This window comes from Burkholderia sp. Ap-955, from assembly GCF_011753045.1.
In the GTDB taxonomy this organism is placed as follows: domain Bacteria; phylum Pseudomonadota; class Gammaproteobacteria; order Burkholderiales; family Burkholderiaceae; genus Burkholderia; species Burkholderia lata_D.
The window spans coordinates 1-41374 of sequence record NZ_VWWH01000068.1; the positions used below are offsets into that span (position 1 = coordinate 1).

The window sequence follows — 41374 nt, forward strand, 5'->3', positions numbered from 1 at the left end:
CGGGCTTCACGCCCGCACGCTCCAGCACCGCGCGGATCACCGTCGCGCCCAGCTCGGGCGCCGCAATCTTCGCAAGCGAGCCGCCGAATTTGCCGACCGCGGTCCGCGCGGCCGATACGATCACTACGTCCGTCATTTCCCTTTCCTCCAGGCCCGCACGACACGGCGCATCGCTACCGGCCCTGTTAAAAAAACTGCGGTGCACCGGACAGCCTGCGCCGCTGTCCGGTTTTCGTCAATCGCGCTGCAACACGTAGCGGCCCGGCGCCGGCTCGATCACCGGGAACTGCGCGTTACCGGGCTGGGCGGGCGGCTCCACCTTGCGGCCGCCGTACTGGTCGAGCCATTCGACCCAGGTCGTCCACCAGCTTCCCGGGTGCTCCGTTGCACCGGCGAACCAGTCGTCCGCCGATTCGGGCAGGTCGCTGTCGTTGACCCAGTAGCTGCGCTTCTTCTTCGCCGGCGGATTGATCACGCCCGCGATGTGCCCCGACGCGCCGAGCACGAACTTCAGCGGGCCCGACAGGATCGACGTCGACGCATAGGCCGTCTGCCACGGCACGATGTGATCCTCGCGCGAACCGTAGATGAAGGTCGGCACGTCGATCAGCGTCAGGTCGACCGACTCGCCGCACACGGTCAGTGCACCCGGTTCGCGCAGCTTGTTCTCGAGATAGGTATTGCGCAGGTACCACGCGTACATCGGGCCCGGCAGGCTCGTCGAATCGCTGTTCCAGTACAGCAGGTCGAACGGCGCCGGCGTGCGGCCCTTCAGGTAGTTGTCGACGACGTAGTTCCACACGAGGTCGTTCGGCCGCAGGAACGAGAACGTGTTCGCGAATTCGACGCCGCGCATCAGCCCCGGCTGCGACCCGTTCTTGCCGCCGATGGTCTGCTCGCGCATCTGCACGTGCGCCTCGTCGACGAACACGTCGAGAATGCCGGTGTCGGTGAAGTCGAGCATCGCGGTGAGCAGCGTCATCGACGCGGCCGGATGTTCGCCGCGCGCGGCAAGCACCGCGAGCGCGGTCGCGAGCATCGTGCCGCCGACGCAGAAGCCGAGCGTGTTGATCTGTTCGCGGCCGCTGACCTGCTGCACGGCGTCGATCGCCGCGAGCAGCCCTTCGTTCATGTAGTCGTCCCACGTCTTGTGCGCGACCGATGCGTCCGCGTTGCGCCACGACACGAGGAACACCTGATGGCCGTTCGACAGCGCATGCGCGACGAGCGAATTCTCGGGCTGCAGGTCGAGGATGTAGAACTTGTTGATGCAAGGCGGCACGATCAGCAGCGGCCGCTCGAACACCTTGTCCGTCTTCGGCGTGTACTGGATCAGCTGGATCAGGTCGTTCTCGTAGACGACCGCGCCTTCAGTACACCCGAGGTTCTTGCCGACCACGAACTGCGATTCGTCGGTCTGCGAAATCTTACCGCGCTGCATGTCGCCGAGCAGGTTCATCATCCCTTGCCGCAGGCTTTCGCCCTGCGTTTCGAGGATCGATTTCTGTGCGTCGGGATTGAGTGCGAGGAAGTTGCTCGGCGCGGCCGCGGCCGTCCACTGCTGGACCGTGAAACGAATGCGCTCGCGCGTCTTCGGATCGGTCTGCAGCGCATCGGCCAGTTCCTGCAGATAGCGCGCGTTGAGCAGATACCAGGCCGCCGCGAACGCATGCGCCGGCGACGCCTTCCACGCATCGCCGCTGAAACGGCGGTCCTTCAGTTCGGGCGACTCGAGCTTCGCCGCGGCGGCCTGCTGCATCAGCGCCATGCAGTCACGCGCGTAGTCGGCCTGCAGCGCCTGCAGCCGCTCGGGCGGAATCGCGGCGGCCGGCAGCTTCAACCCGGCGAACGGCGACGCCATCGCGCCGAAATCGGGCATCGACGGCATCTGGAACGGGAACGATGTCGGAAACTGGAATGTCGCGAACGGATTCACGGTGGCCGACGCAGTCGCGGCGCGCGCCGGATCTGCAAAACCGCGCCACGCGTTCAACCACGACTCGAACATCTGCTGCATCGGCTGGGCGGCCGGATCGAAACCAATGCTGCCCGGAGAAGTGCCCGCCTGAGCGGACGTCGACGATTTTTTCGATGCTGTCATTACCTGCCTTACCGGTGATTCGTGAGCGTCTATCGTGAAATCCTGCTCGCGCGCGGCATGCCGGTTGCGAGCCGGGCCGTCATGCTCTGGAGAGGCGTCTCCAGATTCTGCCGCAGTGCGGTATTTTTATCATTATCGTTTTCCCCATGTGAAGCGCCATGTCAAACCGCCGAACATTTCCGTACGGAGATAATCCTCGCACAACAGACGGGACAAGGGTTCCGGCGAAACATAAAACATTTTGGTTGACTTGACTTCGGGATTTTTCATTCAATCGCGCATGCAGCGCGGCATGGCTGCCGAAATATCGAGATAACCCGATTTTGCGGCGCAACAAACTCCACGCGCATGCGCATTTCGTCAATCGGCCAGCCAGATCGCTGCTGCCATGCGGCCCGTCACGCGATCGCGCCGGTACGAATAGAAGCGTGCCTGTTCGGTGACCGTGCAGGCCGTCCCGCCGCTCACGTGCGCAACGCCCGCACGCGCGAGACGCAGGCGCGCGAGCGCATAGAGATCGGCGAGGAACTTGCCCGGCGCGCCATCGATCGCGACGAACGCAAGCCGGGTTTCATCATGCTCCGACTGCGGGGCCGTGTCGAGAAACGCGTCACGCACGTCGGCGCCGACCTCGAACGCCCGCGGGCCGATCGCCGGCCCGAGGTACGCATGAAGCGCGTCCGTCGCACCGCCCGCGAGTGCCGCGACACGCGCCGCGGTCTGCTCGACGATGCCGGCCGCCAGCCCGCGCCAGCCCGCATGTGCGGCGCCGACGGCGCGGCCCTGCATGTCGCACAGCAGCACGGGCAGGCAATCCGCGACCATCACGACGCAGACGGCACCCGCCCGGTCGGTGACGCTCGCGTCGGCCTGCACCGGCGCCGTAGCCGTGGGCGCCGCCGCGATCACCTCGTCCGCGCGCACGATCTGCGCGCCGTGAACCTGCTCGAGCCACGCAGCGCTCGACTGGCCGGCCAGCGCCAGCAAGCGCGCGCGGTTCCCAGCGACATGGGCTGGGTCGTCACCGGTATGCAGGCCGAGGTTCATCCCGCCCGGCAGCGCGTCTCCGCCCTGCCAGCGCCCGTACGGGCCTTCGCTCACCCCGCCGTCGCGCGTCGTGATCAGCGCGCGCACGCGCGGCGACACCTGCCAGTCGGGCTGTACGCAGTCCTGCCACGTCAACGGCGCCAGGTTCGTCATCGGCACTCACTCCTCCTCATCGTCCAGGTCCGGCTCGTCATCGTGATACTCGCCGCCGAAATCGTCATCGTCGTAGACACCGTCATCGTCGTCGAATTCCTCGTCGCCCTGCCCGAAGCCGAGCGCCGCGACGAGTGCGTTCATGTCGTCCGGCAGCGGGCAGCGCCATTGCATCGCCTTGCCCGTGACCGGATGCACGAGACCGAGCCGCCATGCATGCAGCGCCTGTCGCGCGAACCCGTCCGGCAGCGGCGTGACCGAGCGCTTGCCGCGCGCACGCCCGTACACGGGATCGCCGAGCAGCGGATGCCCGGCGTGCGCGCAGTGCACGCGGATCTGGTGCGTGCGACCGGTCTCGAGATCGCACTGGATCGCCGAAACCGGCTGACGTTGCCACAGACATGTGTCAACCGTGCGGAAATGCGTGCGCGCGGGCTTGCCCGATGCGCCCGTGACGACGGCCATGCGCGTGCGTTCACGCGGATCGCGGCCGATCGGCGCGTCGATCGTGCCTTCCTCGGGCATCGTGCCCCACACGAGCGCGAAATAGCGGCGCTTCACCGTGCGGGCCTGTAGCTGGCGCACGAGGTCCGTTTGCGCGGCCAGCGTGCGCGCCACCACCATCAGGCCCGACGTTTCCTTGTCGAGCCGGTGGACGATCCCAGCGCGCGGCAGGCCGGCCGCCGCGTCGCCGTAGCGATGCAGCAGCCCGTTGAGGATCGTGCCGCTCCAGTTGCCGGCGGCCGGATGCACGACGAGGCCGGCCGGCTTGTTGATGACGACGAGCGCGTCGTCCTCGTAGATCACGTCGAGCGGCACCGGCTCCGGCGTGAAAGCGAGCTGCTCGGGGAGCAGGTCGGGCACGAGCTCGATCTTCGCGCCGAGCGGCACCGGCTGGCGGATCTTCGCCGGCGCGCCGTCGACGAGCACGCGCTGCGCCTCGATCCAGCTCTGCAGGCGGCTGCGCGAGAATTCGGGGAACAGTTGGGCGAGCGCCTTGTCGAGGCGTTCGCCCGCGAGCGCCATCGGCACTTCGACGACGCGCGGCGCTTCATCGACCGCTGCGGACGGCACGACGGGCGGCTGCATTGCGTCGCCGGTCAGATCGTCATCGAGGGAATCCCCCGAGGCAGCGTCGGCGAGCCGATCGCTTGGGCTATAATCTTCGCGATTTGGTGTGCCCGGCTGGGCATTCTGCGAACTTGAACGGGTCATTTAGACTGGGTCACCGAGACTTGAAGCTAGGACATGCGAGCATGATGAATTCGACCAAACGCACGGCCAGAACCGTCGCCGCCCGGGCTGCGGCGGTAGCGGCCGCGGCCCTCATCGCCGGCTGCCACGGCTTGCCGCAGAAGCAGGACGAGACGGCTACCTGGTCGAACAACAAATTATACTCAGAGGCCCAGGACGCACTGTCCGGCGGCGATTGGGGCAAGTGCGCGAAATATTTCGAATCGCTGCAAGGTCGCGATCCGTTCGGCCATTTCGCGCAGCAAGCGCAGATCAACGTTGCATACTGCAACTGGAAGGATAACGAAGCGGCCGCCGCCGACCAGGCCGTCGATCGCTTCATCCAGCTCCACCCCGATCATCCGGATATCCCGTACGCGTACTACCTGAAGGGGATGATCCACTTCAACGACGATCTCGGGCTGTTCGGCCGCTTCTCCGGCCAGGACATGAGCGAGCGCGATCCGCAGGCACTGCGCGAATCGTACGATGCGTTCAAGGTCGTCGTCGACCGCTTCCCGAAAAGCAAGTACGCACCCGACGCCGCCGCGCGGATGCGCTACATCGTCAACGCGCTCGCATCGCACGAAGTGCACGCGGCCGACTACTACTACCGGCGCGGCGCCTACGTGGCGGCCATCAACCGCGCGCAGCTCGCGATCAAGGACTACAAGGGCGCGCCGGCAATCGAGGACGCACTGCACATCATGATCCTGTCGTACGGCAAGCTGAACCAGCCGGAACTCGCCGAGGACACGAAGCGCGTGCTCGCCGGCACGTTCCCCGACAGCCCGTATGTCACGGGCCACTCGCGCCCCGGCTCGAAGAAGTCGTGGTGGCAGTTCTGACGAAAGCACCGTACAGCCCGCGCTGCACGAACAAAAAACCCGGCCATCGAGCCGGGTTTTTTATTGGCGCCGCATTCAGGCGGCGCCAGTGCGATCGCGCGGCGATCGCCGCACGCACCGTCAGGTGCGCTTTGCCGAACGATGCTCGTCGAAGAAGTCCTGGACGACCGCGATCTCGCGGGTCCGCTTGAACGGCGGCAGGCTCTGCCAGATCCGGCGCCCGTAGGGCTTGTCGACGAGCCGCGTGTCGCAGATCATCAGCACGCCGCGATCCGTCTCCGCACGGATCAGCCGGCCCGCGCCCTGCTTCAGCGTGATCACGGCCTGCGGCAACTGGTGCACGGCGAACGGGCTCAGCCCCTTCTTCGTCAGCGCGTCGAGCCGTGCGGCCAGCACCGGATCGTCCGGCGGCGCGAACGGCAGCTTGTCGATCACGACGAGCGACAGCGCGTCACCGCGCACGTCGACGCCTTCCCAGAAACTCTGGCTGCCGACCAGGATCGCGTTGCCATACGCACGGAAACGGTCGAGCAGTTCGGTGCGGCTTGCATCGCCCTGCACGAGCAGCGGCGTGTTCCAGCCGCGCGATTCGATCACGTCACGCAGCTTCGACGCGATCCGGTCGACCGCGCGCAGCGTCGTGCACAGCATGAACACGCCACCACCGGAAGCCTCGATCGCCGGCAGCGCGGCGTCGAAAACGGCATCGGTAAACGCCGGCGAAGACGGTTGCGGCAGGTTGCGCGGCACGTACAGCAGCCCTTGCGTCTGGTAGTCGAACGGGCTCGCGAGCGTCATCGAGCGACGCGAGCTGAGGCCCATTTGCGCCGCATAGTGCGTGAAGTCGCCGCGCACCGACAGCGTGGCCGACGTGAACACCCAGGCACGCGGCACGCCCGCGCGCTGCTTGGCAAAAATCGGCGCGACCGACAGCGGCGTTTCGTGCAGCTGGACCGTATGCGCGAACACTTCGACCCAGCGCACCTTCTCGTTCGGATCACCGTCGGATGCCGCCTTGTCGCCGGCCGCCGTTGCGTCGGCCTTCGCCGCCGCTTCCGTCGCGCCGGGTGCGACCCAGCCGGCCAGCAGGTCCTGCAGCTCGCGTGCGCGCCGCAGGCACGCGCCGAGCGATTCCGCCCGTTCGGCCTGGCTGGCAAGCGCCGACGCCAGCGCGTCGAGCGCAGCCTCGAGCGCGTCGAGCGCACCGAACATCGGGTGATCGTCGCCGAGCTGGGCGAGCGACATGCGGACGATCTGGTCGTTCGCGAACGCCAGGCGCAAGTCGCGCGCCGCGCGCTCGAGATCGCCGCCGAGCTTCACCCACTCGACCGCGTCGCGTGCATGGCTCAGGCCTTCCGCCACCGTATCGCGGGCGAGCTCGAGAATCTGTGTCGTCGACAGCGTTTCGCCGAAGAACAGCGTCGCCGTTTCCGGCAACTGGTGCGCTTCGTCGAAGATGACCGTGTTCGCGTTCGGCAGCAGCTCGGCCATCCCCGTATCGCGCAGCATGATGTCCGCGAAGAACAGGTGGTGGTTGACGACGACGACGTCGGCCTGCTGCGCCTCGCGCCGTGCCTGCATCACGAAGCAATCCTTGTAATGCGGGCATTCCTGGCCGAGGCAGTTGTCGCGCGTCGACGTGACCATCGACCACACGGGCGCCGTTTCCGGCACGCTCGCGAGCTCGGCCTTGTCGCCGCTCTTCGTGATCTTCGCGAAGCGGACGATTTCCTGCAGATAGGCCGTGTCCTGCCGCGACGGCAACCGGCCGTTGTCGGCCGTGCGTTGCAGGTAGTAGTGACACAGGTAGTTGGCCCGGCCCTTCAGCATCGCGACCGACACCGGCACCGCCAGCGCGTTGCGCACGGTCGGGATGTCGCGCGCGAACAATTGGTCCTGCAGGTGTTTCGTGCCGGTCGACACGATCACCTTGCCACCCCACAGCATTGCGGGCACGAGGTACGCATAGGTCTTGCCGGTACCCGTACCGGCCTCGACGATCAGCGTGTTGTCGCCGGCATCGCTGTCGACTTCGGCTGGCGCGGCGGCGTCCGCGCCCGTTTCGGCCGCCTTGTCGCCGTCGCCGAGGCGACGTGCCGGCCGCTTGCGGGTTTCGAAGATCTCGGGCTCGGGCATCCGGCGCGCGGACGCTTCCATCGCGGACGCGACGGCGCGCGCCATCTCGATCTGCGACAGTCGCGGCCGATAGCCGTCGATCGCACGCGCCAGCAGTCCGCCTTCGCCGAAGATCGTGTCGAGTTCGTCGACGCGCTTGCGGCTCAGCTCAAAGGTGCCTTCGGGCGCACGTGCGCGCCCGGCGGACGTCGCGTCACGCCGGGCATCGGGGGGGGCTTCAAGCGGTGAATTCAAGGCAAGCGTTCCTGTGTCCAGCGCCCGTGCGGCGCCGGCGCTTGCCAGGCCGCGCTCAGGCGCGCTTATCCGGTTCGAGCTGCGATTGCAGCAAAATGATTTTGTCCTTGGCCGCCAGCTTTTCCTTCTTCAGCCGGTGCAGCGTGATGTCGTCGATGTCGGAGTGTCCTTCCTTCAGCTCGATCTCCCGAGCGAGCTGCTGGTGCTGCTCCTGCAATGCAGCCAAACGGTTGTGCAATTCCTGCTGCTGTTCCGTGTGACGGTTTTGCATACTTGCCTCCTCATCGAAGCAGCGCGCCGACTGGCGTGCCAGCGCGCCCGAGACTGATCTCGATCAATCCAACACGTTACTGCCCCTGCTGTTGCTTCTGCTGCGCCTTCTCGGCCGCTTCCTTCTGACGCCGCTCGACATCGGCCTTGTGCTGCACGGCTTCCTTCTGCTTCTGCTCGTAGCGCGCGGCGTTGTCCGCCCGCTCCTGCGCCTTCTGCGCGGCCTGCTGGTGCGCCTGGTCGAGCTTGCGCTGGAAGTCGCCCTGCTTCTGGTCGTATGCCTGCTTGTTCGCCGCGCGCTGCGGCCCTTCCGCGCCACGCTGCGCCTGCTTCAGAGCATTCTGCTCCTGCTTGTCGCGGAACGCAGCCGCGTTTGCCGCATCGTTCGCCGCGCGCTGCGGTGCTTCCGCCGCGTTCTGCGCCGCCTTCAGCGCCTGCTGCTGGTCGCGCTGCTGCGCACGCACCGCCCGCTGCTCGTCGTTGAGTGCGAGCTGCTCCTGGCGGATGCTCGCACGCTCGTCGCGCATTTGTTCACGCGCCTTGCCGAGACAGTGATTGACGAAGAACTTGCTGTAGCAATCGTGCTCGGCCACCGCATAACGATAATCGTTTTCTGCGGAGCGTTGATTGAGCACTTTTTGACGGGCGTCGAAATCCGGTGCGGCCGTGGCCGTCACGGGCGCAGCCGCGGCGGCGGCCGGGGCGGTTGCGTCCGAAGCTTGCGCGAACGCGCCGGAAGGCCCGGCAGACAAAGCCGCGGCGAGCGCTGCGCCGAGCGCGACGAGAGAAATTCGGGAAGTTGGCAACGTCGTAGGAAAGCTGCGGGACATGTGTCAAATTCTATCACCCCCGGCTGGACGCTCCGCCATTTATGGCAAAATGCCCCGCTTCACTCACCCGCGGCATCCGGCCCGTCGGGCCCGCCACGCAGCCCGCCGCTTCGGGCCTGCCGGCCCCCGCCGCGATTTCAGCAGGCAGATCATCCACGACATGACGGAAACCGTAGCACTCAAGATCGTACAGCGCATCGCCACCGAACTGTCCGTCCAGCCGCGCCAGGTCGCGGCGGCCGTGCAACTTCTCGACGAAGGCTCGACCGTTCCGTTCATTGCCCGGTACCGCAAGGAAGTGACCGGCAACCTGGACGACACGCAGTTGCGCCAGCTCGAGGAACGCCTCCTGTATCTGCGCGAACTCGAGGATCGCCGCGCGTCGATCCTGTCGAGCATCGACGAACAGGGCAAGCTGACCGACGAACTGCGCGCCGCGATCGACGCGGCCGACAGCAAGCAGGTGCTCGAAGACCTTTATCTGCCGTACAAGCCGAAGCGCCGCACGCGTGCACAGATCGCCCGCGAAGCCGGCCTCGAGCCGCTCGCCCAGGCGCTCCTCGCGAACCCGCTGCTCGACCCGCAGGCCGAGGCAGCCGCGTACGTCGACGCCGACAAGGGCGTCGCCGACGTGAAAGCCGCGCTCGACGGCGCGCGCGACATCCTGTCCGAACAGTTCGGCGAGACGGCCGAGCTGCTCGGCAAGCTGCGCGACTATCTGCACAACCAGGGCGTCGTGTCGTCGGCCGTCGTCGAGGGCAAGGAAAACGAGGAAGGCGAGAAATTCCGCGACTATTACGACTACGCGGAAACGATCAAGACCGTGCCGTCGCACCGCGCCCTCGCGCTGTTCCGCGGCCGCAACGCGGGCGTGCTGACGGTCAAGCTCGGCCTCGGCGAAGAGCTCGACGCGCAGGTGCCGCACCCCGGCGAGGCGATGATCGCGCGCCATTTCGGCATCGCGAACCAGAACCGCCCGGCTGACAAATGGCTGTCCGACGTATGCCGCTGGTGCTGGCGCGTGAAGGTGCAGCCGCACATCGAGAACGAGCTGCTCACGCAATTGCGCGAAACGGCCGAAACGGAAGCGATCCGCGTGTTCGCGCGCAACCTGAACGACCTGCTGCTGGCCGCGCCGGCCGGCCCGAAGGCCGTAATCGGTCTCGACCCCGGCCTGCGCACGGGCGTGAAGGTCGCGGTCGTCGACCGCACTGGCAAGGTGCTCGCGACCGACACGATCTACCCGCACGAGCCGCGCCGCGACTGGGATGGCTCGATCGCGAAACTCGCACGCATCGCCGCGCAGACGCAGGCCGAGCTGATCAGCATCGGCAACGGCACCGCGTCGCGCGAAACCGACAAGCTCGCGAGCGAACTGATCGCGAAACACCCGGAGCTGCGCCTGCAGAAGATCGTCGTGTCGGAAGCCGGCGCATCGGTCTATTCGGCATCCGAGCTGGCCGCGAAGGAATTCCCGGAGCTCGACGTGTCGCTGCGCGGCGCCGTCTCGATTGCACGCCGCCTGCAGGATCCGCTCGCCGAGCTCGTGAAGATCGAGCCGAAGGCCATCGGCGTCGGCCAGTACCAGCACGATGTGAACCAGCGCGAACTCGCCCGCTCGCTCGACGCGGTCGTCGAGGATTGCGTGAACGCGGTCGGCGTCGACGCGAACACCGCGTCGGCCCCGCTGCTCGCCCGCGTATCGGGCCTGAACGCGACGCTCGCGCGCAACATCGTCGACTACCGCGATGCGAACGGCCCGTTCCCGTCGCGCGAGCACCTGCGCAAGGTGCCACGCCTCGGCGACAAGACCTTCGAACAGGCCGCCGGCTTCCTGCGCATCAACGGCGGCGAGAATCCGCTCGACCGCTCGTCGGTGCACCCGGAAGCGTATCCGGTCGTCGAGCGGATGCTCGCGAAGATCAACAAGCGCATCGACGACGTGCTCGGCAACCGCGAAGCGCTGTCGGGCCTGTCCCCCGCGGAATTTGTTGACGAACGTTTCGGCCTGCCGACCGTGCGCGACATCCTGTCCGAACTGGAGAAGCCGGGCCGCGATCCGCGCCCCGAATTCAAGACCGCGACGTTCCGTGAAGGCGTCGAAAAGGTGTCGGACCTCGTGCCCGGCATGACGCTTGAAGGCGTCGTGACGAACGTCGCCGCGTTCGGTGCGTTCGTGGACATCGGCGTCCACCAGGACGGCCTCGTCCACGTATCCGCGATGTCGACCAAGTTCATCAAGGATCCGCACGAAGTCGTGAAGGCCGGCCAGGTCGTCAAGGTGAAGGTGCTCGACGTCGACGTGAAGCGCCAGCGCATTGCGCTGACGATGCGCCTCGACGACGACGCGGCAGCGCCCGGCATGTCGTCGCGCGGCGGCCAGGATCGTGGCAACGCAGGGCGCGGCGCGGCCCGCCCGCAGCGTTCGCGCGAGCCGGAACCGGCTGGCGCAATGGCCGCGGCGTTCGCGAAGCTGAAGCGCTGAGCACCCGCACGCCTCTCCGACAGACAAAAAAGCCCGCCGAAAGGCGGGCTTTTTCATGACTTCGGCAAGCACGGCGCGCGGCCGGACGGCCCGCGCGCCACACCTTGGTCAGATTTCGATCTTCGTCCCGAGCTCGACCACGCGGTTCGCGGGGATCGAGAAGAAGTCGGTCGGCTTCGCGGCATTCTGGTGCATCCATGCGAACACGCGCTCGCGCCAGATCGACATCCCGGGCAGATGCGTCGGCACGACCGTTTCGCGCGCGAGGAAGAACGACGTATCCATCAGCTCGAACGTCATGTCGTGCGTGCGGCCGAATTCCTCGAGCACGGCCTTCACGTCCGGCGTCTCGTTGAAGCCGTACTCGGCCTTGACGATATACAACCCGCCGCCCGCATCACGCGAGGTCTGGCGCTTGTCGTCGCGCACGTAAGGAAAGTCGCGCGTGACGAACGTGAGGAAAATGGTGCGCTCGTGCAGCACCTTGTTGTGCTTCAGGTTGTGCAGCAGGCTGACGGGCACGAGCTTGTCGTTGCCGGTCAGGTAGATCGCGGTACCCGACACGCGATGCGGCGGATGCGCGAGCAGCCCCTGCAGGAACGGCTCGAGCGGGATACCGTCGGCCGCCGTGCGCTCCTTGACGATGTGACGCCCCTTGTACCAGGTCATCAGCAGGAAGAACAGCAGCGCGCCGATGCCGAGCGGCAGCCAGCCGCCCTGCGCGACCTTCAGCAGGTTCGCGCCGAAGAAGCCGAGGTCGACCGCGAGGAACACCGCGATGATCGCGCCGACCAGCAGCCGGTTCCAGTTCCATACCTTCACCATCACGACCGCGGCGAGTACGGTGGTGATCACCATTGTCGCCGTCACCGCGATACCGTACGCGGCCGCGAGGTTGTCGGAACTCTTGAAGCCGATGACGATGCAGAGGATCACGAACAGCAGCAGCCAGTTCACCACCGGCACGTAGATCTGACCGATCGCGAGTTCCGACGTGTGCAGCACCTTCATACGCGGCACGTAGCCGAGCTGGATGGCCTGCGACGTCAGCGAATACGCGCCCGAGATCACCGCCTGCGACGCGATCACGGTCGCGACCGTCGACAGCACGACGAGCGGCAGCAGCCCCCATTCGGGTGCCAGCAGGAAGAACGGGTTCTCGATCGCCTTCGGGTTCTGGATCAGCAGCGCGCCCTGGCCGAAGTAGTTCAGCACGAGCGACGGCATCACGAGCCCGTACGCGGCGATGCGGATCGGCTTCGCGCCGAAGTGGCCCATGTCCGCGTAGAGCGCTTCCGCACCGGTCAGCACCAGCACGACCGAGCCGAGCACGACGTACGCCTGCAGCAGGTGATCGGCCATGAACGACGCCGCGTAATACGGGTTGATGGCGGCCATGATGCCCGGCACGCGCACGATGTGGTACACGCCGAGCGCCGCGATGACGACGAACCACAGCACCATGATCGGGCCGAACAGCTTGCCGACCAGCGCGGTACCGTGGCGCTGGATCCAGAACAGCGCGATCAGGATCACGATCGTGATCGGCAACACGAGATGGGACAGGTGTGGCGTCGCGATTTCGAGGCCTTCGACCGCCGACATCACCGAGATCGCCGGCGTGATCACCGCGTCCCCGTAGAACATGCACGCGCCGAAGATCCCGAGCGCCATCAGCGCGCCCGCGACCCGGGTCTTCGAGTCGAGCGGCCGCAACGACAGCGCCATCAGCGCGAGCACGCCGCCTTCGCCGTTGTTGTCCGCGCGCATCACGAACAGCAGGTACTTGATGCCGACCACCAGGATGATTGCCCAGAACAGCAGCGAGATCACGCCGAGAATCGATCCTTCGGTGAGCGGAATGCCGTGTGCGGGGCTGAACGCCTCCTTGAGCGAATACAGCGGGCTGGTGCCGATGTCGCCGAACACGACGCCGATGGCTGCTATCGCCAGCGCCCGCATCGAGTGTTGTTGCGTCGAATGCGGCGCGTGTGCTGCGTCGGTCGCGTGGATCGTGTCGTTCATATGAAGCGTAATAATCGGGTCCGGGTCGGACAAAACGAGCGCTATTCTACTCGCGCCCCCGTGAAACGCCCCCCTGCTCTGTTGCCTTGTAACCACGTGATCCACGCTGCGCATGCAATCCGGCGCGAGCTGTGGCAGGGCTGCCAATCATAGCCGGGGCAGCGCCGTCTGCCTACCGGATCCACGGTACGCGCGGCGCCGGCGCGTATCGCGCCCCAATGAAAAACGGCGCCGCAAGCGGCGCCGTACAAGGCTTTCCTTCGATTGGCCGGCCGCTTATGCGCCCGAGCCGTCGCGCTGTGCGCGACCGCGCTTGATCCACGCCTCGAGGTTGTGCGGGCGAACCGTGTCCCACTCCTCGAACGGCTGATGAATCCACGGATTCGTCGGCAGGAACTGCGTGTGATAGTCGGGCTTGACCTTCGAGCAACCCTTGTACCAGAGCACGGCCGAGCGCACGGCCGTCACCGACGGATAGCGCTCCTTAAGGTGCTCCTGCACGCGCGCAAGCGTGACGCCCGAATCGACGAGATCGTCGACCAGCAGCACGTTGCCCGCCAGGTTGCCGCGCGTCATCGTGATGTACTGCGCGATGTCGAGGTCGCCCTGCTCCGTGCCGGCCGCTTCGCGGTACGAACTCGTCGCGAGGATCGCGAGCGGCACGTCGTAGATGCGCGACAGTTGATCGCCGACGCGCAGGCCGCCGCGCGCGAGACACAGGATCTGGTCGAACTTCCAGCCCGATGCATGCACCTGGAGCGCGAGCAGCTCGATGAGACGGTGATACTCGTCCCAGCCTACCCACAGGTTCTTGTCGTCGTTGCGCGGATCAGTCATCAAGTCTGCCGCCGTCATCGTGATTTGCTGCGTCATCTGAAAATTACACCTTGAACGGATGGCGGAGCAGGATCGTTTCGTCGCGGTCCGGACCCGTCGACACCATGTCGACCGGCACGCCAGCCACTTCCTGGACGCGGCTCAGGTAAGCCTGCGCGTTCGCCGGCAGTGCTTCCCACGTCTTGATGCCGACCGTGCTTTCCTTCCAGCCGGCAAACGTTTCGTATACAGGTTCGCAACGGGCCACATCAGCAGCACCGCGCGGCAGGATGTCCGCATCCTTGCCATCGATCTTGTAGCCGACGCACAGCTTGACTTCGTCGAGGCCGTCGAGCACGTCGAGCTTCGTCATGCACAGGCCCGACACGCCGTTGATCTGGATCGAGCGGCGCAGCGCGGCTGCGTCGAGCCAGCCCGTACGGCGCGGACGGCCGGTGACCGAACCGAATTCCTTGCCGACGTTGGCGAGCGTGACGCCGACCTGGTCCTGACGCTGCGGATTGTCCGCATCGTACAGCTCGCTCGGGAACGGGCCCGAGCCGACGCGCGTGCAATATGCCTTCGTGATGCCGAGGATGTAGTTGAGCTTCTGCGGACCCACGCCCGCGCCAGCCGATGCCGCACCTGCGACGCAGTTGCTCGACGTGACGAACGGATAGGTGCCGTGGTCGATGTCGAGCAGCGTGCCTTGTGCGCCTTCGAACAGCAGGTTCTGGCCCGCATTGTTCGCGTCGTACAGGCGACGCGACACGTCGGCCACCATCGGCTTCAGGCGGTCGGCATAGCCAAGCATCGTGTCGAGCGTGGCCTGGAAATCGACAGCCGCGCCGCCCAGGTACTGGGTCAGCACGAAGTTGTGGAAATCGAGGTTTTCGCGCAGGCGGTCGGCGAAGGTCTTCGCGTCGAACAGGTCCTGCACGCGCAGCGCGCGGCGGCCGACCTTGTCTTCGTACGCGGGGCCGATGCCGCGGCCCGTCGTGCCGATCTTGCCCGCGCCCTTGCGCGCTTCGCGCGCCTGGTCGATCGCGATGTGGTACGGCAGGATCAGCGTCGTGGCTTCGGAAATGAACAGACGGTCGCGCACGTTCACGCCGGCTTCTTCCAGCTCGCCGATTTCCTTGAACAGTGCTTCGGGGGACAGCACGACGCCGTTGCCGATGTAGCAGGCGACGCCTTCACGCATGATGCCCGACGGAATGAGGCGCAAGATCGTTTTCTTGCCGCCGATGATGAGGGTGTGGCCGGCGTTGTGACCGCCCTGGAAACGCACGACGCCCTGAGCGTGGTCCGTCAGCCAGTCGACGATCTTGCCCTTGCCTTCATCACCCCATTGCGTTCCCACGACGACGACATTGCGCCCGGGAGTCACGTTCACTGCGCTGGCAGACATGTTGATTCGTTAGCTGGTTAAAAACGTATTCTACCTATGTTCGCGGGCGATTCCGAATTTTTCCGTTTCGCTTCAACGATATGCACGCCGAAGCACGTCCCGCGAACGCCTGTTTATCGGGGTTCGACCACCCATGCGCCGTTGCGCTCGACGAGCGAACGGTCGCACGCGAACTCGTCGAGCACATGATCGTGGCCCGGCAGCGCCTGGATCACGACCTCACCCGCATCGCGCAGCGCCGCGACGGCCGCGCTCAGCGCATCGTCCTGCGCCCACGGCGCGAGAATCGCGGTGCCGCGCGCCTCGACCGGCGAAATCCGCGCGAGCTCGCGCAGGTCGAGCGAGAAGCCGGTAGCGGGACGGGCACGGCCATACGCCTGGCCGACGTGGTCGTAGCGGCCGCCCCGCGCGATCGCGTTCGGCACGCCGTCGATGTAGGCGCTGAACATCGCGCCGCTGTGATACGCATAGCCACGCAGGTCGCCGAGATCGATCGCCACCTCGGCACCCTTCGCCTGTGCCGCGAGCTGCGCCAGATCGTCGAGCGCCCGCGTGATTTCGGGCAGCACCGGCAAGCGTGCGCGCGCCTCGACGAGCACGCTCGCGTCGCCATAGAGATGCGGCAGCGCGCGCAGCGCGGCGCGCGTATCAGCACCGAGATCGTCGGTGAGCTCGTTCAGCAGCGGCACGTCCTTGCCCGACAGCGCGTCGTACAGCGACTCGCCGCGCTCGGCGGCCTGCGCGTCGCGCGCCAGCAGCGCAGCGAGCACGCCCGCGTGGCCGAGGTCGAGACGGATGCGCGACAGGCCCGCGAGATGCAGCGCGTCGAGCATCAGTTGCTGGATCTCGAGGTCGGCTTCCAGCCCGGCATGCCCGTAGATTTCGGCGCCGATCTGGATCTGCTCGCGCGTCGCGTGCAGGCCGCGCGGACGCGTATGCATCACGTGGCCCGCATAGCAGAGGCGCGTCACGCCCTGGCGGTTCAACAGGTGCGCGTCGATCCGCGCGACCTGCGGCGTGATGTCCGCACGCAGGCCGAGGGTGCGGCCCGACAGCTGGTCGACCAGCTTGAAGGTGCGCAGGCGCAGGTCTGCGCCGCCGCTCGTCAGCAGCGACTCGAGATACTCGAGCAGCGGCGGCATCACCATTTCGTAGCCATACGAACGGAAGCGGTCGAGCAGCCTGCGGCGCAGCTCCTCGATCTTGCGCGCTTCCGACGGCAGTACGTCGGCGATATTCTCGGGAAGTAACCAGGTCGACATCGGTACGGTCCTACGACGGGAAACAGCGCGCGACACGCGCGCCGCGATGTGAATCGGAAATTCTGAATTCGGGCGGGACGAACGGCGGATAAGCCGGCTGGATCAGGTCCCGGTCAGGTGGCGAGCAGCAGCAGTATGAGCCCGAGCACCATCACGATCAGCCCGCCGATCCGGATATGATGCGGCGGCCGCTCAGCTATTCTACGAAACGTGTCGCGCCAGGCGACGGGAAACACGAAGGGGAACGCCCCCTCGATGATCAGCATCAGCGCTACTGCGAGCAACAACGAGCCAGCCAGGTCCATGCGAGCGACGGCGCCGCTCGACGCGGCGCCCCAAAGGTCAGTGTTTGCGGGGAGCAGGCGCCGCCGGTGCGGCACCGCCCGTCGGGCTGCGCATGAAGCGGAAGAACTCGCTGTCGGGATCGACGACGATGATGTCGTTGCGCTTGAACGTGTTCCGGTAAGCCTGCAGGCTCGCGTAGAACTGGTAGAACTGCGGATCGCGGCCGAACGCGTCGGCGGCAATCGTCGCGGCCTTCGCGTCGCCCTCGCCCTTGATCGTCTGCGCGGACTTGTACGCGTTCGCGAGCACGGCCTGCTGCTCGCGTTCGGCGTCGGCCTTGATCTGCTCGACGTCGGCCGCGCCTTGCGCACGCACCTGCGCCGCCTGATCGCGCAGCGCGCCGATCATCCGCTGATAGACGGCGTCGGTCTGAGCGGCCGGCAAGTCGACACGCGTCAGCTGGACGTCAACGACGTCGACGCCGAAACCGGACGCCTTCGCCTTCACTTCGTCACGTGCCGAATCGGCGATCGCACGCTGGCCGCCGAGCGCGTCGTCGAGCGCACGCTTGCCGAACGCGTCGCCGAGTGCGCTCTTCAGCGCGCCGGCGAGACGGTCGCCGGCTGCCGACGGGTCTCCGCCCGTCGTCGTGAAGTACTTCATCGGATCGCTGATCCGGTACTTCACCGCGTAAGCGACGAGCAGGTCGTGCTTGTCTTCGGTTGCCAGTTGCAGCGGATCCGACGACTCGAGCGATTGCAGGCGCGTGTCGATCAGCGTGGCCGTCTGCAGCGGCGGCGGCAACTTGAAATGGATGCCGGGGCCCGCCAGCTCGGGCTGCGCGCCGTCACGGCCCGACAGCACGGCCGTGTGGCGCGGATCGACGGTAAGGACGGTCGACGATGCCGCGAAGGCAACGATCACGATTGCGACGACGAGCGCAATGATTCGGTTCATGTTCTGCGCTCCCCGTTACTTCGTATCGTCTTCGCGCGACCGGCTGCGAAACGCTTCGCGCGATCGCAGCACGTCGTTGCCCGACGCGGCCGCGGCCGACGCCGCACTCGCGGGTGCCGCTGCTGCCGGCGCGACGGCCGCCGGTGCCGACGCCGCATCGGGCGCGGATGCGCCGGTGGACGCCGCGGCGTTTTGCCGCCCCTGCTCGACGAGCTTGTCGAGCGGCAGATACACGACGCTGTTGCCGCCCTTGTTGCCGACGAACACCTTCGTCGAATTCGAATAGATTTCCTGCATCGTCTCGAGATACATCCGCTCGCGGATCACCGCGGGCGCCTTCGAGTACTGCGCATAGACCTGCTTGAAGCGGTCGGCATCGCCTTCGGCTTCCGTGACAACGCGATCGGCATACGCCTTCGCTTCGTCGACGAGCTTCGCCGCATCGCCCTGCGCCTTCGGCAGCAGATCGTTTGCATAGGCTTGCGCCGCACGCTTCGCGGCCTCGCGCTCGTCGCGCGCCTTCGCGACTTCACCGTAGGCGGCCTGCGTCTGCTCGGGCGCCGCAACGCTCTGCATCGTGACGGCCGTCACCTCGAGCCCCGACTGGTAGCGATCGAGATCGCGCTGGATCGCGGCGGAGAGCTGCCCACGCAGCGCGTCGCGGTCCTGGTTCAGCACGTCGGCCGCGCTGCGCGTGCCGACGATCGCACGTACCGCGGCCTGGGCGGCCTGCGAGACGCTGCGCTCGGGATCGACACTGCGGAACAGGTAATCGGTCGCGGAACGGATGCGGTACTGGACGATGAAGCGCACGTCGACGATATCGGCATCGCGCGTCAGCATCGCCGCTTCCTTCACGTTCGCAAGACGCACGACGTTGTTGCGGCCGATCTCGATCGAGCGGACCTGCGACGTATCGACGATTTCGTGCGACGCGAACGGATACGGCGCGCGCCAGTGCACGCCCTGGCCGACCGTGCCCGACAGCTTGCCGAGCTGGAGCACGACGCCCGTCTGCCCTTCCTGCACGACGAACAGCCCGCTGCCCGCGTAGACCGCGACCAGCACGCCGATCACGATGCCGACGCCGACGCGCGCGGCTCGCCCGTTGTCAGGACGGAAGCCGTTGCCGCCCTTGCCGCCGAACAGGCCGTTCAGGCGCCGGTTGAAGTTGCGCCACATCTCGTCGAGATCGGGCGGACCATCGCCGTCGCCGCCTTGCGGACGCTTCGATTCGTTCAGGCGGGGACGGGATCCGTCTTTGCCATTGCCTTCGCCGCGTCCCCAGCGGGGATCGTTGATCGACAGCAAGGCGCGCATCCGCCGCCAGGTACTCCGCTCGTTGTATTCGTTCACCAGAGTTTGTTCACCAGATTAGACGCCGACGAACCGGCCGGGACCGGTTAGCGCCCGTGTTCGGAAATCGTGTGGTCTTCGTGTGGTTCAGCGGGGGCGCCGTCGAGCGCGCCGTTGGGTAACGTCGCGCTGGAAAGGTGTTCCGCGGAGGCGATTTCGGCGATGGCGGCACGCAACGCGTCAAGACCCTGACCGGTGCGCGCGCTCAAAAAGACGCGCGAAATATTACCATACTCGTCCCGCTCGACCGCGTCGCCGCGGGCCGCCAGCTCAGGCACGGCGTCGATCTTGTTGAACACCAGCACCTGGCGGATCGTGTCCGCGCCGATCTCGTGCAGCACACCATTGACCTGCTCGATCTGTTCAAGCCTGACCGCGCTCGACGCATCGACCACGTGCAGCAGCAGATCCGCGTGGATCGTTTCCTCGAGGGTCGCGCGGAATGCGGCGACCAGCTGGTGAGGCAGCTCGCGGATGAACCCGACCGTATCCGACACGACGATCTGGCCGACCTCGTCGCCGAGGTACACGCGCCGCGACGTCGTATCGAGCGTGGCGAACAGCTGGTCGGCCGCATAGGCCTGCGCTTTCGTCAGCGCGTTGAACAACGTCGACTTGCCCGCGTTCGTATAGCCGACGAGCGACACCGACATCGTGCCGCTGCGCGCGCGCTGGCGGCGTTGCGTGCTGTGTTGCCGGCGCAGCCGGTCGAGCCGCGACTTCAGCATCTTGATGCGTTCGCCGATCAGCCGGCGGTCGGTTTCGAGCTGGGTTTCACCCGGGCCGCGCAGGCCGATACCACCCTTCTGCCGTTCAAGGTGGGTCCACGCGCGAATGAGCCGCGTCGACAGGTACTGAAGCTGCGCGAGTTCGACCTGCAGCTTGCCTTCGTGACTGCGGGCACGCTGTGCAAAGATGTCGAGGATGAGGCTGGTGCGATCGACCACGCGCCTGTTAAGTGCCTGCTCCAGATTACGTTGCTGGGCGGGCGCCAATGCGTGGTTGAAGATGACGATTTCGACGTTGTGCGCGTCGCAGGCGAGCCGGAGTTCTTCGGCTTTGCCGCTGCCGATGAACATCTTGGCATCGGGACTGGAACGACGACCCGTGAGGGTGACTGCGGGACGGGCCCCCGCGCTGGAGGCGAGAAGACTGAGTTCTTCGAGACTGGCTTCGAAATCGGTCTTGCCGAAATCGATGCCGACGAGCGCTGCGTTGATCAAATTTTCAGGTGTCAAGATAAGGCGGCTGGCATCGGTCGCTCGCGGCGACCGGATGCCGGCCGCTGCGATAGGTTAGGACGAGGCTTCCGCGTCCGGGTGGAAATTCACCGGGCGCGCCGGCACGACCGTCGAGATGGCGTGCTTGTACACCATCTGGGTCACCGTATTACGGAGCAACACGACGTACTGGTCGAACGATTCAATGTTCCCTTGAAGCTTGATGCCGTTGACGAGGTAGATCGAAACGGGAACGTGCTCTTTGCGCAGTGCGTTCAAAAACGGGTCTTGTAACAATTGCCCTTTGTTGCTCATGGCGTACTCCATCTTTTTTTGCAGGTTGATCTGGATTGGCGGCGAAGAAAAAGAGATCCGGCGCCAATCGCTACACTATAGCCGATTTTGTCTGGCCCGCCGGGGGCATAGGCCTTGCGGCCAACCCCTTGCGTGACGCGTGTAACAGACGTCTTCAGCTCTTGTCCGCGTACGGATTGTTCGACGAACGGAACTCTATGCGCAATGGAGTCCCAGTCAGCGAGAAAGTTTCGCGGAACCGGTTTTCCAGGTAACGCTTGTACGTTTCCGTCACGGCGTCGAGCGCGTTACCGTGGATGACGATGATCGGCGGATTCTGGCCGCCCTGGTGCGCGTAGCGCAGCTTCGGACGCACCGGGCCACGACGGCGCGGCTGCTGGAACTCGACCGCCTCGATCAGCGCGCGCGTAAGCTTCGGCGTCGGCAGCTTCGCCATCGCCGCCGCGTATGCGTCGTCGACCGAGCGCATCAGCGTGCCGATGCCCGTCTTCTTCGTGGCCGAAATGAAGTGCGATTTCGCGAAGTCGAGGAATTTCAGCTTGCGGGTCAAATCCGCTTTCGCGCGATCGCGCGCATGCTCGTCGAGCCCGTCCCATTTGTTGACGCCGATCACGAGCGCGCGGCCCTGTTCGACGACGAAGCCGGCGATATGTGCGTCCTGGTCGGAAATGTCCTGCTGCGCATCCAGCAGAAGAATGACCACGTTCGCGTCGGAGATCGACTGCAGCGTCTTCACGACCGAGAACTTCTCGATCGCTTCGAACACCTTGCCGCGGCGGCGCAGGCCGGCCGTGTCGATCAGCGTGTATTTCTTGCCGTTACGCTCGAAGTCGACGTAGATCGAATCGCGCGTCGTGCCCGGCATGTCGAACGCGATCACGCGATCCTCGCCGATCAGCGCGTTCACGAGCGTCGACTTGCCGACGTTCGGGCGGCCGACGATCGCGATCTTGATGCCGCGCGAAGGATCGTTCTCGTCCTCTTCCTCCGGACGGTCCGCATACGCGACGTCCAGCGCCTCGTTGATCATGTCGGTGACGCCGTCACCGTGCGCAGCCGAGATCGCACGCGGATCGCCGAGCCCGAGCTCGTAGAAGTCCGTCGCGACCGCCGTGTACTTCATCCCCTCGGCCTTGTTGACGACGAGGAAGATCGGCCGGCCGGTCTTGCGCAGGTAGTCGGCGATCGACTTGTCCTGCGGCGCGAGCCCGTTACGGCCGTCGACGATGAACACGACGACGTCGGCTTCCTCGACCGCCTGCCGCGTCTGGCGGGCCATTTCGTGCAGGATGCCGTCCTTCGCGACGGGCTCGAAGCCGCCCGTGTCGACGACCAGGTACGGCCGCTCGCCGACGCGCCCTTCGCCGTAATGGCGATCGCGCGTCAGGCCCGGCAAGTCGGCGACCAGCGCATCGCGCGAGCGCGTGAGCCGGTTGAACAGCGTGGATTTCCCCACATTGGGGCGCCCAACGAGGGCAATGACCGGTTTCATCTGTGTTTTCTACGGTGAAGCGCAGCAGCGGGAGGCCCGCTGCTGCGGGCGGCTGCGCTGAATGAAAATATCACGAATTCGCGCCGCGCCGGATGCGCGCGCCTGGCGCGCGTCGCGCGCCGTCGTCTTTCGTCTCGAACTGCCTTTCAAATACCGAGCGGCCGGGAGCACCGGCCGCCTTCAAGTCGCGCGGCCGCGGCGCGCGGGACAAGCCCGTCGCGCCACGGCCGCGCATGTTTCCTGCGCGTCAGCGCGGACGGAATCCGTACAGGCCGCCGTCCTTCGTCTGCACGACGAGCGTATTGCCCGCGAGGACCGGCGCCGCCGTAATCGCGCTGCCGTCGGTCTTCATCCGTGCGATGAAGCTGCCGTCTTCGCGCGACAGGAAGTGCACGAAGCCCTTGTAATCGCCCATCACGACCGCGTGCCCGAGCAGATACGGCACGCCGACGTCACGGCTCTTCAGCTTGTCGTTGCGCCACAGCTGGTTGCCCGTGGCCGCGTCGTACGCAGTGACGACCGACCAGTCGTCGCCGCCGGCGACCACCGAATCGTCCTGCGCGAGGCCGCTACGGCTCGAGAACGGCTTTTCCCACAGCGGGCGGCCCGAGTTCGCATCGAAGCAGCCAAGCTGACCCTGGAACGTCACCGCGCAGGCTTCCGCGCCCACGAGCGTCGGCGGACCGCTGACGTCGTTGATGCGCTCGACCTCGGTCACACCCTTCGGGAACGACACCGGCGTCTGCCAGAACGGCTCGCCCGTCTGCAGATTGATCGCGACCAGCCCGCCGCCCGGGAAGCCCGCCAGCACCGCCGCGTCACCCGCAAACGTCATGCCGGCCGACACGCGCAGGTTCAGCGGCACCGCGCGGTTGCGGTAGTTCCACTTCTGCTCGCCCGTCTGCGCGTTGAACGCGATCACCTGGCCGTCGATCGTGCGGACGACCACGAGGCCGTTGCCCACGAGCGGCGGCGAGAAGATCTCGCCCTGCACGGTGGTCTTCCACAGTTGCTTGCCGTCCGGACCCAGCACGAACACGCCGCCCTTCAACGCACCGACCGCGGTCAGGTTACCGTCGCTGCCGACACCGGCCGACAGGTCGGAGCCAACCTTCGCGCGCCAGAGCGTCTGGCCCGTCTTCGCGTCGATCTTCTCGACCGAACCGTTTTCGCCCGCCGCGTAGACGGCGTCACCCACGGCCACCGGCGAGAACAGGTAGCGTCCGCCCTTGCCGACGCTCGCCTTCCAGACCTGTTGCACGTCCATCACGGGCTTGAACTCGGTGAGCGGCGTCGGCACGCGGCGCGCATCCTTCGACGACGAGCAAGCCGCCAGTGCGAGGACAGCCGCCGCGCAGGCAACGGGCACAGCGTAACGTTTCAGCAAATTCATCGGTTAGCGAAGCAGAGTTAAGAGGTTGAGGGGACCGGGGTTCAGCCGCCGAGCGCGTCCAGCTTGAACTGCACGAGCTGACGCGCGGACTGGTCGTCCTTCGACAGGCCGTCGAGCGCGAGCTTGTAAGCTGCGCGCGCATCGTCGGTCTTGCCTTGCGCGGCAAGCAGATCGCCGCGGCGATCGGCCACGAGGCCCTTGAATGCATCGACCGGCGTACCCGACAGCAGCGCGAGGCCCGCATCGTACGCCTTCTCGTCGAGCAGCAGCGACGCGAGACGCAGCTTCGCGATCTGCTTGTACTCGTCATCCTTGGCGTGATCGACGGCCCATTGCAGCTGCGCCTTCGCACCGGCCGAGTCGCCGGCTGCGTACAGCGTCTTCGCAGCGGAGAGTGCAGTCATCTGCGCATACGGCGTGCTGCCGAACTTGTCTTCCATGTCGGCGGCCGCGCGAGCGATCGTCGCCTTGTCGTTCGCGGCGGCGGCCTTCTGGACCTGTTCGTACAGCCCGGACGCCTCGGCAGCCTGACGGCGCTGCCAGTAGTTCCAGCCGTTGAAACCGGCCGCGACGACGAGCGCCGCGAGCACGATCCACGTGGTGAGGTTGCCCCAGCGGGCCCACCACGCCTTGACACTTTCAATCGATTCTTGTTCGTCGTGATAACTCATCGGCGAGCGATTCCTTCCTGTTCAGGCTTTTCTTGTCGAGCGGATGCCAGCGCGATCAGTCGTCGCCGTCTTCGGCGGATGCAACCATCGCATTGATTAGGAATTCGGTCAAGCCTTCGACCGGTACGGTCTGCTGAACGTTCTTTTCCCCGTCTCCGCCCGCACCGCGCAGCGCTTTCACACCCACCGTGCCGTTTGCAACCTCTTCTTCACCGAAGATCACCGCGAACGCGGCGCCGCTTGCGTCGGCCCGCTTCATCTGCGACTTGAAGCTCGCCGGCGCGCCGTCGGCGCTGCAGTGGAAGATCACGTCGAGGCCCGTGTCGCGCAGGCGCTCGGCCGCGATGAACGCCTGTTCACGCGCGGTCTCGCCCTGGTGCACGACGTACACGTCGACGCCTTCCTGCTCGGGTGCGAGATCCTCTTCCTTCAGCAGCTCGAGGATCCGCTCGATGCCCATCGCCCAGCCGCACGCGGCGGTCGGCTTGCCACCGAGTTGCTCGATCAGCGGATCGTAGCGGCCACCGGCTGCGACCGTGCCCTGCGCGCCGAGCTTGTCGGTCACCCACTCGAACACGGTCAGGTTGTAGTAGTCCAGGCCACGCACGAGACGCGGGTTGATCTTGAACGGAATGTTGTTCGCGAGCAGCAGGCGCTGCAGCCCTTCGAAATGCGCGCGCGATTCGTCGCCGAGGAAGTCGATCAGCTTCGGCGCGTTCTGCGCGATTTCCTGCAGCGCGGGGTTCTTCGTGTCGAGCACGCGCAGCGGGTTCGTATACAGGCGGCGCTTCGCATCCTCGTCGAGCACGTCGGCGAACTGCTCGAGGTACTTGATCAGTTCGACACGATGCGCGGCACGCTCTTCGGCGAGGCCGAGCGAGTTGATCTCGAGCTTGATGCCGGTCAGGCCGAGGTCGTCCCACAGGCGCTGGCACATCATGATGATCTCGGCGTCCGCGTCAGGGCCCGCGAAGCCGAGCGCCTCGACGCCGACCTGGTGGAACTGGCGATAGCGGCCGCGCTGCGGACGCTCGTGACGGAACATCGGGCCGATGTACCACAGGCGCTTCGGGCCGTCGTACAGCATGTTGTGCTCGATCGACGCGCGCACGACGGCCGCGGTATTTTCCGGGCGCATCGTCAGGTTCTCGCCGTTCAGCGCGTCGGTGAAGCTGTACATTTCTTTTTCGACGATGTCGGTGACCTCGCCGATGCCGCGCGTGAAGAGTTGCGTGTGCTCGACGATCGGCGTGCGGATGTTCTGGTAACCGTAGGCGCGCAGCAGCGATTTCACCGTAGCTTCGAAGAACTCCCAAAGGCCGGCATCCTGCGGAAGGATGTCGTTCATGCCCTTGACGCCGGTGAGCTTCTCGATCTTGCGTTTTTGTTCAGTCATCGTGTGTGTGGACGAATTAGTTCGTGGCCTCAGCGCGGCCGTAGTTGCGTTCGACGTAGTCGCTGACGATCTGCTGGAATTCCTCGGCGATCCGCTCGCCGCGCAGCGTCTTGACCTTCTCGCCGTCGATGAAGACAGGCGCGGCCGGGTTCTCGCCCGAGCCCGGCAGGCTGATGCCGATGTTCGCGTGCTTCGATTCGCCCGGGCCGTTGACGATGCAGCCCATCACCGCGACGTTCATTTTCTCGACGCCCGGATACGCCTTGCGCCAGACCGGCATCTGTTCGCGCAGGTAGGTCTGGATCTGCATCGCGAGTTCCTGGAACAGCGTGCTCGTCGTACGGCCGCAGCCCGGGCACGCGATCACCATCGGTGCGAACGAGCGCAGGCCCATCGTCTGCAGGATTTCCTGGCCGACGATCACTTCGCCCGTGCGCGGCGCGCCCGGTTCCGGCGTCAGCGAGATGCGGATCGTGTCGCCGATCCCTTCCTGCAGCAGCACGCCGAGTGCAGCCGTCGACGCGACGATGCCCTTCGAGCCCATGCCGGCCTCGGTCAGCCCGAGGTGCAGCGCGAAGCCGCAGCGGCGGCCAAGCTCACGGTATACGGCGATCAGGTCCTGCACGCCGCTGACCTTGCACGACAGCACGATGCGGTCGCGGCCGAGGCCCAGTTCGACCGCACGCTCGGCCGAGCCGATCGCCGACTGGATCAGCGCCTCGTACATCACGCTTTGCGCATCCCACGGCTGCGCACGCGCGCCGTTCTCGTCCATCATGCGTGCGAGCAGGTCCTGGTCGAGGCTGCCCCAGTTCACGCCGATCCGCACCGCCTTGTCGTACTTGGCAGCCGCCTCGATCATCAGCGCGAACTGCGTGTCGCGCTTCGCGCCCTGGCCGACATTGCCCGGGTTGATCCGGTACTTCGACAGCGACTCGGCACAGCCCGGGTAGTCACGCAGCAGCAGGTGGCCGTTGTAGTGGAAATCGCCGACGAGCGGCACGGTTACGCCCATGCGGTCGAGCTGCTCGCGGATGGCCGGCACGGCGGCCGCGGCCTCGGGCGTGTTGACCGTGATGCGCACCAGTTCGGAGCCCGCGTTCGCGAGTTCCTTGATCTGGATTGCCGTGCCGATCGCGTCGGCCGTGTCGGTATTCGTCATCGACTGCACGCGCACCGGCGCGTCGCCGCCGATCGTCACGAGCTGCCCGCCCCAGCGGACATCCACCGCATGCGATACACGGCGCGGCTGGTGCCCGCCGAACACCGGCTCGGTTGAACAAATCTGACTGCTGCGTGGGGATTGAGCTTCGGATTGCATCGATAGATCCATTTACGCGGAATGCGCCGCGACGCGGCGCATGAATTGAAAAAGCGCCGTGCCCTCACGGCCTGCCGATATCGACGACAGGCCTTCGCCACGGCGCTTGACGTCAGGGCAACGTGAACCGCGCCACATTACCCCGCGCTGCCGAATATTTTGCCGGATCGACAGGTTTTCCGTCGAACGCGATCGCGTCGAGGCCCGCCTTGTTGCCGATCGTGACCTTGAACGGGCCGTCGCCGGCGACCTGCTTCGCCTCGCCGCCGTGCACCAGCCCGGAGAACAGCTCCTTGCCGCTCTTGTCGCGCACGCTGAACCAGCTGTCCTGCTTGACCTTCAGTTCGATCATCGACTGGCCAGCCGCCACCGCGACGCTCGTCGGCTGGGCCGGCGCGGCGGCACTGGCCGCCGTCGTTGCCACGACGGGCTGCGATGCGGCTGCCGTCACGACCGGCGCCACGGGCGCAGGCGCCGGAGCAGCCGATGCAACTGCCGGTGCCGGGGCTGCAGACGCAACAGCCGGGGCCGGAACCTCATTCGCGATTCCGGCAGACGCACCGCTCGAGGCCGCCTCTTCGACGGAAGACGACGATGCCGCCGGCGTGCTCGCGGCCGACGCATGCTCGGCATCGCCGCTCTTGAAGCGCGCGAGCAGGCTCGACGAATCGCCGCCAGTGTGCCACATCAGTACGGCTACCACCGCGACGACGACGATCCCCGTGCCCCAGAGCCACGGGTGATGCCGCGACGACCCGCCCAGCGGAATCGACACGCGGCCACGCGGCAGATCCGTGCCCGACGACGCGGGCATCGACAGGTCGACTTCCGGCACGCCGCGCTCGCGGCGCAACGCCTGCGCGAACGGCTCCGGATCGACGCCGAGCATCTTCGCGTAGCTGCGCACGACACCGAGCGCGAACGTCACGCCGGGCAAATGGCTGATGTCACCGGCCTCGAGTGCCCGAAGCTTCTGCGGTGCGACCTTGAGTCGCGCCGACACGTCGTCGACGGTCCAACCCCTTGTCTCCCGAAGCTGCGCCAGTCGGCTGCCGACTGCCGCAAGCGATTCCAACCCTGCCGGTGCCGGCTTCGCGCCATTCGTCTCTGCGCCGTTAGACGGCTGCGGCTCACTCATCCTTGTCCTCGCGTCGATTCTTCTTCACTGGCGGCCGCCGCCGGTTCCCGCCGGCCGGCACCCGCAACTGTCCTAACCATGCGCGACGCCGAGGCGCCGCGACCGATCGCTATTCGCGTGTTGTACCGCTCAAAGGCCCTAGCATCCCCGGCTAGGCGTCCCTGTCAAATCGCCCGAACTTCGATGATTTTTCCTGCTGCGCCCGTCCGTTCCGCGAGGCGCGTGCGATCCTTCACCGCGCCGGCCAGCTGGCCGCACGCGGCATCGATGTCGTCACCGCGCGTCTTGCGCACGGTCGTGACGACACCCGCGTCGATGAGGACCTGTGCAAAGCGCTTGATCTGCTCCGGTTTCGAGCGGATGAGGCCCGATTCCGGAAACGGATTGAACGGGATCAGATTGAACTTGCACGGCACGTCGCGTGTGACGGCCAGCAGTTCGCGTGCATGCGCTTCGGTGTCGTTGACGCCGTCCAGCATGCAGTATTCGAAAGTGATGAAGTCGCGCGGCGCGACTTTCAGATAACGCTGGCAAGCCGCCATCAGCTCGCGCAGCGGATACTTCTTGTTGAGCGGCACCAGCTCGTCGCGCAGCGGATCGTTCGGTGCGTGCAGCGAAACGGCCAGCGCGACTGGCAGCTCGGCGCCGAGGCGGTCCATCATCGGCACCACGCCGGACGTCGACAGCGTGACGCGGCGGCGCGACAGGCCGTACGCGTTGTCGTCGAGCATCAGCCGCATCGCCGGCACGACCGCGCTGTAATTCAGCAGCGGCTCGCCCATGCCCATCATCACGACGTTGGTGACGACCCGTTCGGCCTTGCCGTTCGGACCGGGCGCGCGGCCCAGTGACGCTCGCAATGCAAATTCGGCCATCCGGAGCTGGCCGATGATTTCAGCTGTCGACAGGTTGCGGGAAAAGCCCTGCTTGCCCGTCGAACAGAAGCGGCAGTTGACCGCACACCCGGCCTGCGACGACACGCACAGCGTGCCGCGCGTCTCTTCCGGGATGAACACGGTTTCAACCGCATTGCCGTTTCCGACGTCGATCAGCCACTTGCGCGTGCCGTCGGTGGAAACGTGATCGCTGGCGATCTCGGGCATGCCGATCGACGCGCGGCCCTTGAGTTTTTCTCTCAAGGACTTCGCGAGATCGGTCATGCCGTCGAAGTCGCCAGCGTTGTACTGGTGGATCCAGCGCTGCAACTGCTTGGCGCGGAACGGCTTCTCGCCGAGGCTGCCGCAGTACGCGACAAGACCCTCGGCATCGAAGTCGAGAAGATTGACGGAAGTTTCGCTCGTCATGATGTGCTGCCTTGCCGCGTGCGCTGAATCCTGCCTACTTGCTGCCAGCCAGGGCTTAGCGCGAGTAAACGTTCATTTCCGGGAAGAAGAACGCGATTTCGACCGCTGCCGTTTCAGCAGCGTCCGAGCCGTGCACGGCGTTCGCGTCGATGCTGTCGGCGAAGTCGGCGCGGATCGTGCCCTTTTCCGCCTTCTTCGGATCCGTCGCGCCCATCAGGTCGCGGTTCTTCAGGATCGCGCCTTCACCTTCCAGAACCTGGATCATCACCGGGCCCGAGATCATGAAATCGACGAGGTCCTTGAAGAACGGACGTGCTGCGTGAACCGCGTAGAACTTCTCTGCGTCAGCACGCGACAGGTGCGCCATGCGCGATGCGACGATCTTCAGGCCGGCGCCTTCGAAACGGCTGTAGATCTGGCCGATCACGTTCTTTGCCACCGCATCCGGCTTGATGATCGACAGGGTGCGCTCGATTGCCATAAAAACTCCAAAAAATTAAGAAGTTACAGGTTCAAATGAATCCGCTATTGTAGCACGATCCCGTGTATCATTGCGATTGAACCCTTACACACGTGAAAGGTTCCGAATCCATATGTTTTGTGCCGCCTGGCCATTGAAACCTCCCGGCACGGAACGTATCTTAGCCATAGCTGCTCCGGTTTGCTGCGCCGCACACCGCGTGTGCCGAACCGGCCCCGGACGCCCACGCGTTCAATGTTAGGAGAAACCATGAACGACTATCCGTACAATTTCGGCCGCGGCGGTTCCGTCAGCACCGCCGAGGTTCGCAACCGCGTGCTGCGGAACACGTACTGGCTGCTCGCGCTGTCGATGGTGCCGACCGTGCTGGGCGCCTGGGTCGGCGTCGCGACGGGCTTCTCGCTGTTCGCGGCCACGAGCCCGATGATGAGCCTGCTCGCGTTCTTCGCGATCGCATTCGGCTTCATGTTCGCGATCGAGCGGACCAAAAACAGCGCGGCCGGCGTGTTCGTGCTGCTCGGCTTCACGTTCTTCATGGGCCTGATGCTGTCGCGGCTGCTGAGCTTCATCCTCGGTTTCTCGAACGGCCCGTCGCTGATCATGCTCGCGTTCGGCGGCACCGGCATCATCTTCGCCGCGATGGCGACGATCGCCACCGTCAGCAAGCGCGACTTCTCGGGGCTCGGCAAGTGGCTGTTCATGGGCGTGATCGTGATCCTGCTCGCATCGGTCGCGAACATCTTCCTGCAACTCCCGGCGCTGATGCTCACCGTGTCGGTGCTCGCGATCGCGATCTTCTCCGCCTACATGCTGTTCGACGTCCAGCGCGTCGTGAACGGCGGCGAAACGAACTACATCTCGGCCACGCTCGCGATCTACCTCGACCTATACAACGTGTTCACGAACCTGCTCGCGCTGCTCGGCATCTTCGGCGGCAACCGCAACTGACGTTCGCTACACACCATGAAAAAACCGGCCCGCGGGCCGGTTTTTTTACGTCCGCCGCCGGGCTCAGTCGCGCTCGAACAGCGCGATCGATTCGACGTGCGACGTATTCGGGAACATGTTCACGACACCGGCGCCCTTCAGGCGGTAGCCGGCCTCGTGCACGAGCAGGCCCGCGTCGCGCGCCAGCGTCGACGGGTTGCACGACACGTAGACGATACGCTTCGGCAACGGGCCTTCGCCGCTCTGCGCGATCTCGGCCAGCGCCTTCGACACCGCGAGCGCGCCTTCGCGCGGCGGATCGATCAGGAACTTGTCGAATGCGCCGAGCGCACGCATGTCGTCGCCCGTCACTTCGAACAGGTTCCGGCATGCGAACGTCGTGTGGCCGTCGACACCGTTCTCGCGCGCATTCGCCAGCGCGCGCGTCGTCAGCGTATCGCTGCCTTCGATGCCCATCACCTCGCGCGACAGCCGCGCGAGCGGCAGCGTGAAGTTGCCGATCCCGCAGAACAGGTCGAGCACGCGGTCATCGCGCGACGGCGCGAGCAGGCGCAGCGCGCGGCCCACCAGCACGCGGTTGATCTGATGGTTGACCTGCGTGAAGTCGGTCGGCTTGAACGGCATGCGGATGCCGAATTCCGGCAGCGTGTAGTCGAGCGACACGTCAAGCGGATAGAACGGCGTCACCGTGTCCGGCCCTTTCGGCTGCAGCCAGAACTGCACCTTGTGCTCGTCAGCGAACGCGCGCAGCAGCGCTTCGTCGTCCGCATTGATCGGCTCCAGCACGCGCAGCACGAGCGCCGTGACTTCCGAACCGACCGCGAGCTCGATCTGCGGCATCCGATCGCGGATCGACAGCCCCTCGACCAGCCGGCGCAGCGGCACGAGCATCGCCGACACGTGCGGCGGCAGCACTTCGCAGCTCGTCATGTCGGCGACGTAGCTGCTCTTCTTCTCGTGGAACCCGACCAGCACGCCGCCCTTCTTCGCGACGTTGCGCACGGTCAGGCGCGCGCGGTAGCGATAGCCCCACGACGGGCCGTGAATCGGCGCGAACATCGTTTCCGCGCGCAGCTTCGCCAGGTGCCACAGGTTGTCTTCGAGCACGCGCTGCTTGACCGCCACCTGCGCCCGCATGTCGAGATGCTGCATCGAGCAGCCGCCGCAGGTACCGAAGAACGCGCATTTAGGCTTCGTGCGCATCACGCTCGGGCGCAGAATGTCGACGACCGTCGCTTGCTCGTAGCTCGGCTTGCGGCGGAAGCTCGAATAGGTCACACGCTCGCCCGGCAGCGCACCCTCGACGAAGATGACCTTGCCCGGCTCGCCGTCCTCGGTGATCGTGCGGCCGACACCGCGCGCTTCCATGTCGAGCGATTCGATCTCGAGAACCGGGGCGATTCCGGGCGCGACGGGCGCGTTTCTTGATTTGCGCGCAGAAGTGGGGACGGCTTCGGACACCAGCTTTTCCTGACAAACGTTGAAGAAGGCGAGATTGTAGACGACGCAGGCCCGCATCGCCCGCTTTGCATGCGCCAAGGGTCGATACTTAAGCATAGACGGCCCGGCATTGCGCCGAAGCAGCCGGACAGGCGGCCCCGAGAGACCGGCGGCCGCGTGGCCCGTGGCGCCGGAGCGGCCCTGGGCCGGAGATCCGCCAAACAGGAGATTCGACCATGCAACTGATCGACTGGAACATCCAATGGGGTCGGGACGCGGACGGCGGCGTCGATCTGTCACGCACCGTCGCGGCGATCCGCGCGCTCGGCGACTTCGACGTGCTGTGCCTGCAGGAAGTCACGCGCGGCTTTGGCGCACTGCCCGGCCGGCCCGGCGCCGACCAGTTTGCCGAACTCGCGGCGCTGCTGCCCGGATATACGATCGTCGAAGCGATCGGCGCCGACCTGCCGGCCATCGAGCCGGGCGCACCCCGCCGCCAGTTCGGCAACGCAATCGCGACCCGGCTGCCGGTCGGGCGCGTGCTCCGCCAGTTGCTGCCGTGGCCGGCCGACGCCGGCGCGCCGTCGATGCCGCGCGTCGCGCTCGACGTCGAGTTGCAGACGCCTGTCGGGCCACTGCGGGTAGTCACCACGCATCTGGAATATTATTCGGCGCGCCAGCGGCGCGCCCAGGTCGACGCATTGCGCGACCGGCACCGCGAGGCCTGCGCGCACGCGGCACGACCGGCACCCGCCGAAACCGCCGAGGGGCCGTTCAGCGCGACCGGCCAGCCATGCGATGCGATCATCTGCGGCGACTTCAACAGCGCGTTCGGCAGCGAGGCCTATTGCCGACTCCTGGAGCCGATCCCGGACGCGCCGCGCTTCATCGACGCCTGGGTCGCTCGGCACCCAGGTCGCGTGCCACCGCCGACGGCGGGTGTCTACGATACGGTGCAATGGTCGGATGGGCCGCTCGCGTGCGACTTCGTGTTCGTGACCGATACGCTGCTGCCGCGCATCACGCGCTGCGAGATCGACGGCGACGTGCGGGCGTCCGATCACCAGCCGGTGCTGCTCGAACTGGCATGATCGCCCCACCGGCCGCGGTGCACGTCGCCCGCGCTATGCGTCGAAACCGGCCAGGTATTCGGCCCAGTGCGACGCAGGCTCCTGTGCAAGCGAGTTCTTCACGAGCAGGATCTCGTCCGCATACTCGCTCGGCGTCAGGCCGCCGCGCATCAACTGGAACCGGCAATACAACAGGTAGGTATTGACGACGTCGGTTTCGCAATAGTTGCGGATTTCCTCGATCCGCCCAGCCTGGAACGCCGGCCACACCTGGCTGCCGTCCATCCCGAGCTTGCCCGGAAAACCGCACATCTTCGCGAGCGCGTCGAGCGGCGCGTTCGCACGCGCCTGATACATCGCGAGCACATCCATCAGGTCGGTATGCCGCGAGTGGTAGCGCGAGATGTAGTTGTTCCACTTGAAATCGCGGTCGTCCTCGCCGAGATCCCAGTAGCGGCTGGCGGGGATGCCGTGCACGAGCGCGCGGTAATGGAGCACCGGCAGATCGAAGCCGCCGCCGTTCCACGACACGAGCTGCGGCGTGTATTTCTCGATCACGCGGTAGAACGACTGGATCAGCGTCGCTTCGTTGTCCTGCGGCGTGCCGAGCGAGCGCACGCGAAAACCGTTGTTGTCGCGGAACACGCACGAAATCGCCGCGATGCGTTGCAGGTGGTGCGGCAGGAAATCGCCGCCGGTCTTCTCGCGGCGGGCGGCGAACGCATGTTCGGCCACCGCGGCATCGTCGAGTGTCGCGGGCAGATCTTCCAGACGGCGAATGCCGTCGACATCGGGAATCGTCTCGATGTCAAAAACAAGAATCGGAGTCATCGGTTACAGAACGGCGTCCTTGCGCACGCCGTTGGAGGCGAAAAACCGCTTGAGGCGCACCAGCGCTTCCTGCTGGATCTGGCGCACGCGCTCGCGCGTGAGCCCCATCTCGTCGGCCAGCTCTTCGAGCGTTGCCGGTTCGATGTGGTTCAGGCCGAAGCGACGCTCGATCACATGCCGATGCTTGTCGGACAGCCGCGACAGCCACGCGCGCGTCAGCGTCTCGAGCTCGCGGTGCTGAACCTCCGCGTCGGGCGACTGGCTCTGGTCGTCGGGCAGCAGGTCGAGCAAGCTGCTCGCGGGATCGAGGTCGAGCGGCGCGTCGAGCGACGCCGTGTGCTCGTTGAGCGCGAGGATGTCGGTGACTTCCTCGGCGGTCTTGCCGGTGAGATAGGCGATGTCGTCGATGCTGGCTTCGCGGCGCTCGGCCGCTTCACCCGTCGACATCGAGTTCTTTTCGAGGTGACGCTTCGCGCGCAGCACCTGGTTCAGTTCGCGGATCACGTGCACCGGCAGGCGCACCGTGCGGGCCTGATTCATGATCGCGCGCTCGATGCTCTGCCGGATCCACCACGTCGCGTAGGTCGAGAAACGGAAACCGCGCGTCGGGTCGAATTTCTCGATTGCATGCATCAGGCCGAGGTTGCCTTCCTCGATCAGGTCGAGCAGCGGCACGCCACGGTTCAGATACCCCTTCGCGATGCTGACGACGAGGCGCAGGTTGCGCTCGATCATCACCTGCCGCGCCTCGAATTCGCCGGCCTTGGCCAGACGCGAATAGCGCTGCTCTTCCTCGACGGTGAGCAGCGGCTTCACGCTGATGCGGTTCAGGTAATGCTGGATCGTGTCGGCCGTGAGCTCGGCCTGCAGCATCGTGCGGAAATCGTCGACGTCGGGCACCGCCTCGGCGCGGCCTTCGCGCTCGTCGTCGCCACCGTCCGCTTCAGAGTCGCGTGCCTCGAGGTCACGCTCGTTGTCCGCGACGTCGTCTTCGTCGTCCGTCGAAGCACCAGCTCGCCCCACCGATGCTTGCGTGGCTCGACTGATTTTCTCAGATTCGGCTTGCGGCTCGTGGCGCTTCGATTTCGGCATGGTCGTCTCGGTTATTGAGGCGGCAAATACTTCAGCGGATCGACAGGTTTACCCTGCCGGCGAACCTCGAAATGCAGCATCACGCGGTCGGAATCGCTGTTCCCCATCTCGGCGATCTTCTGCCCCTTCGTTACCGCATCCCCCTCTTTTACCATCAAAGCGCGATTGTGTGCATACGCCGTGAGGTAAGTTGCATCGTGCTTGATGATAATGAGGTTGCCGTAGCCGCGCAGGCCATTGCCGGAGTAGACGACGCGACCGTCGGCCGCCGCTTTCACGGTCTCGCCGGCCGACCCGCCGATATTGACGCCCTTGTTCTTCGCATCATCGAAACCGTTCAGCACGGGACCGCGCGCGGGCCATGCGAACGTCACGGGGCCGCTCGGCGCGGCTGCCGTATCGCTCGATGCGGCGGCCGCGGCAGGCGGCGTCGCGACCGACGACGACGTACCGGCGGCCGGCGTTGCCGGGCCGCTGCTGAGCGGCGCGGTCGCAACGGCGGCGCCCGCGATCGGCGCGGCGACCTGCGTGCCCGCAACGGCGGCACCGGCCTGCGGCGAAACACGCAGCAGCTGGTCGACTTCAATCTGATTCGGGTTCGCCAGGTTGTTCCACGCGGCGATGTCGCGATAGTTCTGCCCGTTTTCGAGTGCGATCCGGTACAGCGTGTCGCCCGGCTTCACCCGGTAGTAACCCGGTGGCGCGGGGGGAAGCGGCGCCGCGGGCTGTGCGGTGCCGGTCGTGCCGAGCGAACCGGAGCGATCGACGACGGGCGCGTTGTCGAGCCGCGTCGCACAGGCGGCCAGAAGCGTGGAGAACGCAGCTACGCAGATCGCCCGCTGGGCGAGCGTGAGCGGTTCCCTGGAACGGTTGTTTTGCATCGCGCGCAACATACTCATCGGTTTCAAATTACTCCGGATTTTAAAGGGACAAAGAAAACGCGATCAAGCCGTGACTCTCGCCATTGCGCGTGCGCGACGCGCTCGACGAGCGTGAGCACCTGGTGCTGCCCGCTCTGCGCGCCGACCGGCGCGACGAGCCGCCCGCCGATCGCGAGCTGCTCGAGCAGCGCCTGCGGCACGTCGAGCCCCGCTGCCGCAATCACGATCGCGTCGAACGGGGCCGCGGACGGCAGGCCGACACGCCCGTCGCCGTAGTGCAGACGGATGTTCGGCACGCGCAGCGGCCGCAGGTTCAGCTTCGCGCGCTCGTAGAGCGGCTTGATGCGTTCAATCGAATACACGTCGCGTGCCACGTGGCTCAGCACGGCGGCCTGATAGCCGCAGCCCGTGCCGATCTCGAGGACGCGCTCGAGCGTGCGGCCGGCCATCGCGAGCTCGATCATGCGCGCGACGACCGACGGCTTTGAAATGGTCTGCTGGTGGCCGATCGGCAACGCCGAATCCTCGTAAGCCTGCGTCGCGAGCCCCGGATCCACGAACATGTGTCGCGGCACCGCGGCCATCGCTTCCAGCACGCGCGCGTCGGTCACACCGTTCGCGCGCAGCCGTTCGACCATCCGTTCGCGCACACGTTCCGACGTAAGCGCGAACGCGCCGGCCGGCGCGATGCTCGGCGCGGCCGGCTTCGGCATCGCGGGCTTCAGTGCGGTCGGTTTCGGTGCGGTCGCCGGCTTCGCGGCGGCGGAGCCGGGCAATGCCGATCGCGTCGCAGCCGGCTTCACCGCAACCGGTTTCAGCACGGCTGCAGGTTTGTCGGCGGCCTTCGCCACCGCAACCGCCGCATGGCGTTCACCGGCCCGACCTTCCGACTTGCGTGGCGCTCGCTTGAGATCTTCGAGCGCGAGCGGGAACCGCTTCGCGCGCTCGCCGCTCATGAAGCCCGCCCTCCGGCGCGCGCCCATTCGCGCGTCGCGGGCAGCATCTGCGTATGCGTGAGGTCCAGCTGCAGCGGCGTGATCGACACGAAACCGTTTGCCACTGCGTGAAAATCGGTGCCGTCGCTGGCGTCCAGCGCTTCACCCGCCGCGCCGATCCAGTAGATCGGTTCGCCGCGCGGGTCGGTCTGGCGGATCACCGGCTGCGACGGATGACGCTTGCCGAGGCGCGTGACCTTCCAGCCTTTCAGTTCGTCGTACGGCAAGTTCGGAATATTGACGTTGAGCAGCGGCTGGCCCGGCAGCGGATGCGCGAGAAAGTGCTCGACGATTTCCGCGGCGACGCGCGCGGCGTCCGCCAGATGGGCCCAGCCCTTGTCGACCAGCGAGAATGCGATGGCCGGCACGCCGAACATGATGCCTTCGGTGGCGGCCGCAACTGTCCCCGAATAGAGCGTATCTTCGCCCATGTTCTGGCCGTTGTTGATCCCGGAAACGACGAGGTCCGGCCTGGTGTCGACCATCCCCGTCAACGCGACGTGCACCGAATCGGTCGGCGTGCCGTTCACGTAGAAGAAACCCGTACTCGCCGCGCGCTGCACCGACAGCGGCCGCGACAGCGTGAGGGAATTCGACGCGCCGCTGCAGTTCTGCTCGGGCGCGATCACCGTGAGCTCGGCCAGCGGCTGCAGCGCGTCGCTGAGCGCGGCGAGACCGGGGGCGAGATAGCCGTCGTCGTTGCTGAGTAGGATTCGCATCCGGCGATTGTAACCGAGGAAAGATGGCGCGAGAGCGACAGTCCGGCGACTGCGGATGGGCGGCTGCGGGCACCCGGACACGCTGCGCCGCCGCGTTGCGGTGCGGCGTTCCGCGTGCTCAGGAAAACACCGCGCCGCCCCGGGTTTTCCCCCGCCAACGGAGCGCCCCTGGGGAATGCGCCGTTCCGGGAGCCCGGCGCGAAGCGACAGGCTCGAGGGTGCTCAAATCGCGCCCGCGTCTCGCAGTGCGGCAATCGCCGGCGCATCGTAGCCGAGGCCGCGCAGCACCTCGTCCGTATGCTCGCCGAGTTCGGGCCCGAGCCAGCGCGTTTCGCCCGGCGTGTCGGACAGCTTCGGCGTGATGTTCGGCAGCGGAATGTCGGTGCCGTCGGCCAGCTTGAAGCGCTGGATCATCTGCCGCGCGATGAACTGCGGATCGGCGAACATGTCGGCGGCGCTGTAGATGCGCCCGGCCGGCACGTCGGCCGCGTTGAGCACGACGAGTGCTTCTTCGATCGTGCGCGGCGCGAGCCACGCGGCAATCGCATCGTCGATCTCCTGCGTGCGCGGCACGCGCCCGTCGTTTTGCGCGAGCGCGGGATCGTCGGCGAGGTCGTCGCGCTCGATCGCCTTCATCAGCCGCTTGAAGATCGGGTCGCTGTTGCCGCCGATCACGATGCTGCCGTCGCGGCACGCATACGTATTCGACGGCACGATGCCCGGCAGCGACGCGCCGGTGCGCTCGCGCACCATCCCGTACACGCCGTATTCGGGCACCACGCTTTCCATCATGTTGAAGACGGCTTCATACAGTGCTACGTCGACCACCTGCCCCGCACCGCCGTTGACCTTGCGGTGATGCAGCGCCATCAGCGCGCCGATCACGCCGTGCAGCGCGGCGATCGAATCGCCGATCGAGATGCCGATGCGCGGCGGCGGCAGTTCGGGATAGCCGGTGATGTGACGCAGCCCGCCCATCGATTCGGCGATCGCGCCGAAGCCGGGCCGGTCGCGGTACGGGCCGGTCTGCCCGTAACCGGACAGGCGCACCATCACGAGGCCCGGATTCTCGGCCGACAGCACGTCGTAGCCGAGCCCGAGCTTTTCGAGCAGGCCCGGGCGGAAATTCTCGATCACGATGTCGGCCTCGCGCGCGAGTTGCCGCGCGATCGCCTTGCCGGCGTCGGCCTTCAGGTTGAGCGTGACCGATTTCTTGTTGCGCGCCTGGACGGACCACCACAGCGACGTGCCGCCCTGCTCCGGATGGAGCTTGCGCCACTTGCGCAGCGGGTCGCCGCCGTTCGGATCCTCGATCTTGATCACTTCCGCGCCGAATTCGGCGAACAGCCGCGACGCGAACGGTCCCGCGATCAGCGTTCCGAATTCGAGCACTTTGACGCCCGCGAGCGGGCCCTGGCTGGTGCTCATGTGTCTCCCTAGCATGAGGAACGGCGCCGCCGGCCGGCGGCGCCCGGCTTACATCGTGCGGCGGTCGAGCATCGCGCGGGCGATGGTGCCCGCGTCGACGTATTCGAGCTCGCCGCCCACCGGCACGCCGCGCGCGAGGCGCGTGACCGCGAGCCCGCGCGCCTTCAGCGTCTGGCCGAGGTAGTGCGCGGTGGCTTCGCCCTCGTTCGTGAAGTTGGTCGCGAGCACGACTTCCTTGACGACACCGTCGGACGCGCGCCGCACGAGGCGGTCGAAATGGATTTCCTTCGGGCCGATCCCGTCGAGCGGGCTCAGCCGGCCCATCAGCACGAAATACAGCCCGCGGTAAGTCATCGTCTGCTCGAGCATGATCTGGTCGGCAGGCGTCTCGACGACGCACAGCAGCGTCGGATCACGCTCCTCGTCGCTGCAGACCTCGCAGATCTGCGCTTCGGTGAACGTGTTGCACTTCTCGCAGTGCTGCAGGTGCTCGGTCGCGAACAGCAGCGACCGGCCGAGCCGCTCCGCGCCCTCCCGATCGTGCTGCATCAGGTGGACCGCCATGCGCTGGGCGGATTTCGGCCCGACGCCGGGCAGCACGCGCAACGCTTCGACGAGCGCGGACAGGGCGGACGGCTGTTTCATACGGCAGCAAAAAGTGACACGGACGCTGCGCTCAGAACGGCAGCTTGAAACCCGGGGGCAGCGGCAGGCCCGACGTCATGCCGCTCATCTTTTCCTGCGACGTCGCTTCGGCCTTGCGCACGGCGTCGTTGAACGCAGCCGCGACGAGATCCTCGAGCATGTCCTTGTCGTCCGCGAGCAGGCTCGGGTCGATCGACACGCGACGCACTTCGTTGCGGCACGTCATCGTCACCTTGACGAGGCCGGCGCCCGACTGCCCTTCGACTTCGATCAGCGCAAGCTGCTCCTGCATCTTCTTCATGTTTTCCTGCATTTGCTGCGCTTGCTTCATCAGACCGGCGAGGTTGCCTTTCAACATGGGAATACTCCTTCTTGATCGTGTGAAAACCGGCACGCGGCGCGTGCCGGCCAATGTGTGGGCGTGATTGTGCCTGTCGCGGGGCGCTCAGTTCAATGCAGCGTCGGCGGCGGGCCGTCCGGCGCCGCATCGGCGAGCGGGCGCACCGAACCCTCGACGATGCGCGCACCGAAGTCGCGCACGAGCTGCTGGACGAACGGATCGCCGTGAATCTCCTGCTCGGCCTCGCGCTGGCGCGCCGCGCGCGCGGCCGCATCGAGCGCCGCCGCCGTACGCCGTGCGGGCCCGACTTCGACGGCCACCTCGACCGGCTTGCCGAGCGCATCGGCCAGCGCGGCCTTCAGCTTCGCCACCTGCGCGGCGTCCGCATATTGCGGCACCGGCACGGAAAGTTTCAACGTCGTCGCATCGACGGCCGTCAGTTCGCTGTTGAACGCGAGCTGGTACGCGACGCCCTTGAGCGGCAGCCGCGCGGCCAACGCCGGCCATTCGCCGTCGAAGCCGACCGGATCGAGTGCGATCGCGGGCGGCAACGGACGCGTGTCGACCGGTGCGGACGGACGGGTTTCCGCCGGCCTCGGCGTGACGCGCACGTCGTCGGGGCCGCTGTCGAACACCGGCACGAAGCCGTCGTCGGGCGGGCCGCCGAACATCTCGTCGGCGCTGAGCGGCACGTAGTCGTCCGGCGGGATGTCCTCCCACGGCGGCGTGGCCTGGCGCGAATCGGCCGCCTGCGGCGCACGGGCCGCAGCGCGCGGCGGCGGCACCTGTACGGCAGCGGGACGCG

37 protein-coding genes and 1 pseudogene are annotated in these 41374 nt (G+C 66.3%); 4 read left to right on the forward strand and 34 right to left on the reverse strand.

Going from position 1 to position 41374, the window contains the following annotated elements:
* From F3J15_RS27420 to F3J15_RS27435, 4 genes and pseudogenes are all read right to left on the reverse strand, one after another.
* Positions 1–136 (reverse strand): annotated as a pseudogene (locus F3J15_RS27420) (acetyl-CoA C-acetyltransferase); the annotation flags it as partial.
* Positions 137–235: 99 nt separating this feature from the next.
* Positions 236–2101, reverse strand: a complete 1866-nt coding sequence (phaC, locus tag F3J15_RS27425) for a class I poly(R)-hydroxyalkanoic acid synthase (RefSeq protein ID WP_166895138.1) — start codon at positions 2099–2101, stop codon at positions 236–238.
* Between the two features lie 360 nt (positions 2102–2461).
* The gene (gene pgeF / locus F3J15_RS27430; protein ID WP_166895140.1) at positions 2462–3301 is read right to left on the reverse strand and encodes a peptidoglycan editing factor PgeF; all 840 of its coding nucleotides are present in this window, start codon (positions 3299–3301) and stop codon (positions 2462–2464) included.
* Positions 3302–3307: 6 nt separating this feature from the next.
* Entirely contained in the window at positions 3308–4516 is a 1209-nt protein-coding gene (locus F3J15_RS27435; protein ID WP_166895142.1) for an RluA family pseudouridine synthase, read from the reverse strand.
* Positions 4517–4557: 41 nt separating this feature from the next.
* On the opposite strand from F3J15_RS27435, the gene F3J15_RS27440 reads away from it, so the two are divergent.
* Positions 4558–5382 carry an outer membrane protein assembly factor BamD gene (locus F3J15_RS27440; RefSeq protein WP_039360216.1) on the forward strand — a complete coding sequence of 275 codons (825 nt, stop codon included), beginning with the start codon at positions 4558–4560 and terminating at the stop codon, positions 5380–5382.
* A gap of 120 nt (positions 5383–5502) precedes the next feature.
* On the opposite strand, the gene F3J15_RS27445 is transcribed toward F3J15_RS27440, so the two are convergent.
* The 3 genes from F3J15_RS27445 to F3J15_RS27455 form a co-directional block, all read right to left on the reverse strand.
* Positions 5503–7752, reverse strand: a complete 2250-nt coding sequence (locus tag F3J15_RS27445; RefSeq protein WP_166895144.1) for an ATP-dependent DNA helicase — start codon at positions 7750–7752, stop codon at positions 5503–5505.
* 55 nt (positions 7753–7807) lie between these two features.
* A complete protein-coding gene (locus tag F3J15_RS27450) occupies positions 7808–8023 on the reverse strand; it encodes a YdcH family protein (RefSeq protein WP_006478692.1) in 216 nt (71 codons plus the stop codon).
* Positions 8024–8099: 76 nt separating this feature from the next.
* Positions 8100–8852: a hypothetical protein gene (locus F3J15_RS27455; RefSeq protein ID WP_069248094.1), complete on the reverse strand. Its 753-nt coding sequence runs from the start codon at positions 8850–8852 to the stop codon at positions 8100–8102.
* 160 nt (positions 8853–9012) lie between these two features.
* On the opposite strand from F3J15_RS27455, the gene F3J15_RS27460 reads away from it, so the two are divergent.
* Positions 9013–11337 (forward strand): Tex family protein, encoded by a 2325-nt coding sequence (locus F3J15_RS27460; protein ID WP_069248095.1) that lies wholly within the window; start codon positions 9013–9015, stop codon positions 11335–11337.
* 108 nt (positions 11338–11445) lie between these two features.
* On the opposite strand, the gene F3J15_RS27465 is transcribed toward F3J15_RS27460, so the two are convergent.
* The 17 genes from F3J15_RS27465 to ndk all read right to left on the reverse strand — a co-directional run bounded on the left by F3J15_RS27465 (position 11446) and on the right by ndk (position 30180).
* Positions 11446–13362: a potassium transporter Kup gene (locus tag F3J15_RS27465; RefSeq protein WP_089445758.1), complete on the reverse strand. Its 1917-nt coding sequence runs from the start codon at positions 13360–13362 to the stop codon at positions 11446–11448.
* Positions 13363–13638: 276 nt separating this feature from the next.
* Positions 13639–14235 (reverse strand): phosphoribosyltransferase, encoded by a 597-nt coding sequence (locus tag F3J15_RS27470; RefSeq protein WP_011352251.1) that lies wholly within the window; start codon positions 14233–14235, stop codon positions 13639–13641.
* 7 nt (positions 14236–14242) lie between these two features.
* Complete coding sequence (locus F3J15_RS27475; RefSeq protein WP_069248097.1) at positions 14243–15589, reverse strand: adenylosuccinate synthase; 1347 nt, start codon at positions 15587–15589, stop codon at positions 14243–14245.
* Between the two features lie 113 nt (positions 15590–15702).
* On the reverse strand, positions 15703–16851 hold the full coding sequence (locus tag F3J15_RS27480; RefSeq protein ID WP_089484067.1) for an ATP phosphoribosyltransferase regulatory subunit: 1149 nt from the start codon (positions 16849–16851) through the stop codon (positions 15703–15705).
* Positions 16852–16964: 113 nt separating this feature from the next.
* Positions 16965–17156, reverse strand: coding sequence for a DUF2065 domain-containing protein (locus tag F3J15_RS27485; protein ID WP_011352254.1), 192 nt, complete (start codon positions 17154–17156; stop codon positions 16965–16967).
* Between the two features lie 37 nt (positions 17157–17193).
* Complete coding sequence (locus F3J15_RS27490; RefSeq protein ID WP_166895146.1) at positions 17194–18093, reverse strand: protease modulator HflC; 900 nt, start codon at positions 18091–18093, stop codon at positions 17194–17196.
* A gap of 15 nt (positions 18094–18108) precedes the next feature.
* Complete coding sequence (gene hflK, locus F3J15_RS27495) at positions 18109–19449, reverse strand: FtsH protease activity modulator HflK (RefSeq protein ID WP_166895148.1); 1341 nt, start codon at positions 19447–19449, stop codon at positions 18109–18111.
* Between the two features lie 47 nt (positions 19450–19496).
* Positions 19497–20672, reverse strand: a complete 1176-nt coding sequence (gene hflX, locus F3J15_RS27500; protein WP_174946413.1) for a GTPase HflX — start codon at positions 20670–20672, stop codon at positions 19497–19499.
* 72 nt (positions 20673–20744) lie between these two features.
* Entirely contained in the window at positions 20745–20984 is a 240-nt protein-coding gene (hfq, locus tag F3J15_RS27505; protein WP_006399927.1) for an RNA chaperone Hfq, read from the reverse strand.
* A 154-nt stretch (positions 20985–21138) separates the two neighbouring features.
* Positions 21139–22476 (reverse strand): ribosome biogenesis GTPase Der, encoded by a 1338-nt coding sequence (der, locus tag F3J15_RS27510; RefSeq protein WP_046197066.1) that lies wholly within the window; start codon positions 22474–22476, stop codon positions 21139–21141.
* A gap of 247 nt (positions 22477–22723) precedes the next feature.
* Positions 22724–23869 carry an outer membrane protein assembly factor BamB gene (bamB, locus tag F3J15_RS27520; protein ID WP_069248102.1) on the reverse strand — a complete coding sequence of 382 codons (1146 nt, stop codon included), beginning with the start codon at positions 23867–23869 and terminating at the stop codon, positions 22724–22726.
* A gap of 41 nt (positions 23870–23910) precedes the next feature.
* Positions 23911–24540, reverse strand: a complete 630-nt coding sequence (locus tag F3J15_RS27525) for a tetratricopeptide repeat protein (RefSeq protein WP_039360256.1) — start codon at positions 24538–24540, stop codon at positions 23911–23913.
* A gap of 55 nt (positions 24541–24595) precedes the next feature.
* Entirely contained in the window at positions 24596–25936 is a 1341-nt protein-coding gene (gene hisS, locus F3J15_RS27530; protein WP_039360260.1) for a histidine--tRNA ligase, read from the reverse strand.
* Positions 25937–25952: 16 nt separating this feature from the next.
* Positions 25953–27257 carry a flavodoxin-dependent (E)-4-hydroxy-3-methylbut-2-enyl-diphosphate synthase gene (gene ispG / locus F3J15_RS27535; RefSeq protein ID WP_089484071.1) on the reverse strand — a complete coding sequence of 435 codons (1305 nt, stop codon included), beginning with the start codon at positions 27255–27257 and terminating at the stop codon, positions 25953–25955.
* A gap of 112 nt (positions 27258–27369) precedes the next feature.
* The gene (locus tag F3J15_RS27540) at positions 27370–28395 is read right to left on the reverse strand and encodes a helix-turn-helix domain-containing protein (RefSeq protein WP_166895150.1); all 1026 of its coding nucleotides are present in this window, start codon (positions 28393–28395) and stop codon (positions 27370–27372) included.
* Between the two features lie 164 nt (positions 28396–28559).
* Positions 28560–29699, reverse strand: coding sequence for a 23S rRNA (adenine(2503)-C(2))-methyltransferase RlmN (gene rlmN, locus F3J15_RS27545; RefSeq protein ID WP_069248105.1), 1140 nt, complete (start codon positions 29697–29699; stop codon positions 28560–28562).
* Positions 29700–29754: 55 nt separating this feature from the next.
* Entirely contained in the window at positions 29755–30180 is a 426-nt protein-coding gene (ndk, locus tag F3J15_RS27550) for a nucleoside-diphosphate kinase (RefSeq protein WP_006478674.1), read from the reverse strand.
* Positions 30181–30429: 249 nt separating this feature from the next.
* On the opposite strand from ndk, the gene F3J15_RS27555 reads away from it, so the two are divergent.
* On the forward strand, positions 30430–31128 hold the full coding sequence (locus tag F3J15_RS27555) for a Bax inhibitor-1/YccA family protein (RefSeq protein WP_006761414.1): 699 nt from the start codon (positions 30430–30432) through the stop codon (positions 31126–31128).
* 63 nt (positions 31129–31191) lie between these two features.
* Here F3J15_RS27555 and rlmD read toward each other — a convergent pair whose 3' ends face one another.
* On the reverse strand, positions 31192–32589 hold the full coding sequence (rlmD, locus tag F3J15_RS27560) for a 23S rRNA (uracil(1939)-C(5))-methyltransferase RlmD (RefSeq protein ID WP_083265946.1): 1398 nt from the start codon (positions 32587–32589) through the stop codon (positions 31192–31194).
* 215 nt (positions 32590–32804) lie between these two features.
* Between rlmD and F3J15_RS27565 the strand changes: the two genes are divergently transcribed.
* A complete protein-coding gene (locus F3J15_RS27565; RefSeq protein ID WP_166895152.1) occupies positions 32805–33659 on the forward strand; it encodes an endonuclease/exonuclease/phosphatase family protein in 855 nt (284 codons plus the stop codon).
* Between the two features lie 33 nt (positions 33660–33692).
* On the opposite strand, the gene F3J15_RS27570 is transcribed toward F3J15_RS27565, so the two are convergent.
* The 9 genes from F3J15_RS27570 to F3J15_RS27610 all read right to left on the reverse strand — a co-directional run.
* The gene (locus tag F3J15_RS27570; protein ID WP_039360281.1) at positions 33693–34469 is read right to left on the reverse strand and encodes a 3'-5' exonuclease; all 777 of its coding nucleotides are present in this window, start codon (positions 34467–34469) and stop codon (positions 33693–33695) included.
* A 3-nt stretch (positions 34470–34472) separates the two neighbouring features.
* The gene (gene rpoS / locus F3J15_RS27575; RefSeq protein ID WP_069248109.1) at positions 34473–35561 is read right to left on the reverse strand and encodes an RNA polymerase sigma factor RpoS; all 1089 of its coding nucleotides are present in this window, start codon (positions 35559–35561) and stop codon (positions 34473–34475) included.
* A gap of 11 nt (positions 35562–35572) precedes the next feature.
* A complete protein-coding gene (locus tag F3J15_RS27580; RefSeq protein ID WP_069248110.1) occupies positions 35573–36460 on the reverse strand; it encodes a peptidoglycan DD-metalloendopeptidase family protein in 888 nt (295 codons plus the stop codon).
* Between the two features lie 5 nt (positions 36461–36465).
* On the reverse strand, positions 36466–37398 hold the full coding sequence (locus F3J15_RS27585) for a protein-L-isoaspartate(D-aspartate) O-methyltransferase (RefSeq protein ID WP_166895154.1): 933 nt from the start codon (positions 37396–37398) through the stop codon (positions 36466–36468).
* Positions 37395–38156: a 5'/3'-nucleotidase SurE gene (surE, locus tag F3J15_RS27590; protein WP_166895156.1), complete on the reverse strand. Its 762-nt coding sequence runs from the start codon at positions 38154–38156 to the stop codon at positions 37395–37397. Before surE ends, F3J15_RS27585 begins: the two co-directional genes overlap by 4 nt.
* A 222-nt stretch (positions 38157–38378) precedes the next feature.
* Positions 38379–39584 carry a CaiB/BaiF CoA-transferase family protein gene (locus F3J15_RS27595; protein WP_166895158.1) on the reverse strand — a complete coding sequence of 402 codons (1206 nt, stop codon included), beginning with the start codon at positions 39582–39584 and terminating at the stop codon, positions 38379–38381.
* A 48-nt stretch (positions 39585–39632) separates the two neighbouring features.
* Positions 39633–40229 carry a recombination mediator RecR gene (recR, locus tag F3J15_RS27600; RefSeq protein WP_006478665.1) on the reverse strand — a complete coding sequence of 199 codons (597 nt, stop codon included), beginning with the start codon at positions 40227–40229 and terminating at the stop codon, positions 39633–39635.
* 31 nt (positions 40230–40260) lie between these two features.
* Positions 40261–40587, reverse strand: a complete 327-nt coding sequence (locus tag F3J15_RS27605; RefSeq protein ID WP_006482124.1) for a YbaB/EbfC family nucleoid-associated protein — start codon at positions 40585–40587, stop codon at positions 40261–40263.
* Positions 40588–40679: 92 nt separating this feature from the next.
* Positions 40680–41374: DNA polymerase III subunit gamma/tau C-terminal domain-containing protein (locus F3J15_RS27610; RefSeq protein WP_275692406.1), on the reverse strand; the 695-nt coding region annotated here is incomplete at its 5' end.

Bases quoted from the DNA above. Each gene is read 5' to 3' on its own strand.
- phaC (WP_166895138.1), bottom strand. From the start codon at position 2,101: ATGACAGCATCGAAAAAATCGTCGACGTCCGCTCAGGCGGGCACTTCT.
- pgeF (WP_166895140.1), bottom strand. From the start codon at position 3,301: ATGACGAACCTGGCGCCGTTGACGTGGCAGGACTGCGTACAGCCCGAC.
- F3J15_RS27435 (WP_166895142.1), bottom strand. From the start codon at position 4,516: ATGACCCGTTCAAGTTCGCAGAATGCCCAGCCGGGCACACCAAATCGC.
- F3J15_RS27440 (WP_039360216.1), top strand. From the start codon at position 4,558: ATGATGAATTCGACCAAACGCACGGCCAGAACCGTCGCCGCCCGGGCT.
- F3J15_RS27450 (WP_006478692.1), bottom strand. From the start codon at position 8,023: ATGCAAAACCGTCACACGGAACAGCAGCAGGAATTGCACAACCGTTTG.
- F3J15_RS27455 (WP_069248094.1), bottom strand. From the start codon at position 8,852: ATGTCCCGCAGCTTTCCTACGACGTTGCCAACTTCCCGAATTTCTCTC.
- F3J15_RS27460 (WP_069248095.1), top strand. From the start codon at position 9,013: ATGACGGAAACCGTAGCACTCAAGATCGTACAGCGCATCGCCACCGAA.
- F3J15_RS27465 (WP_089445758.1), bottom strand. From the start codon at position 13,362: ATGAACGACACGATCCACGCGACCGACGCAGCACACGCGCCGCATTCG.
- F3J15_RS27470 (WP_011352251.1), bottom strand. From the start codon at position 14,235: ATGACGCAGCAAATCACGATGACGGCGGCAGACTTGATGACTGATCCG.
- F3J15_RS27475 (WP_069248097.1), bottom strand. From the start codon at position 15,589: ATGTCTGCCAGCGCAGTGAACGTGACTCCCGGGCGCAATGTCGTCGTC.
- F3J15_RS27480 (WP_089484067.1), bottom strand. From the start codon at position 16,851: ATGTCGACCTGGTTACTTCCCGAGAATATCGCCGACGTACTGCCGTCG.
- F3J15_RS27485 (WP_011352254.1), bottom strand. From the start codon at position 17,156: ATGGACCTGGCTGGCTCGTTGTTGCTCGCAGTAGCGCTGATGCTGATC.
- F3J15_RS27490 (WP_166895146.1), bottom strand. From the start codon at position 18,093: ATGAACCGAATCATTGCGCTCGTCGTCGCAATCGTGATCGTTGCCTTC.
- hfq (WP_006399927.1), bottom strand. From the start codon at position 20,984: ATGAGCAACAAAGGGCAATTGTTACAAGACCCGTTTTTGAACGCACTG.
- der (WP_046197066.1), bottom strand. From the start codon at position 22,476: ATGAAACCGGTCATTGCCCTCGTTGGGCGCCCCAATGTGGGGAAATCC.
- bamB (WP_069248102.1), bottom strand. From the start codon at position 23,869: ATGAATTTGCTGAAACGTTACGCTGTGCCCGTTGCCTGCGCGGCGGCT.
- F3J15_RS27525 (WP_039360256.1), bottom strand. From the start codon at position 24,540: ATGAGTTATCACGACGAACAAGAATCGATTGAAAGTGTCAAGGCGTGG.
- hisS (WP_039360260.1), bottom strand. From the start codon at position 25,936: ATGACTGAACAAAAACGCAAGATCGAGAAGCTCACCGGCGTCAAGGGC.
- ispG (WP_089484071.1), bottom strand. From the start codon at position 27,257: ATGCAATCCGAAGCTCAATCCCCACGCAGCAGTCAGATTTGTTCAACC.
- F3J15_RS27540 (WP_166895150.1), bottom strand. From the start codon at position 28,395: ATGAGTGAGCCGCAGCCGTCTAACGGCGCAGAGACGAATGGCGCGAAG.
- rlmN (WP_069248105.1), bottom strand. From the start codon at position 29,699: ATGACGAGCGAAACTTCCGTCAATCTTCTCGACTTCGATGCCGAGGGT.
- ndk (WP_006478674.1), bottom strand. From the start codon at position 30,180: ATGGCAATCGAGCGCACCCTGTCGATCATCAAGCCGGATGCGGTGGCA.
- F3J15_RS27555 (WP_006761414.1), top strand. From the start codon at position 30,430: ATGAACGACTATCCGTACAATTTCGGCCGCGGCGGTTCCGTCAGCACC.
- F3J15_RS27565 (WP_166895152.1), top strand. From the start codon at position 32,805: ATGCAACTGATCGACTGGAACATCCAATGGGGTCGGGACGCGGACGGC.
- F3J15_RS27570 (WP_039360281.1), bottom strand. From the start codon at position 34,469: ATGACTCCGATTCTTGTTTTTGACATCGAGACGATTCCCGATGTCGAC.
- rpoS (WP_069248109.1), bottom strand. From the start codon at position 35,561: ATGCCGAAATCGAAGCGCCACGAGCCGCAAGCCGAATCTGAGAAAATC.
- F3J15_RS27580 (WP_069248110.1), bottom strand. From the start codon at position 36,460: ATGAGTATGTTGCGCGCGATGCAAAACAACCGTTCCAGGGAACCGCTC.
- F3J15_RS27585 (WP_166895154.1), bottom strand. From the start codon at position 37,398: ATGAGCGGCGAGCGCGCGAAGCGGTTCCCGCTCGCGCTCGAAGATCTC.
- surE (WP_166895156.1), bottom strand. From the start codon at position 38,156: ATGCGAATCCTACTCAGCAACGACGACGGCTATCTCGCCCCCGGTCTC.
- F3J15_RS27595 (WP_166895158.1), bottom strand. From the start codon at position 39,584: ATGAGCACCAGCCAGGGCCCGCTCGCGGGCGTCAAAGTGCTCGAATTC.
- recR (WP_006478665.1), bottom strand. From the start codon at position 40,229: ATGAAACAGCCGTCCGCCCTGTCCGCGCTCGTCGAAGCGTTGCGCGTG.
- F3J15_RS27605 (WP_006482124.1), bottom strand. From the start codon at position 40,587: ATGTTGAAAGGCAACCTCGCCGGTCTGATGAAGCAAGCGCAGCAAATG.